Origin of the sequence: Marinomonas sp. SBI8L (genome assembly GCF_001624705.1) — a bacterium.
Taxonomy (GTDB): Bacteria; Pseudomonadota; Gammaproteobacteria; order Pseudomonadales; family Marinomonadaceae; genus Marinomonas.
This window is the reverse complement of record NZ_JSEO01000004.1, coordinates 230686-288356: the sequence shown is the minus strand read 5'-3', so window position 1 is coordinate 288356 and position 57671 is coordinate 230686. Positions and strand designations below refer to the sequence as shown.

The 57671-nt window shown below is 40.5% G+C and carries 54 protein-coding genes (2 of these 54 only partly in view); 32 read left to right on the top strand and 22 right to left on the bottom strand.

The features are described 5' to 3' along the window. The 3 genes from OA91_RS07565 to OA91_RS07555 form a co-directional block, all read right to left on the bottom strand. On the bottom strand, positions 1 to 371 hold the 5' end (the start) of the coding sequence (locus OA91_RS07565; protein WP_063337457.1) for a putative 2-aminoethylphosphonate ABC transporter permease subunit. 1612 nt of this gene lie to the left of the window's left edge; 371 of the gene's 1983 nt are visible here — the first part of the coding sequence; the start codon lies at positions 369 to 371; its stop codon lies beyond the left edge, outside the window. Beyond that, positions 368 to 1516: a putative 2-aminoethylphosphonate ABC transporter ATP-binding protein gene (locus tag OA91_RS07560; RefSeq protein ID WP_063337456.1), complete on the bottom strand. Its 1149-nt coding sequence runs from the start codon at positions 1514 to 1516 to the stop codon at positions 368 to 370. Before OA91_RS07560 ends, OA91_RS07565 begins: the two co-directional genes overlap by 4 nt. 131 nt (positions 1517 to 1647) lie before the next feature. After that, a complete protein-coding gene (locus OA91_RS07555) occupies positions 1648 to 2676 on the bottom strand; it encodes a putative 2-aminoethylphosphonate ABC transporter substrate-binding protein (RefSeq protein ID WP_063337455.1) in 1029 nt (342 codons plus the stop codon). 263 nt (positions 2677 to 2939) lie between these two features. Between OA91_RS07555 and phnW the strand changes: the two genes are divergently transcribed. The 4 genes from phnW (at position 2940) to OA91_RS07535 (ending at position 7425) form a co-directional block, all read left to right on the top strand. After that, entirely contained in the window at positions 2940 to 4058 is a 1119-nt protein-coding gene (phnW, locus tag OA91_RS24280) for a 2-aminoethylphosphonate--pyruvate transaminase (RefSeq protein ID WP_063337454.1), read from the top strand. 3 nt (positions 4059 to 4061) lie between these two features. Continuing rightward, positions 4062 to 5441 carry an aspartate aminotransferase family protein gene (locus tag OA91_RS24275; RefSeq protein WP_063337453.1) on the top strand — a complete coding sequence of 460 codons (1380 nt, stop codon included), beginning with the start codon at positions 4062 to 4064 and terminating at the stop codon, positions 5439 to 5441. Between the two features lie 89 nt (positions 5442 to 5530). Beyond that, positions 5531 to 6340, top strand: coding sequence for a phosphonoacetaldehyde hydrolase (phnX, locus tag OA91_RS07540; protein ID WP_063337452.1), 810 nt, complete (start codon positions 5531 to 5533; stop codon positions 6338 to 6340). Positions 6341 to 6546: 206 nt separating this feature from the next. Then, the gene (locus OA91_RS07535) at positions 6547 to 7425 is read left to right on the top strand and encodes a DMT family transporter (RefSeq protein ID WP_063337451.1); all 879 of its coding nucleotides are present in this window, start codon (positions 6547 to 6549) and stop codon (positions 7423 to 7425) included. Between the two features lie 35 nt (positions 7426 to 7460). On the opposite strand, the gene OA91_RS07530 is transcribed toward OA91_RS07535, so the two are convergent. Continuing rightward, entirely contained in the window at positions 7461 to 7916 is a 456-nt protein-coding gene (locus OA91_RS07530; protein ID WP_046017457.1) for an Lrp/AsnC family transcriptional regulator, read from the bottom strand. Between the two features lie 183 nt (positions 7917 to 8099). Between OA91_RS07530 and OA91_RS07525 the strand changes: the two genes are divergently transcribed. Further along, positions 8100 to 9035, top strand: coding sequence for a DMT family transporter (locus OA91_RS07525; protein ID WP_063337450.1), 936 nt, complete (start codon positions 8100 to 8102; stop codon positions 9033 to 9035). A gap of 100 nt (positions 9036 to 9135) precedes the next feature. Here OA91_RS07525 and OA91_RS07520 read toward each other — a convergent pair whose 3' ends face one another. Further along, a complete protein-coding gene (locus OA91_RS07520) occupies positions 9136 to 9561 on the bottom strand; it encodes a PilZ domain-containing protein (RefSeq protein WP_046017455.1) in 426 nt (141 codons plus the stop codon). 286 nt (positions 9562 to 9847) lie between these two features. Between OA91_RS07520 and OA91_RS07515 the strand changes: the two genes are divergently transcribed. Further along, positions 9848 to 10471 (top strand): response regulator transcription factor, encoded by a 624-nt coding sequence (locus tag OA91_RS07515; protein WP_063337449.1) that lies wholly within the window; start codon positions 9848 to 9850, stop codon positions 10469 to 10471. An 11-nt stretch (positions 10472 to 10482) separates the two neighbouring features. Here the strand turns inward: OA91_RS07515 and OA91_RS07510 are convergent, their stop codons facing one another. Both OA91_RS07510 and OA91_RS07505 read right to left on the bottom strand, forming a co-directional pair. Next, positions 10483 to 14019: a hybrid sensor histidine kinase/response regulator gene (locus OA91_RS07510; protein ID WP_063337448.1), complete on the bottom strand. Its 3537-nt coding sequence runs from the start codon at positions 14017 to 14019 to the stop codon at positions 10483 to 10485. Between the two features lie 231 nt (positions 14020 to 14250). Further along, complete coding sequence (locus OA91_RS07505) at positions 14251 to 15912, bottom strand: long-chain fatty acid--CoA ligase (RefSeq protein WP_063337447.1); 1662 nt, start codon at positions 15910 to 15912, stop codon at positions 14251 to 14253. A 251-nt stretch (positions 15913 to 16163) separates the two neighbouring features. Between OA91_RS07505 and OA91_RS07500 the strand changes: the two genes are divergently transcribed. The 3 genes from OA91_RS07500 (at position 16164) to OA91_RS07490 (ending at position 19248) form a co-directional block, all read left to right on the top strand. Continuing rightward, positions 16164 to 17231, top strand: a complete 1068-nt coding sequence (locus tag OA91_RS07500; RefSeq protein WP_046016880.1) for a TRAP transporter substrate-binding protein — start codon at positions 16164 to 16166, stop codon at positions 17229 to 17231. Positions 17232 to 17339: 108 nt separating this feature from the next. After that, positions 17340 to 17858 carry a TRAP transporter small permease subunit gene (locus OA91_RS07495; protein WP_046016881.1) on the top strand — a complete coding sequence of 173 codons (519 nt, stop codon included), beginning with the start codon at positions 17340 to 17342 and terminating at the stop codon, positions 17856 to 17858. 4 nt (positions 17859 to 17862) lie between these two features. Further along, positions 17863 to 19248: a TRAP transporter large permease gene (locus OA91_RS07490; RefSeq protein WP_063337446.1), complete on the top strand. Its 1386-nt coding sequence runs from the start codon at positions 17863 to 17865 to the stop codon at positions 19246 to 19248. Positions 19249 to 19361: 113 nt separating this feature from the next. On the opposite strand, the gene OA91_RS07485 is transcribed toward OA91_RS07490, so the two are convergent. From OA91_RS07485 to OA91_RS07465, 5 genes are all read right to left on the bottom strand, one after another. Further along, positions 19362 to 20108: an SDR family oxidoreductase gene (locus OA91_RS07485; protein ID WP_046016883.1), complete on the bottom strand. Its 747-nt coding sequence runs from the start codon at positions 20106 to 20108 to the stop codon at positions 19362 to 19364. 262 nt (positions 20109 to 20370) lie between these two features. After that, complete coding sequence (locus OA91_RS07480) at positions 20371 to 22812, bottom strand: EAL domain-containing protein (RefSeq protein ID WP_063337445.1); 2442 nt, start codon at positions 22810 to 22812, stop codon at positions 20371 to 20373. Between the two features lie 119 nt (positions 22813 to 22931). Then, positions 22932 to 24131: an MFS transporter gene (locus tag OA91_RS07475; protein ID WP_063337444.1), complete on the bottom strand. Its 1200-nt coding sequence runs from the start codon at positions 24129 to 24131 to the stop codon at positions 22932 to 22934. Between the two features lie 241 nt (positions 24132 to 24372). Next, positions 24373 to 25230: an enoyl-CoA hydratase/isomerase family protein gene (locus OA91_RS07470; RefSeq protein WP_082827820.1), complete on the bottom strand. Its 858-nt coding sequence runs from the start codon at positions 25228 to 25230 to the stop codon at positions 24373 to 24375. A gap of 3 nt (positions 25231 to 25233) precedes the next feature. Continuing rightward, positions 25234 to 26103, bottom strand: coding sequence for a 3-hydroxybutyryl-CoA dehydrogenase (locus OA91_RS07465; RefSeq protein WP_063337443.1), 870 nt, complete (start codon positions 26101 to 26103; stop codon positions 25234 to 25236). 181 nt (positions 26104 to 26284) lie between these two features. On the opposite strand from OA91_RS07465, the gene gcvA reads away from it, so the two are divergent. The 10 genes from gcvA to OA91_RS07415 all read left to right on the top strand — a co-directional run bounded on the left by gcvA (position 26285) and on the right by OA91_RS07415 (position 36041). Next, on the top strand, positions 26285 to 27193 hold the full coding sequence (gcvA, locus tag OA91_RS07460; protein ID WP_046016887.1) for a transcriptional regulator GcvA: 909 nt from the start codon (positions 26285 to 26287) through the stop codon (positions 27191 to 27193). Between the two features lie 301 nt (positions 27194 to 27494). Then, the gene (locus tag OA91_RS07455) at positions 27495 to 28310 is read left to right on the top strand and encodes an enoyl-CoA hydratase-related protein (RefSeq protein ID WP_046016888.1); all 816 of its coding nucleotides are present in this window, start codon (positions 27495 to 27497) and stop codon (positions 28308 to 28310) included. Positions 28311 to 28313: 3 nt separating this feature from the next. After that, entirely contained in the window at positions 28314 to 30428 is a 2115-nt protein-coding gene (locus tag OA91_RS07450; RefSeq protein ID WP_063337442.1) for an acetate--CoA ligase family protein, read from the top strand. Positions 30429 to 30610: 182 nt separating this feature from the next. Next, positions 30611 to 32233 carry a BCCT family transporter gene (locus OA91_RS07445; protein WP_063337441.1) on the top strand — a complete coding sequence of 541 codons (1623 nt, stop codon included), beginning with the start codon at positions 30611 to 30613 and terminating at the stop codon, positions 32231 to 32233. A 141-nt stretch (positions 32234 to 32374) separates the two neighbouring features. After that, complete coding sequence (gene soxR, locus OA91_RS07440; protein ID WP_063337583.1) at positions 32375 to 32824, top strand: redox-sensitive transcriptional activator SoxR; 450 nt, start codon at positions 32375 to 32377, stop codon at positions 32822 to 32824. Positions 32825 to 32975: 151 nt separating this feature from the next. Next, a complete protein-coding gene (locus tag OA91_RS07435) occupies positions 32976 to 33431 on the top strand; it encodes a MarR family winged helix-turn-helix transcriptional regulator (RefSeq protein WP_063337440.1) in 456 nt (151 codons plus the stop codon). 131 nt (positions 33432 to 33562) lie between these two features. Then, positions 33563 to 33988 (top strand): organic hydroperoxide resistance protein, encoded by a 426-nt coding sequence (locus OA91_RS07430; RefSeq protein WP_063337439.1) that lies wholly within the window; start codon positions 33563 to 33565, stop codon positions 33986 to 33988. A 304-nt stretch (positions 33989 to 34292) separates the two neighbouring features. Continuing rightward, entirely contained in the window at positions 34293 to 34652 is a 360-nt protein-coding gene (locus OA91_RS07425) for a hypothetical protein (RefSeq protein ID WP_157203792.1), read from the top strand. Positions 34653 to 34827: 175 nt separating this feature from the next. Further along, positions 34828 to 35256 carry an N-acetyltransferase gene (locus OA91_RS07420; protein ID WP_063337437.1) on the top strand — a complete coding sequence of 143 codons (429 nt, stop codon included), beginning with the start codon at positions 34828 to 34830 and terminating at the stop codon, positions 35254 to 35256. A 152-nt stretch (positions 35257 to 35408) separates the two neighbouring features. Continuing rightward, a complete protein-coding gene (locus OA91_RS07415; protein ID WP_063337436.1) occupies positions 35409 to 36041 on the top strand; it encodes a LysE family translocator in 633 nt (210 codons plus the stop codon). A gap of 119 nt (positions 36042 to 36160) precedes the next feature. Here OA91_RS07415 and OA91_RS07410 read toward each other — a convergent pair whose 3' ends face one another. Then, positions 36161 to 36844: an FMN-dependent NADH-azoreductase gene (locus OA91_RS07410; RefSeq protein WP_063337582.1), complete on the bottom strand. Its 684-nt coding sequence runs from the start codon at positions 36842 to 36844 to the stop codon at positions 36161 to 36163. 153 nt (positions 36845 to 36997) lie between these two features. Here OA91_RS07410 and OA91_RS07405 point away from each other — a divergent pair, with 153 nt between their 5' ends. From OA91_RS07405 to OA91_RS07395, 3 genes are all read left to right on the top strand, one after another. After that, the gene (locus OA91_RS07405) at positions 36998 to 37882 is read left to right on the top strand and encodes a LysR substrate-binding domain-containing protein (protein ID WP_063337435.1); all 885 of its coding nucleotides are present in this window, start codon (positions 36998 to 37000) and stop codon (positions 37880 to 37882) included. Positions 37883 to 38027: 145 nt separating this feature from the next. Further along, complete coding sequence (locus OA91_RS07400) at positions 38028 to 39701, top strand: amidohydrolase (protein ID WP_063337434.1); 1674 nt, start codon at positions 38028 to 38030, stop codon at positions 39699 to 39701. 87 nt (positions 39702 to 39788) lie between these two features. Beyond that, complete coding sequence (locus OA91_RS07395) at positions 39789 to 40193, top strand: hypothetical protein (RefSeq protein WP_063337433.1); 405 nt, start codon at positions 39789 to 39791, stop codon at positions 40191 to 40193. Between the two features lie 175 nt (positions 40194 to 40368). Here the strand turns inward: OA91_RS07395 and OA91_RS07390 are convergent, their stop codons facing one another. Beyond that, on the bottom strand, positions 40369 to 41964 hold the full coding sequence (locus tag OA91_RS07390; protein WP_063337432.1) for an isocitrate lyase: 1596 nt from the start codon (positions 41962 to 41964) through the stop codon (positions 40369 to 40371). A gap of 576 nt (positions 41965 to 42540) precedes the next feature. On the opposite strand from OA91_RS07390, the gene OA91_RS07385 reads away from it, so the two are divergent. Beyond that, positions 42541 to 44709, top strand: coding sequence for a malate synthase G (locus OA91_RS07385; protein ID WP_063337431.1), 2169 nt, complete (start codon positions 42541 to 42543; stop codon positions 44707 to 44709). A gap of 378 nt (positions 44710 to 45087) precedes the next feature. Here the strand turns inward: OA91_RS07385 and OA91_RS07380 are convergent, their stop codons facing one another. Next, entirely contained in the window at positions 45088 to 45375 is a 288-nt protein-coding gene (locus OA91_RS07380; protein ID WP_052702058.1) for a hypothetical protein, read from the bottom strand. A gap of 161 nt (positions 45376 to 45536) precedes the next feature. Here OA91_RS07380 and OA91_RS07375 point away from each other — a divergent pair, with 161 nt between their 5' ends. The 3 genes from OA91_RS07375 (at position 45537) to OA91_RS07365 (ending at position 47805) form a co-directional block, all read left to right on the top strand. Continuing rightward, positions 45537 to 45890 (top strand): GFA family protein, encoded by a 354-nt coding sequence (locus tag OA91_RS07375; RefSeq protein ID WP_046016905.1) that lies wholly within the window; start codon positions 45537 to 45539, stop codon positions 45888 to 45890. Between the two features lie 173 nt (positions 45891 to 46063). Next, positions 46064 to 46930 (top strand): substrate-binding periplasmic protein, encoded by an 867-nt coding sequence (locus OA91_RS07370; RefSeq protein WP_063337430.1) that lies wholly within the window; start codon positions 46064 to 46066, stop codon positions 46928 to 46930. 89 nt (positions 46931 to 47019) lie between these two features. Next, positions 47020 to 47805: a transporter substrate-binding domain-containing protein gene (locus OA91_RS07365; protein ID WP_063337429.1), complete on the top strand. Its 786-nt coding sequence runs from the start codon at positions 47020 to 47022 to the stop codon at positions 47803 to 47805. Here the strand turns inward: OA91_RS07365 and OA91_RS07360 are convergent. After that, complete coding sequence (locus OA91_RS07360; RefSeq protein ID WP_231870334.1) at positions 47802 to 48500, bottom strand: ArsR/SmtB family transcription factor; 699 nt, start codon at positions 48498 to 48500, stop codon at positions 47802 to 47804. The two genes, OA91_RS07365 and OA91_RS07360, sit on opposite strands and share 4 nt — an antisense overlap. Positions 48501 to 48703: 203 nt before the next feature. Between OA91_RS07360 and OA91_RS07355 the strand changes: the two genes are divergently transcribed. Next, positions 48704 to 49054, top strand: coding sequence for an NIPSNAP family protein (locus OA91_RS07355; RefSeq protein WP_063337428.1), 351 nt, complete (start codon positions 48704 to 48706; stop codon positions 49052 to 49054). Further along, on the top strand, positions 49051 to 49419 hold the full coding sequence (locus OA91_RS07350) for an antibiotic biosynthesis monooxygenase family protein (protein ID WP_063337427.1): 369 nt from the start codon (positions 49051 to 49053) through the stop codon (positions 49417 to 49419). Before OA91_RS07355 ends, OA91_RS07350 begins: the two co-directional genes overlap by 4 nt. Before the next feature lie 74 nt (positions 49420 to 49493). Here OA91_RS07350 and OA91_RS07345 read toward each other — a convergent pair whose 3' ends face one another. Both OA91_RS07345 and OA91_RS07340 read right to left on the bottom strand, forming a co-directional pair. Then, positions 49494 to 50417 carry a MaoC/PaaZ C-terminal domain-containing protein gene (locus OA91_RS07345; RefSeq protein ID WP_063337426.1) on the bottom strand — a complete coding sequence of 308 codons (924 nt, stop codon included), beginning with the start codon at positions 50415 to 50417 and terminating at the stop codon, positions 49494 to 49496. A gap of 239 nt (positions 50418 to 50656) precedes the next feature. Further along, positions 50657 to 50968, bottom strand: a complete 312-nt coding sequence (locus tag OA91_RS07340) for a hypothetical protein (protein WP_046016911.1) — start codon at positions 50966 to 50968, stop codon at positions 50657 to 50659. 430 nt (positions 50969 to 51398) lie between these two features. Between OA91_RS07340 and deoC the strand changes: the two genes are divergently transcribed. The 3 genes from deoC to ahpC all read left to right on the top strand — a co-directional run bounded on the left by deoC (position 51399) and on the right by ahpC (position 54323). Further along, the gene (deoC, locus tag OA91_RS07335; RefSeq protein ID WP_046016912.1) at positions 51399 to 52169 is read left to right on the top strand and encodes a deoxyribose-phosphate aldolase; all 771 of its coding nucleotides are present in this window, start codon (positions 51399 to 51401) and stop codon (positions 52167 to 52169) included. 24 nt (positions 52170 to 52193) lie between these two features. After that, positions 52194 to 53537 (top strand): thymidine phosphorylase, encoded by a 1344-nt coding sequence (deoA, locus tag OA91_RS07330; RefSeq protein ID WP_063337424.1) that lies wholly within the window; start codon positions 52194 to 52196, stop codon positions 53535 to 53537. Positions 53538 to 53765: 228 nt separating this feature from the next. Continuing rightward, positions 53766 to 54323 carry an alkyl hydroperoxide reductase subunit C gene (ahpC, locus tag OA91_RS07325; protein ID WP_343251975.1) on the top strand — a complete coding sequence of 186 codons (558 nt, stop codon included), beginning with the start codon at positions 53766 to 53768 and terminating at the stop codon, positions 54321 to 54323. A gap of 78 nt (positions 54324 to 54401) precedes the next feature. Here the strand turns inward: ahpC and OA91_RS07320 are convergent, their stop codons facing one another. Genes OA91_RS07320 through OA91_RS07310 form a run of 3 tightly spaced genes read right to left on the bottom strand, consistent with a single transcriptional unit; the run spans position 54402 to position 55604 of the window. Continuing rightward, positions 54402 to 55025 carry a hypothetical protein gene (locus OA91_RS07320; protein WP_157203791.1) on the bottom strand — a complete coding sequence of 208 codons (624 nt, stop codon included), beginning with the start codon at positions 55023 to 55025 and terminating at the stop codon, positions 54402 to 54404. A 47-nt stretch (positions 55026 to 55072) separates the two neighbouring features. Next, positions 55073 to 55399, bottom strand: a complete 327-nt coding sequence (locus OA91_RS07315) for a type II toxin-antitoxin system RelE/ParE family toxin (RefSeq protein ID WP_063337422.1) — start codon at positions 55397 to 55399, stop codon at positions 55073 to 55075. Next, a complete protein-coding gene (locus tag OA91_RS07310) occupies positions 55374 to 55604 on the bottom strand; it encodes a TA system antitoxin ParD family protein (RefSeq protein ID WP_063337421.1) in 231 nt (76 codons plus the stop codon). Before OA91_RS07310 ends, OA91_RS07315 begins: the two co-directional genes overlap by 26 nt. A 315-nt stretch (positions 55605 to 55919) precedes the next feature. Between OA91_RS07310 and ahpF the strand changes: the two genes are divergently transcribed. Continuing rightward, positions 55920 to 57518 (top strand): alkyl hydroperoxide reductase subunit F, encoded by a 1599-nt coding sequence (gene ahpF, locus OA91_RS07305; protein ID WP_063337420.1) that lies wholly within the window; start codon positions 55920 to 55922, stop codon positions 57516 to 57518. 32 nt (positions 57519 to 57550) lie between these two features. Here ahpF and OA91_RS07300 read toward each other — a convergent pair whose 3' ends face one another. Continuing rightward, positions 57551 to 57671, bottom strand: the 3' end of a protein-coding gene (locus OA91_RS07300; RefSeq protein ID WP_063337419.1) for a LysR family transcriptional regulator. 746 nt of this gene lie beyond the right edge of the window; the window shows 121 of its 867 coding nt (coding positions 747-867); its start codon lies off the right edge, out of view; the stop codon is at positions 57551 to 57553.

Below are 57671 nucleotides of genomic sequence, written 5' to 3'. Positions count from 1 at the left end.
TGGCTATCCAGTACACTTTTTTGCAACATGCTAAAAAGTGGCGCAGCCGTAAAGATGAAAAGCATTAGGCTCAATAGACTAATTAAGGTGAACTTAATTAAGGCATCAGTGTTAAGAAACGAGAGCCAACTCGTTTGATTGGTTGCTGGATTCGTTTCAAGAGCAAATACTTTTTGTCTGGTGCTTGTTTTTGTCGGTTCTCTTTTCTCTTCAATCGTTACAAAGGCGTCAAGAAAATCTTTACTGGGCATATTTCTAGGAGTGTCTTCCTTGGAAGCAAGTGTCGTTTCTTGAGTAGTGGATTGCTCTTGATAACCAAGATGATAACCCAGTACCTGAGCACCTGTTGTTTTCATTTTAGTTGTTATCATTGGCTTATCTCAGTACGAAAGTAGTGAAGCTTGTTGTGGGGGAACTGGATTTGCTTGTGATCACCAATTTTTAAATCTAAATTCAGGCTTTCTTGCAAAGGGATTTCGACCTGTATTTCCTGCTCTATTGTTTCACTAGTTCTTTTTTCTTTATCTTTTAAAAGTTGGCAGTCAACTTTAATACTTGCACCCTGAAAGGTAAGCGATTGAATATTAATAGGAAAACTGATGTTAGAGGCAAGGTTTTGGCTGTTCTCTTCAATGTTCGAGAACTGAATATCTTCGGGACGAACGCCTAAAATAAGAGATTGCTGAACATCCGATTCTGTATTCTCTATGTAGTCACTAATAAACTCAGGCCAAAGTGGAGAAAAACTTTGGCCTGCCAATCTAAATTCATTGTCTTGTCCAAGTTGTGCTGGGAGAAAGTTCATACTACCGACAAAATTAGCGACAAAATGGGAGGCCGGTTCTAGGTAAATTTCACTGGGAGTGCCTACCTGCTCTATCTTGCCGTGATTCATCACCACAATTTTATCCGCCATTACCATGGCTTCTTCTTGGTCGTGAGTCACCATTATAGTGGTGATGCCAAGTTGCTTTTGTAATTGGCAAATTTCAGTACGCAAGTGATGTCTAACCTTGGCATCAAGCGCGGATAAAGGCTCATCTAGTAAAAGTAGCCCTGGCGATAAAGCTAGCGCTCTTGCAAGCGCGACTCTTTGTTGCTGCCCACCGGATAGTTGGCTTGGAAACTTATCGCCAGAACCCGCGAGGTCAATAACAGACAGCCAGTGATTAACTTTCTTTTGCACTTCTTTTTTATTATGTCCTTGCTGTTTGAGAGCCAAAGCAAGGTTGTCAGCAACGGTCAAATTGGGAAAAAGTGCATAGGATTGAAAGACAATACCAAAGTCTCTGTGGCTTGCAGGTAATCGGGTGATATCTTTACTCGCTTGAGTAATATAACCTTGGTCTGCTATTTCTAAACCTGCAATACAGCGTAATAGGGTGGTCTTACCACAACCTGATGGTCCTAAAAAACAAATAAACTCTCCTTCTTCAACACTAAGAGAGATATCTTCCAAGGCTTTAAAGTTTGCAAAGGATTTATTGAGCTTATGTATGTTTAAGTAGGCTGACATGGGCGTCCCTATTCTTGTCTAGTATGTGATGAGTTTTACGCTAGCTGTGTGACCGCATGATGACGTTAGCTAAGAGATTTTTAATTTTGTGGTAAGCCCAAAAGGTGGCTTACCACAAAAAATGTAAAGCCTTATTTTGGTTCAGACTTGGCATCAAATTTTTGAGACCAGATTGCCAGAGTGGAGCTTCTACCTTGTGCCATAGCGCTAAAGTCCAATTTCACCATGGCTTTTTCAACGTCAGGATAGTTCGCCACTTTTTTATTAACCTGTTTGTGAGACACAATAGGATAGAATTGGCTATAAAGTTCATTGGCTTTTCGAGACAAAGACCACTCGACAAGGCGTTTAGCCGCTTCTGATTGAGTGTTTACTAAACCAACCGCTTCCGCTTCCCAACCTATGCCTTCACTTGGCATAAGAATATCAATGGGTGCACCTTGTGACTTTAGTTTGGCACCACGGCTTGCCATAGAAATACCAATTGCCACTTCCCCCATAGCTGCCTGTACGCAAGGTTTAGAGCCGGAGTGGGTGTAGTGAGCAATGTTTTGATCAAGCTCTTGCATAAATTGCCATGCTTTTTGCTCTCCCATGGTTTGTAGCCAAGTTGAGACTTGCATATAACCCGTGCCTGAAGAGGCTGGGTTTGGCATGGCAATATGCCCTTGATAAACCGACTTAGTTAAGTCCTTCCAGCTGTTTGGCTTAGGTAAGTTGTTTGCCTTAGCAACTCTTTCGTTAAAGCATACGGCATTGAAAAAAGCATCATTACCGAACCAAGCTTGTTGTGTTTCAGGGTCATTTAGATAGGAGCGAGTTTCGGCCAAACCCTGTGGTACATAATGTTTTACTATGCCTTCATTTTTAAGTAGAGCCATAGAAGAGCCAGCTAGCCCCCAAATGACTTCTGCTTGAGGGTTATTTTTTTCAGCTAAGAGTTTTGCCGTCATTATGCCAGTAGAGTCTCTCACCCAACGGATAGTGATATCTGGGTTTTCAGCTTCAAAACCTGCTTTGTAAGGTGCAAGTTGCTCTGTTTCAAAAGCCGTATAAACAGTTAGCTCTTCTGCACTTGCAAGTGAGCTAGTGAACATGGCAGCACATAGAGAAGTGACACCAAAACATAAAGACGTGTGAAGCTTAGAGAAGGTTTTCATAAGTTTTCCTTTTGGTATTTACCAGATTGTTTGTTTCATACTAAAAAAGGAATATGACACTCATGTTTCAAAGATAAGTCATTATATTAAGTTTTGATGACAATGAGATATTGCATATATCATGAGTTTATCGTGTCAAAATCCATTTAAAGACACAGTTTTTAAAATGCTTCTCTTATGAAATTTTCATTTATGGCTTTACAAGAAAGTGAAAGAGTCAGTATAGTCTCTTCAAGCTGGTATATACCAAATGGAGTTTTTGAATGCGAAACCTTGAAAATCAATACTTACTACTCACCCCAGGTCCTTTAACAACGACAAAAACAGTACGTGAAGCCATGCTACAAGATTGGTGTACTTGGGATGATGAATACAATTTAGACATAGTGCAGGTCATACGATCTAAGCTGGTTTCATTAGCCGTATCAGCATCAAATGCAGAACAATATACAGCGACCTTGATGCAAGGAAGTGGTACCGCTTCAGTGGAAGCAACGATTGGGACTGTGATACCAAAAGGCGGTAAATTGCTGGTGGTTAATAACGGTGCTTATGGGGCACGTATGGCAGAAATTGCGAGCTATTTAGAACTAGATTGTCATGTCCTTGAGCTGGGGGAAATGGCCATGCCAAGTGCTGCCATGATAGATGAAGTTTTGCAACAAGATGCTCAGATTACCCATGTTGCCATGGTACATTGTGAAACAACCACTGGCATGCTGAATCCCGTTAAAACCGTTTGTGAGACAGTTAAAAAGCATGACAAGGTTATGATTTTAGACGCCATGTCTAGCTTTGGTGGTATACCGCTTGATATGCCTGAATTAGGCATAGATTTTCTCATTAGTTCTGCGAATAAATGTATCCAAGGTGTACCAGGTTTTGGTTTTGTGATTGCTAATAAAAAGCGATTAGAAGTCTGCCAAGGTCAAGCAAGATCGCTCTCATTAGACCTTTATCAGCAATGGTTATGTATGGAAGCGAACAAGGGTAAGTGGCGCTTTACTTCTCCTACTCACACGGTAAGGGCCTTTGCTCAAGCCATGCTAGAACTAGAGGAAGAAGGTGGTATAGAAGCCAGATATCAACGTTATTCACAAAACCAAAAAATCTTGGTTGAAGGTATGCAAGGATTGGGCTTTAAGTGTCTATTAGACGAAAGCCATCATTCGCCGATTATTACCTCTTTTTACTCACCAAAAGAGCAAGGTTACAAGTTCAAAGATTTTTATAATGCATTGAAAAAACAAGGCTTTGTTATTTATCCAGGCAAGGTATCTGATGCGGACTGTTTTAGAATTGGCAATATCGGGGATGTGTATCCTAAGGATATTGAGCGTCTTATTTTAGCCATCAGCAATGCTATGTACTGGTTGAAATAGAATATGAAAATCTCACCGCTTAATCCGCAAAGTGCTTGCAGCGAAGGGGATACAAATACCAGTGCTGCAAGACAAGACTGGATAGAACAAAGTCACGATCAAAAAACTAAGGATCTGCTATCACAAGATAGCCGCCATTTTTTGCATCAGGCTATGTCTACACCTTGCTTGGATGCCTTAGTTGCTGCCAAAGGGATTTATTTAGAAGACCTAGCTGGCCATAAATACATGGACTTTCATGGCAATAATGTTCATCAGTTAGGTCATGGACACCCCCATGTGATAGTGAAAATACAAACTCAATTAGCTGATTTACCTTTCGCTCCAAGGCGCTTTACTCATCAAGTCGCTGTTGATTGCGCAGCTAAGCTCACTAGCATTGCTGGAGAGTCTCTTAATCGTGTGCTTTTTGCTCCAGGTGGTACTTCAGTTGTTGGTATGGCGCTCAAACTTGCACGGCATGCGACAGGAAATGCCAAGGTGATTTCACTGTGGGACAGTTTCCATGGCGCTTCCATGGATGCAATTTCAGTCGGTGGTGAAGCCTGTTTTAGAGAAAACATGGGACCATTGATGGCTGGTGTTGAGCGTATTCCACCAGCGGTAAGTTATCGTGGCGCTTTACCTTCCCCCGATGGTAGTGACCTTCATTATGCAGACTACTTAGAGTATGTGATTGAAAAAGAAGGGGGCGTTGGTGCTTTTATCGCAGAAGCTGTGCGTAATACCGATGTTCAAGTGCCAAGTAAGGCTTATTGGAAGCGAGTAAGAGAAATCTGCGATCGCCATAATGTGCTCTTGATATTAGATGATATTCCTAATGGCATGGGGCGAACAGGACATTGGTTTAGCCATCAATACTATGACATAGAGCCAGACATTCTCTGTATAGGTAAAGGTTTAGGCGCAGGCGTCGTGCCTTTCGCCGCCATGCTGACGAGAGATGAGTACAACACGGCTGAGCAAGTGTCTTTAGGTCACTATACCCATGAGAAAAGCCCCATAGGCTGTGCTGCTGCATTGGCAATGATAGAGGTGATTGAAAGGGATAATTTGTTAGAAAAAACACGGCAAGATCATGAATTTGTCAAAGCAAGATTAGCTGCCTTAGCGGCTAGATTTCCCATTATTGGCGATGTTAGAGGCGTTGGCATGCTATGGGGGATCGAGTTAGTAACAGACCCTATAAAGAAAACCCGCGCTCTAGTGCAAGCTGAGCAAGTGATGTATCGCTGTTTGGCATTAGGCCTAAGTTTTAAGGTGAGTCAGGGTAATGTGCTGCAACTTAGTCCACCACTCATTATTACTCGTTCTGAATTAAGCGAAGCGCTAGCCATTTTAGAGCAAGCCTTGTCAGAGCTTGAATTCACGGCTCTTAAATAGAACGTTTTTAATATGCCATTGTTAATTGACATTAGAATTTTATAGATGCTAGGGCTCAGCCCGATAGCAAATAAACGAGAGGATTTAAAATGCAAAAGTTACAAGCTGTTATTTTTGATTGGGCAGGCACCTTGGTTGATTTTGGATCCTTTGCGCCAACAACCATTTTTGTGGAAGCCTTTAAACGAGGTTATGACTTTGATGTTTCCTTGGCTGAGGCACGTGTTCCTATGGGGCTAGGTAAATGGGATCATATTCAGGCCGTTGGGCGAATTCCAGAGGTTGCAGAGCGTTGGTTAACTCAGTTTGGCGAGCCAATGACAAATAAGAATATCGATGATATTTATGAAGTTTTTATGCCTTTGCAAATTGCTAAGGTAGCACAGCATGCTGACCCGATCCCAGGTGCCCCACAAGTATTGGATCAGTTAAGAGAGCAAGGCTTAAAAATTGGTTCTTGTACGGGTTACCCTCGTTGTGTCATTGACGAATTATTGCCTGCTGCTAAGGCAAATGGTATCGCACCTGATAATGTGGTGGCGACGGATGATCTTGCCTCTGGTGGCCGACCAGCACCTTATATGGTGCTTAAAAACGTCATTGATTTGGCGGTTACTGATGTTAATGCTTGCGTTAAAGTTGATGACTCAGTGCCAGGTATTACAGAAGGACTGAATGCCAGCATGTGGACAGTAGCCCTTTTATTATCAGGTAATGAAGCTGGTTTAACCCAAGCTGAGTATGAAGCGGCTGATGAAGAGACATTAGCTCAAGCAAGAGCTAAGGCAAGGCTGGCTTTTAAAGATTCAGGAGCACATTATCAAATAGATACCATTGCTGATCTGCCTGCTGTGCTTGAAGACATTGATAAGAGAATGACAGCGGGTGAAAAGCCATAGTCGCTAACTTGTTTATAAAACAAATATCAGCCTTCCACTAATTTAGATAGGCAAATTGAAAGCAGATCTAAATTGATTTTAAGCCGCCTTCGGGCGGCTTTTCTCTACTTTATCTTCTTTGATGCTTTCACTTAGAGTAAAAGCCAGTCACACTGCAAAACTGAATGTATATCAGCTATTAAGTTTTACATAACAAGGACTCAGTTTTGTTCTCACGACTTATCACCTTAGCTCCCTTTTTCTTTGTGTTCCTATGGAGTACCGGTTTTATTGGTGCCAAGTACGCACTGGTTTATATCGAACCTTTTACGCTGCTCATGGTGCGTATGTTTATTACCTTAGTGCTTTTAGGGACTATGTGCTGGTATTGGGTCAAAAAGTGGCCAACAAAAAACGAAATTGGACACCAGATGGTAGCTGGTTTATTAATTCATGGCGTGTACTTATCTGGTGTGTTTGCTGCCATTAAAGCCGGACTTCCTGCTGGTATCACCGCCATTATTGTTGGTGGACAGCCTATCTTAACCGTCGTTTTGAGTTGGTATCTTTATAAAGCCAGGCTCACCTTAAGGCAAAGCTTTGGTTTTGGGTTTGGTTTAATTGGTGTGATTGCTACTGTCTTATTTACTCAGGGAGTAGCTGATTTTAGCTTCTCATTTACGGCCGTTTTATATGCCTTACTGGCACTATTAGCGATTACACTTGGTAGTCTTTATCAAAAGCACTTTGGTGCCAAAGTAGAGTTATTAGCGGCTAATTTTTGGCAATATGCAAGTAGTTTAGTGCTAGTCACTATTTTGTCTTTTACCTTTGAAACGCAAGAAATTGAATGGTCGCTAACCTTAATTTTGTCACTCACCTGGTTGATTTTAGTATTGTCTTTCATGGCCACATTTTTACTACTTTATTTGATACGTGAAGGGGAAGCTTCACAAGTGGCTAGCTATTTTTATTTGGTGCCACCGACAGCAAGTCTCAATGCTTGGGTCCTTTTTGACGAACGCTTAGTCCCCGCTGCCTTATTTGCTATGGGGCTGACGGTATTAGGAGTCTATTTAGTGACTTCAAAAGGGCGCTCTAAATAAAGAGTCAGATTATTAATTTGGTTTTATTAATTGCTTTAATTAATGGGGATGTTGAGCCCTGTTTTGACATTGTCCATGACCACATTGGTATGAAAACGCTGGATGTTATTATTACTAAAAAATAGCTTTTGAGTCAGCGCTTCGTATTTATGCATATTTTCAACGGTAATAATTAAAATAAAGTCCGCATTACCTGTGACATAGTAACATTGCTGAACTTCTTCATGACTCAGCATAGCTTGTTTGAATTTTTCAATCTCTTCACTGCCTCCATATTTCACAATAATCTCAACTAAGACAGTGACATGATTTGCTAGTGTTTTGCTATCTAAGATAGCGACTTCTTTTTTGATAGTACCCGTTTCACGCAAACGCTTAATACGCCTTTGGCAAGCGGTTGCTGAAAGGCCAATTTGAGCGCCTATTTGCTCTGTACTGGTTCGACAGTTCTCTTGCATAATTTTGAGTATTTGATGATCAAAGTTATCCATTGAGTCTTTATTCCTCTTAAAAATAAAATTAACGCATAAAAAGAGCGTATATGAGTGTTCTTTAGTGCGCAACGTCGGCATCTATCTTTTAAGCTTATCACCTTAATTAGTTAAAGCGGGTTAAAGCGATTTAGCGTGATTTGAAGCGTTTTTTTGCATTAGGCGAAAAGAGTGAGGTGAGTAATGGGGCAGTTAGATCGTAATCAAATTCTAGGCATTGTTTTGGGCATTAGCGCCACTGTCATTTGGGCCGGTTGGCCTGTGCTTTCTAAAATAGCGACGAATAGTCAGTTAGCGCCTTATGATATTACTATGCTTAGGTTCAGCATCTCTGGGCTAGTTTTGTTGCCGTTATTTATTGTGCGATTTGCTAAATTAAAAGCCATTGCAGGGAAAGGCGTAATACTCGCATTTGGTGCAGGCGCACCTTATGTATTGGTTGGTACCTCTGGTATGGCTTATGCGCCTACCTCACACTTTAGCATTATTATGCCTACCTCTATGTTGCTGTTTACCACCATAGCAAGCGTGCTTTGGCTAGGAGAGAAGCTCACCCTGGCACGTATTCTAGGCATTAGCTTTATTATTGCTGGCGTGGTGTTTGTGGGAGGTAATAGTTTAGGTAGTTTGGCCCTAGAAGACACACTTATTGGTGACTTTATGTTCCTTATGTGTGGTTTTTTATGGTCAATTTATACTGTTCTCGCAAGATACTGGAAGATCAATCCATGGGATGCCACTGTGCTAGTTTCTATGGTGTCTATTGTGCTCTATATGCCGTTTTACCTTTACCAATTTGGTGGACAAATTTTAGCTGTTGATACTGATACCTTAATTGTTCAAGGCTTGTATCAAGGGGTGTTTGCTTCAATTGGCGCGCTTTATTTATATTCGAAAGCGATCAGTTTGTTAGGTGCATCAAAAGGGGCAATTTTTTCCGTTTTGCTTCCACCTTTGTCATTATTATTAGGTTCATTCTTGTTAGAAGAAGTACTTACTTGGGTTGAGGCTGGAGGTTTAATTCTAGTGTGTCTTGGAATGTTGTTTGCCTTTGAGGTTTTCCGTATGCCAAAGCGTTTGATTAAAGCGCCAAGCTTTTCTTCTAAACAAGATAGTTAGGACTGTTTTGCTTATCAGAGGATAAGGATGAACTCTATTTCTTTATAAGTGCTATATACTCATAAGAGAATAGAGTTCTATCTTGGTTGAGTTATTTACCTTAGTGGCGGCCAAAGTCTGCGGCATATAATTGAATCCATTCCTGCGCTGCTGTATTGCTGTCTAGCTCTCGGCCTTCTTCTTCTAGAATGCGTCGTCTGTACTGTTCTATATGGCAAATTTGCTGCACCATTCTGACCTTGTACATCTCATCATTATCAGTGAATTTAATACCGACTTCATAACGATGAGTGGCGCTATCGTCATCACATAATTTCGCCCAAACGATTTTCCCTTGACCATAATAAGGTGGGTCAATTGAGGTAATGGTAATATCGACAATCATGCCAACTTCGATAAGTGAATATAAAAAGCAAGACAATCCACCTTCACTTAAGTCCTTCATGTCACATTGTTCTTCCTTGCTCACGACCGCTGTTTTGACACAAATTGGAATATCAGTTGGGTGTCTAAAAAAACGCCTCATCTATTTCTCCAACCAGTTAAAGAGCAATTTATTTACATGAAATAAGTATAGTCCGATAACACAGATTCTGAGTGTAATTTTGTAGTCATTAAGCCGCATAAAAAGCCTTTTTCTTATTAACCTCTAAAAGGTTATCGGATCGAATAAATATTTCTAAATTAAACTAAATTGATCTCTTTAAATTAGTGATATCTAATTTTGTTGTTGGGGCTAGAATTTGCTTTACATAGATTTGCTCTTTAGTATCTGCATACTTATTCATGATTTAGATAAAGGAAGTATCCATATGTATAAGGTATTAATTGCAGATGATCATCCTTTGTTTCGCTCTGCATTAAGGGTCACTTTAAACGGCATTGCTGAGGATATAGCTTTGTCTGAGACCTGTGATTTTGCTGAAACCCAGCAGCAGCTGGCGTCTAGTGACGTTGACCTCTTATTGTTAGATTTAAAAATGCCAGACAGTGAAGGCTTATTAGGTCTGATTAAATTGCGAACACGTTTTCCTCAATTGGCTATCGTGGTTATTAGCGCCAATGAAGACCTGCATATTATTAATGAAGTAAAAGCGGCAGGAGCATTAGCTTATATTATTAAAAATACGCCATTGGAAAAGATTCAAACCATCATTTCATCCGTATTAAATGGTCATAGCCATTTTCCTGATATGACAGGTCTTACAGATGCCCAAACTGTGAGTGAAAAAATAGCGCAATTAACCCCTCAACAGCTAAGAGTTTTAACCATGATAGCTAAAGGGGATTTAAACAAACAAATTGCTTATCAATTGAATGTCAAAGAGAGCACGATTAAAACGCATATTTCAGAGATATTTAAAAAACTTGGCATTATTAATCGCACACAAGCCGCGCTTTTTATCCAACCTTTAGAGTTAAATAATGAAATCTAAAATAAGCAGCCTTATTCGTGCTGCTTTTCTTGATGAGGGCTGAGTGTGATTAGGTGATTAAGTTGAGATCTTAAGGCCATGGCTTTAACGGGCTTTTTCAACAAGGTTAATCCCGCGTGTGCAATTCTTTCTTCTACTTCTTGGGTATAGTCCGCAGTAATCACCATACAGGGAATGCGAATTTGCCAGAGTTTGGAGAGTTCCTGGTAAGCGGCTAACCCTGTTTTATTGTGATCAAGGTGATAATCAATAATCAGTACGTCTGGCACCTTTCCATTAAGCTTGAGAATTAACGATTCAGCGCTCTGAGCAGTTATAACCTGATAACCCCAATCACTGATTAAAGACTGCATACCTTGCATAATTTGCACTTCATTATCGATACAAGCAATTAAACTTGCTGTCTCTTGCTCTGACGTTAGGCTAGGGGTTGTGACATTAAGCTTCATGACCTGTTTTTTCGCCAATGGGATATCAATTGAAAAGACACTGCCTTTTCCAGGAACGGATTCTACCTTGATAGGGTGGTTTAATAGGCGACACAGTCTTTGTACAATTGAGAGCCCCAGCCCTAGGCCCTTCTCAAAGGAACTGTCTTTGTTATCAAGACGATGAAACTCATCAAAAATATTGTCTAATTGCAGGGCATCTATTCCTATGCCTGTATCCCAAACCTGTATTCTGATATTGCCTTGGTAGCGTTTAATACCTAATAAAACTTTACCATTTGGGGTGTAACGAATCGCGTTGCTCAGCAAGTTTTGTAAGATACGGCGTAAGAGTCTGGGGTCACTATGAATACTTAATTTACTTGTGATCCAATGCAGCTTTAACCCTTTCTCTTTGGCAATTAAGAAAAACTCAGATACTAGAGGAGCCATAATTTGCTCTAGTTCAAAATCACAAATATCTGGTTTTACTATGTCTGCATCTAACTTTGATATTTCGAGTAGTTCACTGAGTAAAAGCTCGGCATTATCAAGGGATCGCTCAAGACTAGAAGCTAGGATAATGAGTTCACCTGTTTCATGATTTGTTTGCGTTTCTTGTTGTTTTGACAACCTATGAATAAGAGAAGAGGCAAATAAGCTGGCTGAATTAAGAGGTTGGACTAGGTCATGGCCTGCAGCCGCTAAAAAGTGGGTTTTGCTGTTATTCGCACGCTTTAGCTCTTGGTTTAACTGAGAGAGTTTATTGGTTCTTTCCAATACCCTTTGCTCTAACTTCTCATTACTTTGTCTTAACATTGTCTCGTGGTGTCTTTGGTCAGTGACATCGGTATAAGTGGTAATGATTTGTCCAGCTGGCATAGGGTTTGTTTCTATTTCAATAAATCGATTCTCTTGGTTCTCATGAACAGAAATATGATGTTTAGCTTGCTTATATAACACTAATTTCTCTGTTACTAAGGCATCCACTACACCACAACCATATCCCCCTTGTTTTGCAATATGGCTAATGATTTGCTGCGCCGCTGCACCCATGTACAGACAAGTATCTGGAAATTGATAGAGTTTTTTGAATTTATCATTCCAAGCAATCACCATATGCTCTTTGTCGAGAATACATACACCTTGACTAATACTCTGTAGTGCAGAACTTAGTACAGAACGATTATGATGAAGTACTTCATAAGCTTCATCTAGCATGACGTTAAAGCTTTGGTAGCTATCTGCTTGGCCTTGTTGCAAACGTTCAATTAATAAGGTGGCAGCGGGAGCGCCTAATACAGAGCTTAATAAGCGTTCCGACGCAATGAGAACGTCGGAAGTCGCGGGAGAAGAATCAATAAGGCGGCCAGTAATAGGGTTTGTATGGCTTTCGAGTAATGCATTGATTTTGTCTTTATTAATGAACCTTAACAATAGAGATTTTACGTCCCCTAAAGACACCTCTTTACCTTGTTCTGATGGGGCTATCTTCTTGCTTTTGTCTTGTATTAGGTTGTCTAAACTTGCTTCATGTACAAACTTTCTCGCTTGGCTAATATCAGCAAAGCTTTCTTTGTAATAAAGAGAAGAGATGACATAAACCAAAGAATTAAGAAATAAACTCCATATGGTGCCGTGTACGATAGGATCTAGGCCTGCAATACCCAGTAAAGCATGTGGCTGTAAAAAACTGAGTTCAAATGGCCCATGCATCCAAGTTTTGTCTAGCCAATAAGCTTGTACTAACAGAGGGATGACAAGGCAATAAAACCAAATGCTAAAGCCTGCTAGCATACCTAAAATAGCACCTTGTTTATTGCCTCCTCGCCAAATCAAACCAAGCAAAAGTGGTGGTGCAAATTGAGCTACCGCAACAAATGAAAGTAGGCCGATTTCGGATAAAACATTGAACTCAGTCAGTAGTCGATAATAGAAAAATGCGAATAAAAGCACCGCACCAATAGAGAAGCGTCTTAGTCGAATAACAAACTGTCCAAGGTCCTGAATTTGTTCTAAGGCGATGACTTTTGAACGAATAATTAAAGGTAATAAAATTTCGTTAGAAAGCATGGTAGATAAGGCAATAGAAGCGACGATCACCATGCTGGTGCCAGCGGATAAACCACCAATATAAGCAAGTAAGGCTAGGCCTTTGGCATCACTTGCCATAGGAATCCAGAGTGTCAGGTATTGCTGTTGAAAACCTGTGGTATCAAAGTTTAAAAAGCCGACTAGGCCAATGGGTAAGATAAATAGGTTGGTTAAAAATAGATAAAAGGGGAATAGCCAGCGGGCGGTTGTTAAGTCTTTTGGGCCTGTATATTCAACAACTGCAGCGTGGAATTGACGAGGTAAAGCAAAGATAGCAATTGCGCCAATCAGAGCATGTACCAAGTATGTCATAGGTTGATGATATTGAGTGAGATTAGCATTGAGTTGCTCATCAGACATGGCAGCATAATAAACATCAAATATCCCATCACGGATAAAAAAGATGGCGTAAATTCCAATACACATGAAAGCAAAAAGCTTAACTAAAGATTCAAAGCTAACCGCTAGCATAAGACCTTTATGGTGTTCACTCGCATCTAGGTTTCGAGTACCGAACAAAATACTAAAGATCGCCATTAAGAGTGCAATGCATATGGTTGGGTCTGTATACCAATGAAGCGCCTTATGGCTAGAGCCTGATATCAATTGGAAGGATTCAGACACCCCCTTAAGTTGCAGTGCAATATAAGGCACTATGCCAATTAAACTAAAAACGGAAACCATGACAGCAATGGTACGAGAGTGGCCATAACGGGTGGCGATAAAGTCGGCTATTGTGTGAGTGTTTTCTTTTTTGGCAATTAAGATAATGCGAGCCATTAGGCGCCAGCCTAACAGCATAAGAATAATGGCGCCAAAGTAAGTCGGTGCCATTAACCAACCATGGTTGATAGATTGCTGCACAGTGCCATAAAAGGCCCAAGAGGTACAAAATATGGCTAAAGTCAGGCTATAAACATAAGGTTGTAAGCGGTTCGATTGGTTTTTGTCGCCCTTAAGCGCAATTAAAAATAGCAAACCTATGTAGAGAATTGAACAAATAGAAATCCACCAAGCATTGATCATGAATCAAACCTGCTAACAATGGAATGTCTGCTCGCCTTTTGACGAGTTTTTTGATGAACAGATAGAAACGTCCCTAAGGCCGCTTTCATTAAACACATAACTGCTTCCTTTCAGCTTTATTAGCATTTGGCAGAAAAGCTGAAAGCAAATTAACTTGTTTGTTAACTCGCTTTCCTTGAACCTCATGTTCAAACTTTTGTGCTAGAGGCAATGTATTTTACCTCTCTATTGTTATTGTATTTTGTCGATTAAATAGTCTTTATATTCATTACGTAAGTCTATTTTCTTTAACTTACCTGTCCCTGTGTGGGGTAATGATTCAAGCTGCAAAATGGCATCGGGTAACCACCATTTAGCCACCTTTTGTTTTAATATGGTAATCAAGGCTTCTTGCTCAAATACCTTGCCTGGTTTTATTGTTACCAAGAGGATTGGCCTTTCATCCCATTTAGGGTGAGTCACGCCTATTACGCACGCTTCATTAATACTTGCGTACTCTAATGCGGCATCTTCCAGTTGAACTGAGCTTATCCATTCTCCACCAGACTTTATGACATCTTTCGCTCTATCGACTATGCGTAAATAACCTTCAGGATTGATAACCGCAATATCGCCTGTATTAAACCAGCCATCTTCAAAGTTCTCTTGGCCTTCGCCCTTAAAGTACTCTTTTAGTACCCAAGGCCCTTTTACTTTTAAAATACCTTGCTGTATTCCATCGTGAGCGAGAGTTTGATTATCTTGATCGAAAATTTCAATTTGCGTACCAAACATGGCTTTGCCAGCAGAAGATTGTAAGTGGTAACGGCTCTCAGGGTCTAGTTTTTGAATGCTGGGGGAGTTAACTGAGGCACTCATCAAAGGGCTAGTTTCTGTCATGCCCCATAACCCCATCCAATAAACATCGTATTTCTCGGAATAGGCTTTTACTAAATTTGTTGGTGAGGCCGCACCACCCACTCCCACCATCTTTAAACTAGGTATAGGGCTGATGGGCTCAAGGTCGGTATTCTGCTTAAGGCTATCTAAATAGTTATGTAAACCCAGCCAGATAGTGGGAACGCCGAAACCTTTGTTAACCTGTTCTGAATCTATTAAATGATAAAGGGACTCACCATCTAATTTATCGCCACAAAAAACTAACTTGCTGCCAAAGAGAGGTGCAGAGTAGGGTATGCCCCATGCCACCACATGATACATGGGCACAGCTGGCATAATAATATCCCACTCATTAAAGCTTAGAAATTGGCTAGAGCCACTCATCATAGCATGCAAAATACTGGATTGATGGTCGTAAATGACACCTTTAGGATTACCTGTTGTTCCTGAGGTATAGCATAAACCACAGTTATCAGTGCCCTTGAGCTTAGGCCAATCAAAGTCACTCGTTTCTTTATCTAATAAGGTTTCATAGCAGTAAACTGGTGCTAGCTGAGTGCTTTGCATCTCTGATTCAAAGCAATTAATAATAAAGGCTTTGACCTTGGGAATACGAGATTGAATATTTTCTAAAAGAGGAATAAAGCAAGGATCGACAAAGATATACTCATCTTCTGCATGCTTAATTATGTACTCTAGCTGCTCTTCAAAGAGTCTAGGATTAAGTGTGTGGATCACAGCGCCAGAGCCACCAATGGCGTAATAAAGCTCAAAATGTCGATAATGGTTATTGGCTAAAGTGCCTATCCTATCACCCTTATTAAAACCAAGTTTGCTTAGGGCATTAGCAAGTTTTTTAATACGTGTATGGGCCTCAATATAAGAATATTCGTGCTTATGACCATCTGGCATCAGACTTACTATCCTTTGCTCGGGATAGCGCAAAATAGCATTCTCAATGATATCGCTGGTGAGTAATGGGGTAGGCATCATAGCGCTTTGATGTTCAGGCATAATCTATTCACTCTCTTATATTTATTGTTTGTGATCTTGCCAACAAGTTAACCTGTTTCTCTCTTTCCTCAATATCCTACTTTAGGTGGAGCTATGAATGATAATCACCGCCACCTTTTCTCCTACTAATGATGGATAGTTTTTTTTTAGCGTTGGAATCATAGTGGCTGGGTACAAAATAGCCTAGTTAGCACATGATTAACTTGTGCTTGAGGCATAAAACAAGAATAAAAATACCGGAGCTAAATACTATGAAGAAGTATATTCGTACCATGGCGCTTGCCACAGGATTTACCTTAGCCGCCACCTCAGCAAGTGTATATGCAGCCGATAAGGTGAGACCTGTTTTATTGAAAACGCCGATAGCGTTTGGGTCACACTTACCAGCACTAGGGACACCGATTAAATGGGTAGAAGAGCAATTGCCTCTCATCTCAGCTGGCAGTGTACGAATGAAAATTTATGAGCCTGGTAAACTTGTTGCGCCACTGGAAATCTTAGATGCAGTCTCTAGTGGCAAAATCAATTCAGGTTATGCAACCGCTGGTTATTGGGCTGGTAAAATGCCAGCAGCGAGTCTCTTCTCCGCGATTCCATTTGGGCCAGAAGCGCCAGAATTTATGGCTTGGCTCTACTATGGAAACGGTCTAAATCTTTATCAAAAAATGTATGATGACGCAGGTTACAACGTCCATGTTGAGCCTTGTGCCCTTATTTCACCAGAAACCTCTGGTTGGTTTAAAGAAGAAATTAATGATGTATCTGATCTTCAAGGGCTGAATATGCGCTTCTTTGGATTGGGTGGTGAAGTGATGCAAAAACTGGGTGTATCTACCTCGTTAATTGCCGGCGGTGAAATCTTTGGTGCTTTAGAAAAAGGTGCAATTGATGCCACTGAGTTCTCTCAACCTGCCATCGACCAACTACTTGGTTTCTATAAAATTGCAAAACATAACTACTTCCCAGGTTGGCATCAACAAGCTACTTTATTTGAGCTACTCATCAATAATAAAACTTGGAATAAGATGACTGAAAGTCAGCAAGCTCAGGTCTCTGCTACTTGTAAAGCCTCCATCACTAACTCTATTGCTGAGTCTGAATTTATTCAGTTTGAAGCCATGATCAAAAACCAAAATGAGCGTGGTGTCGAAATACACACTTGGTCTGATGACATGTTAAAGAGCTTTAATCAGGCTTGGGATGAAGTGGTTGTCGAGCAATCTCAAGATGCCACCTTTGATACTGTCTACAAAGACCTTTCTCAATTCCGCGAGAACTATGCGGTATGGGCACAAAGGGCATTTATCCCTAGAAATTAGGGAGCCTGTGATTAAGTAACCTCTCCATTTGCGCCACTTTCTCCTTCTTTATGCTGGTCGCATAGAAGTTAAAGTGGCTTTTTTTTATCTGCATAAGGAGCGTTTTTAATGAATCAAAATGTTAAAGCCCTTGTTGTTGCTGATCATATCGATAACTGGATATTAACGTTAGGCAAGTGGATCTCAACTTGTTACGCGGTTTTAATCCTAACCATTATCCTTCAAGTCGTTCTTAGAAAAGGCTTTCATGCTGGTCTGATTTCCTTAGAAGAGTTGCAATGGTATCTCTATGGCACTGGGGTTATGTTTGGTATGTCCTATGCCCAAGCAAAAGACTCTCATGTTCGTGTTGACCTTTTTTATAATAACTTTGGTGCGAGAACGCGCCACTTGATTGAGATGACTGGTATATTAATCCTCTTGCTTCCTTTCTTAAGTCTCATTTTTTATCACAGTTTAGATTTTGTTTACGACTCTTATCGAACTATGGAAAGCTCAGCTGCACCGGCGGGTTTACCTTACCGTTGGGTCATAAAAGCCGTTATTCCCCTGAGTATTGGTTTACTGGTTATCGCTGTTGTTAACCGCTTTTATCGTGAACTCATTTTATTAATTAGAGGGGAGTAAGCAAATGCCAGTTAATGAAATTTTAATCTTATTAATGTTTGCAAGCTTCATTGCTCTGTTAATGACAGGTTTCCCTGTTGCATGGGTTCTAGGTGGTGTGGGGGTGCTATTTGCTGTTGCAGGTTACTACTCAGATCTATATCTAGACACCTTTACCGGCATTGATTTTTTAACCTTAGGCCTAGTCGTAAACCGGATTTTCAAAATCATGGATAACTGGATTTTGGTGGCCTTACCCATGTTTATTTTTATGGGCAATATGCTGGATAAATCGGGCGCCGCTGAAAACTTGATGAAATCTTTTCAAGAGTTATTTGGCCGAGTACGAGGTGGTCTTGCCATTACCGTCATCTTAATAGGCATTATCTTGGCGGCATCGACAGGTATTATCGGCGCGTCGGTTGTATTGTTGGCGGTTATCTCTTTGCCAGCTATGCGCAAACAAGGCTATTCAGATCAAGTTGCTCTAGGCACTATCGCCAGTTCAGGTACTTTAGGTATCTTGATACCACCCAGTATCATGTTAGTGATTATGGCAGATCAAATCGGACTTTCAGTAGGTGATCTATTTATGGGCGCTGTTTTTCCGGGCCTTTTACTTGGAGCACTATACATAAGCTATATTCTGATAAGTGGATACTTTAACCCTAAAGCATTTCCATTACCGAAAGAGACCGAGCTTGTTACCTTAGCCATTTGGATTAAGGTGATTAAAGCAACCTTGCCTACCATGATGCTGGTGTTACTAGTCTTAGGTAGCATATTTGCAGGCTTTGCCACACCGACAGAAGCATCTGGTGTCGGTGCAGCTGCGGCGACCTTACTGGCTTTTATTAATAAGCGTTTGTCTTGGTCTGTGTTTAAAGAATGCCTACATAACACCTTTAATGTCAGTGGTTATATTTTTGCGATTTTCATAGGGGCATCCTTATTTGCCTTGGTATTAAGAGAGCTTGGTGGGGATGAATTTATTGAGTCCTTTCTAACTTCTTTACCTTTTGGTCCTTACGGCATCGTCCTATTTATATTGGCAATCATATTTCTACTTGGTTTCATCCTTGATTGGATCGAAATTACCCTGATCGTACTACCTTTGATTGCGCCAGTGATCAGTGCGTTAGATATTTCCATTGAGGGTTATGGAGTATTGGATAATCCAGAACTTGTTTGGTTTGTTATGCTGGTGGCTGTGACCTTACAGACCTCCTTTTTAACACCACCTGTTGGGTTTGCTTTATTTTATTTGAAAGGGGTTTGCCCACCCGATATTAAACTTTCAACCATCTATAAAGGGGTCTTTCCTTTTATTGTGTTGCAGCTGATAGGTCTGGCTATCATTCTCTTGTTCCCAGCTTTAGTTAACTGGTTTCCAGCCACGGTTTATCGTTAAAGCTGATTCTGTTTAGCTAAGTCGAGAGATAAAAAAGGCCGTTACTTATATGAATAACGGCCTTTGTCTTTATTCGCTTTTAAATTAACTCTTATAACAACTTTGGTATGAGATTAGATACGAGTACCGCCATCCACTTCAATAACTCGGCCACTGATGAAGTCGTTTTCAAAAATAAAGGATACAGCTTGAGCAATCTCTTGCGGCGTACCCATACGCTTAAGCGGAGACATTTGCGCGGCCATATCATAGGCTTTTTGTGGCATTTGCGCTGTCATTTCTGTTTCGATAAAGCCAGGTGCAATAGCGCCAGTGCGAATATCAAACTTGGCTAACTCTTGTGCCCAGGCGGTTGTCATAGCAACAACACCTGCTTTGGCCGCACTGTAATTGGTTTGCCCAAAGTTACCCGCGCGACTAATACTAGAAATATTAACGATAACGCCGCCTTGTCCTGATTTGACCATATGAGAGGCGGCTTCTCGTCCACATAAGAAGACACCACTTAAGTTCACATCTATCACAGACTGGAATTGATCAAGTGACATCTTATTCATTTCGCCGTCTTTGTATTTGATTAACAATCCATCCTTGAGAATCCCCGCATTATTGACCAGACCATCAATGCGTGAAAAGTCATTTTTTATTTGCTCAAAAACCTGTTCTACTTCTGATTCATTCGCCACATTACAGACATATCCTTTTGAATCTGTAATGGTGGAAGAGGCATGATTTACTGATTCGAAATCCATATCGACAAGGGCAATCTTGGCGCCTTTATCAGCTAGGTATTCAGCCATAGCCAAGCCCAAACCTCGGGCAGCACCAGTAATAACAATCACTTTATTATTAATATCCAAATGATTTCTCCTATTGATAGACTAAAGAGTAAGGTAGTGGTTATTGTTTTTACCTTATTCAGTGTTGTTCAAAAAGTAAGCAGATAAGCTTATGTTAGCCAGTTCATATGATTAACAAAATAGTCCATAAGTAGGGCTTAGGGCGAATGTTTTCGTTTTTATTTTAGGGTTTAAGGTAACTGACTGTTCTACAATCATTTGCTCTCACTTTATTTTACTAAAAGAGGTTAAAGTTATTTTACTAAAAGAGGCTAAAGCAAATTCATTGTTTGTTCTTATCTTTGGACGACATAATGCGAAACTGAGCTTGAGAGGAGCTACTTGATCTTAACAAATCTTCAAAATCATCTTTTGGCATAGGAGTAGCGAACAAATAACCTTGGCCATAATCACAACCAATTTTCATTAATAAGCGTCTTTGCTCTTCCGTTTCTATGCCTTCTGCAATCACAGATAAGCCAAGTTTATGGGCCATGATGATAATCGCTTCACACAGCTCCAGTTGTTGCGAGTGCATACTTAGATGGCTGATGAAGGTTTGATCTATCTTAATAAAATCAATATCAAACTTATTGAGGTGAGATAAAGATGAGTAGCCCGTACCAAAATCATCCAAAGCCACCTGAATTCCATGATGACCAAACTGCATTAGCTTCTCTTCGATATGACTATTTTCTTTCATTATCATGCTTTCAGTAATTTCTATGATGATGGCATGAGGGTCTAGTTCGAGTGATTGAAGATGGTCAAACCAAGAATCCATCGTGCTGGTTTTATATTGATACTGAGCAGGAGAAGTATTCACACTCATGATCAGGTCTGGGTTTATCTCACTACGCCATTGTTTTAATTGCTTACTGGCTGTTTTAAATACCCAGTCACCAATGTCGATAATATGGCTGGTTTCCTCTGCGATCTTGATGAACTCTAAAGGCATAGTGAGCCCATGTACGGGATGGTTCCAGCGAATCAAAGCTTCAGCTTTTTTAATTTCTCCAGTATTAAGTACCACGATGGGTTGGTAGTGAAGTTCGAATTGTTGCTCTTCTAAAGAGGACCTCAAATCACTGATTACCTGCATGCGGTAAAGAATATCTTGGTGTAATTTTTGAGTGAAAAACTGGTATTGATTACGCCCATGGTCCTTGGCAGAAAACATGGCTTCATCAGCGTACCTTAAAAGAGAGTCACTGTTTTTAGCGTGTTTTGGATAAAGGCTTATTCCTATACTGGCCGAGATATAGAGCTTGTCTTTTTCAAAACAATAGGGCGCGCTAATCCTGTCTAAAATAGTTTGAGAAAGCGTCTCCAAATAGGCTTTATCCTCAAATTGATCAATAATGATGGTAAATTCATCCCCGCCTAAACGGTAAATATTACGCTTTTTACTGATCACTTGAGAGAGCCTATTGGCAACCTCAATCAGTAGATTATCTCCTACATCATGGCCATGAAAGTCATTTATGGCTTTAAAGTCATCCAGATCTAAATATAAAAGAGCGACTCTTGTGTGTTTAGCTTCTGCTTTCTCCAAGGCCTTTTGTATTCTGCCTTTAAAGTTACGACGGTTCGAAAGGTTGGTTAAAGGGTCTAAATAAGCTTGTTTCCAAATGATTTCCTTCGCTTCTTGGCTCTCTAGTAACGCATGATCGAGGCGACGGTTAATACTGAGTACATAAATCAGGCCAGCCGCTATCAAGACAAGTATACCTGCCGCTATTGCGAGAGCCTGATAGAAGAAGGCGAGCCCAACACTGGGAGCTGGATCGTATAAAAATTTATCTAGATCAAAGCCTTTACTTAGCATGCCTAAATTCTGATAAATGTTAACAATGTGCTGCCATCTGTCGTGACTAAAGTAGCCCATCTCAACCAAGGTTGGCTGCACAAGGTCTTCCATTGTTTCAGCTTGATAACTTAAAAACTCATAGGTATAGCTGGTGGGGTAATCTCTTAAGATGGTTTGAATAATCTCTTCCTTATTATCCATGGCATATTGCCAACCCTTAAGGCTCGCCTCTCTAAAGGCTTTTACTCTTTCAGGGTGATCCCTTATTTCTTTTTCTGAGGTAAATAGATTATCTCCATAAAAGTCGATACCAAGCGATCTGGGGTTAAAGGTTTTGTAGTAGAGGTTTTGTTTTTCCAAAAAGAAAGGTTCATCAATGCTGTAACCTGAAATCACATCTACCTTGCCGTTTACTAAGTCCTGCGGGTCGTAGCTGTGTTTAAGCAAGGTCATTTTATTAATATCAATATTGGCCTGCTTTAAAAAGGCGGCGATCTCAGCTGTTTTAGTTTCCAGCATGGCTGTTTGGTCTTGAATACTATGGATGCCTTTAGTCATATCCTTTTCTAAGGTGAGTAGCACGACAGAGGAGTGTTGATAAACTACAGCCAGCATGACTACAGGTTTGCCCGAATCGCGGGCTTGAAGAAGTGAGTTACTACTTACTCCAAACTGGGCGAAACCATTTACGACAGGTGAAATGATATCCTGTCCAGGTACAGCAGGAATAATATTGACGTCTAAGCCTTTTTCTTCATAAAAGCCTTTTTCCTTGGCTGCATAATAACCTGCAAATTGAAATGCGTGTTTCCATTTAAGCTGTAGGGTCACTTTCTCTAAAGCAAAAGCACTTGGTATATTTATCAAAGTGAAACTAATCAAAATAAAGAGTGCTTTTGTGACGCTGTTTTTCAAGGGACTATCCTTTTTTCAGAGACCGTTCGACCTAAAAATTAACGGGTCGTTTTTTGATCGCATAGAAAAGTATAATCCCTAATTTCAAAAAGTGAGGCGTTTTCAATAATTAGTTTTGCTTAAAGCTTTTCGCTCACATCGATTAATTTTTGTGTTCCTTGATAAAGATTTAGCATAAAAACAGCGGCGAGTAGCATGACTAGACTCGCAATACTAAAGCCAAGTTGGGTGGCATCATAATGGCTGAGAAGGGCAATCAGCATATAACTCATACTTTGAATAAAGGTACTAAACATGTGCAATCCACCTTCAATGCGGCCTCTCTCGTTTAGGTCGATTTCGTGATGCATTTTATTCATACGGCTAATGCGATTTACCGAATTAAATAGGCCAAATAAAAGTGCAAAGCCAACAATAATCCAGCTTGCACTAAATAAGGATGAGGCAAAGAGGGTTAAAGCAATTAGAGAGACACAGGCTATCATTAGCTTCTCAGGTAAATACTTGATGAGTAGTTGGCGAATAATTAGCCCTGAGATAAGTGCTCCTATACCAAAGCTTAGCTTCCATGCGGCAAACCAATTGGCGCTATAACCTTGCTCGTAAAAATAAATAGGAACCAGCTTCACTAAAAATGTGAGTACAGGGTAAGAGAGACATGAAAGGGCTAGAAAAACCATTAGTTGCTTTTGTTTTAAAAAAATCTCCTTTATTTCAATGACCTGCTTTAAAAAGCTCGCTTCATGTTGAAGACGTAATTTTCTTTGATAGGGCATAACGCCATAGCTAATAGCGCCAATAAAAGAAGCGATAAAAGCAATGGCTGCAAACTCCTGCATACCCCATTGTGCTAGTAATACTATGCCAGTAGCACCCGCACCAAGAGTGGTTATCTGCATGATAATTTCTTGGTAACTGGTAATTTTTGGGTACTCATCGGCTGCAAAATTTTCTTGTACAAAGGCGTTATTTGCTTTCCAAGCTAAATCACTTGAACACCAAAAAATCAGCTGAGCAAAGATCAGAGTGGTGAGGTTACCGACTTGATAAAAGAAAGCAGTCAAAACAATAAATGCGGTCAGAGCCTGAATAACTTGCGTGATAAATAGAATGGCCTTGCGAGAGTGTCTATCGATTAAAGTGGATAAGAGAGGGCTTAAGCTAAACGAGGCCAAGGTACAGGCCAAGGTGCTCAGCGCCACTATACTGCCACTTTGTGTTTCTTCTAGCATGATCCAAGGTAAAGCCAACATAAACATGCCGGAAGAAATACCATCAAAAAATCGTCCTGATAAAAAGCTAACATACTTGAATGGCATAGGGCGTCCCTCGAATTGATAAAAGTGTGCCAAGCATAAAAGCTCAAGTTAACTTGAGGTAAAGAGGTGAGGGCCAAATTTTTGATTAAGTTTTTCTATCAGCTTGATAGCTAGCTTTAATAAGGTAGGAAACGTTATTAGATTAGAGTTTGTACTTGAATCAAAGCAAGGCAAAAAAATGAGTACCAAGCTGGGCTTGATACTCCAAAGTCACTCTCTTTTACAGGATTTTGAAAGCTAATTAGCTCGTTTTCTGGAGGGAACGAAAGCTAGCTTGGCTTTTATCAAGAAAGGCTTGCATAGCCACCTCTCTGTCATTACCTGCAAAGGTAAGAGCGAAGGACTGACTCTCTAATTTCAGTGCCTGATCAAGGGGGATGTTTTCCCCTTGATGCATAAGTTGCTTTATTGCTGCCAAAGCATAAGGGCTTTTATGAGTTAAACCTTTAGCGAGTTCAAGTCCTGCCTCGTTTAAGCTATCAGCAGGATAAACATGGTTCACAAGGCCTAGTTTTAATGCCTCATCACTCTTGATGTTGCGACCTGTCATAACAAGTTCTAAGGCGAGGCTTAGACCAAGCCTTCTGGTTAGTCTCTGGCTGCCACCAAAACCAGGCAAAATAGCAAGGTTAAGTTCAGGCTGAGCGAAACAGGCTTTGTCTGACGCTAAAATGAAGTCGCAGCTGAGGGCGAGTTCACAACCACCTCCTAAGGCATAACCCTTTACCAAGGCAATAACAGGTACTTTAAGTTGACTAAAACGACTAAAGGTTTGATTACCATAGGCAGAAAAATCTTCTGCTTCCTGGGCGCTTAGTTGCTTCATATAAGCAATATCTGCCCCGGCAACAAAGGCTTTTTCACCCGCTCCAGTGACAAGAAGTACACGTACATCAGAGTTTCTTTCTATTAGATCTAAGCAAGCATTTAATTCTTCAAGACATTGCAGGTTGAGTGCATTTAAAACCTTAGGTCTATTAATACAGATCTGATAAACGCCAGTTTCAAGGCATGCTAGGCGAATGTTTTCAAACGTGTCAGCCAAGGCATTTATAGTGTTAGTGTGATCAAACTCTTTATTAGCTAGAGGTGTTTGCATAGGTTAGGCCTGCACTTTTTTATCTAGGTAAGAGTAAAAACCTTGGCCTGATTTACGGCCAAGTTGACCAGCATTCACCATCTTCACAAGCAGTGGGCAAGGGCGATATTTGCTGTCTTTAAAGCCGTCGTACAAGACTTCCATAATGCTCAAACAAGTGTCTAAACCGATAAGGTCAGCCAGTGCTAAAGGGCCCATTTTATGGCTCATGCCAAGCTGGCTAATGGTGTCTATTTCATTGGCGCTGGCGACCCCTTCATAAAGACAAAAGATGGCTTCATTTATCATGGGGATCAAAATACGGTTAGCAGCAAAACCTGGGATATCTTCAACTCTTACAGGAGTTTTCTCTAACTTTTCCATTAGGGCAAAACAAAGATTGAAAATGTCAGGCTGAGTTTGCAATGCTGGGATCACCTCAACGAGTTTCATCTGAGGTACAGGGTTCATAAAGTGCAAACCAATAACACGCTCTGGCCTATGGGTCGCACTGGCTAACTTGCTAATGGAGATTGAAGAGGTATTTGAGGCAAGAATACAGGTATCTTTACAGATTCCATCAAGTTGTTTGAATAAATCAGATTTGATCTTTTCATTCTCAATAATGGCTTCTATTACTAGATCTGAATTTGCAATGGCTGATAAGTCTTGATGACACTCGATACGTGTTAGGGTTGCGTCTTTCTGATCCTGAGATATTTTCTCTTTATTCACCAGAAAATCTAGGTTTTTATTGATAGTGAAAAGAGCGGTTTCTAATGCTGCTGCATTTAAGTCACATAGTTTAACCTTGTAGCCTGCTTGAGCAATCACTTGGGCAATGCCATTTCCCATTTGTCCTGCACCTATGACGCCAACCACTATGATCTGCATTTATACCTCCAATAGATAAAAATTATTTTCTAATTATTTTTGCTGAGTGTGGTCATCTTCAGGGTGGGAGTAAATTGAAAATAATTTTCTGAATGGTCTAAAAAACTAACCAGTTTATTTTTTTCTTTAATTCGTCTAGTTTTAGCTTAATTTAAAATCTTTTTAGGCATGTGAATTAAGTATGAATAGAAAATTACCTTCACTTAAATCCCTACGTGTTTTCGAGTCCGTGGCTCGAAACAAAAGCTTTCGTAAAGCAGCGGATGAACTTTGTGTGACACACTCTGCTGTCAGCCATCAAATTAAGCAGTTAGAGCAGGAGTTGGATGTCTTCTTATTCCAACGAAATGGACGCACTATAAGCCTGACTAAACAGGGTGAGTTTTTATACCCAGTGATTAATGATAGCTTTGATAATATTGCAGAGGCTGTTGCCAGTCTTAAGTCCGCTAACAAGACAAAAACCCTCACCATTCAGACCTATGTCACTTTTGGCACTGTGTGGCTTATCCCTAAGCTCAATGACTTCCAAGCGAAGTATCCTGATATAAGAGTGCGGATATCCATCTCATTCGTGGATGTGGACTTTGATAAGGATGACGTGGATGTGGGCATCATAATGGGTGATAAGTCATGGTCCCATCTAGATTACACCTATTTGTTTGATATGGAGATCTTCCCTGTTTGTTCTCCTAAACTCGTCGCCGAAGGTAAATTAAAAAAACCAGAAGACCTTGCTAAGTTAGATTTAATTACCGTAGAGCTAGCACCAGATGATTGGCCAACTTGGTTAGATAAAGCGGGTGTTGATCCTCATATTATCGACTCAGGGCCTGTGGTTGATAACTATTTGCAAGCCTTAGAAATGATTTATGAAGGTAAGTCTGTGGTCATGGCGAGGGAATCTTTTGCCAAGCGAGATTTAGAAACAGGACGAATTATTAGGCCTTTTGATTTCTCTGTTATGGAGGTTGGGAGCTGGTATAGCGTGCACCCTAAGCAGCAAAACCCTAAGCCTGAAATACAGCTTTTTAACGATTGGTTAGCTCAAAAAATACGTGAAGACTCAAGTTTTATTGTCAAAAAATAAAAAATTAAGAGGCTAAAATCAGAATTTAGCCTCTTATTTATCATCACTTCCATACCTTTCTACCTGTCTTTTATCTCACTCTTTGCTCTTCTTTAACCCTTCTTTTAGCGCCTTTATTTTCTGAAAAGAGGTGTTTTAGATATCTTTATATTTCTTTTTAATGGTTAGTTTTTTTAACCTTTTTTCATATTTTAATCAATTTACACTGGCTCAAGCATGAGCGCAGAATCGGGGCATAAAAAGAAGCATACTCAAATCATCTTGAGCAAATGCGTAAAGTTAACCAGCTTAGGAAATCACTATGTCCCAATCAGTGAGCTGTCAAAAAATTGGAAGAGTGTTAGAAATAACCCTCAACCGCCCTCCGGTAAATGCCATCAATCTTGCTACAAGCACAGACCTTTATCAGGCATTTAAACGCCTACAAGAAGATGATGATTTATATGTCGGTATTATCACCAATGCCGATTGTCGCTATTTCAGTGCCGGTTGGGACTTAAAGGAATTCGCCGATAAAGGCGATGAGTTAATGGAATCGGCAGATTACGATTTAGGCCCAGGTGGACTAGGTGGTATGAGTGAATTCTGGGGGCTAAAGAAGCCTGTCATCGCGGCAGTCACAGGCAGTGCTATAGGCGGTGGCTTTGAAATGCTACTGAGTGCTGATGTCATTATCGCCGCAAAAGAGGTTGAGTTTTGGTTGCCAGAGGCCAAATTAGGCTTCTTACCTGATGGCGGCGGTATTCAGCAATTACCTAAGCGCCTACCTTACAACCTAGCCTCTGAATTAATTCTAACAGGCCGCAAACTGGGCATGGAAGAAGCGAAACATCATGGTCTAGTTTCCCAAGTGTTAGAGGCGGATCAAGTGCTTGCAAAAGCGCATGAAATGGCGGCACAAATCGCCGAAGCCGCACCACTACCGTTACAAGCCATGAAAGAAATTATGGCCTTATCTGTATCTCTTTCTGTTGAAGAAACCTTTGTGCAGACACGAAAAGCATGGAAAAAGGAAAGTGATCTGCCTCTTTTCGAAAAAATGCTGCACTCAGAAGACTACCTCGAAGGCTCCCGTGCTTTCTCAGAAAAACGCCCACCTGAATATAAAGGACGCTAACTTATGACACTTTCAAATACACATTACCTAGATCGACTACTAAAGCCTCAAACCATTGCCCTTGTTGGTGTTTCTCCAAGGGAAGGTACGGTAGGCCATGACATGTTAAAGGTACTGCTAAGTGGCGGTTATAAAGGGCAGGTTTTTCTTGTTAACCCAAGATACGATGAGATAGAAGGGCACAAATGTTTCGCAAGCTTATCTGATATCCCAGTAGCGATTGATATGGCTGTGTTAAGTGTGGCGAGTCATAGAATGGAACCGCTTTTTGATGAAGCCATCAGTTTGAATATCGGCGGGGTGACAATCTTCGATTATTGCAAACTTGAAGAAGAAGCCAGCCCAACCCTATTGGAACGACTTTCTTATAAAGCTAAACAAGCCAATATGCCGATTTGCGGTGGTAACTGCATGGGGTATTACAATTTTGATAACGAAGCCTATATTAGCTTTCAATCACCAGGTGAGCGAAAAGCGGGCCACATATCTTTGATTGCACATTCGGGTTCTATTTTTGTTTTACCAACATCAAACGATAGGCGTTTCCGCTTTAACCTTGTGGTATCTGCAGGGCAAGAAATTGCGACCTCTCTTGATGAATATATGGACTTCGCCCTAGAGCAAGAAAGTACCCGTGTTCTTGCCATCTTTATGGAAGCCATTCGTAACCCTGAAAACTTCGTCAAAGTATTAGAGAAAGCCAAACGTAAAGGCATTCCTGTTGTGGTAACGAAAGTTGGCCGTACTGAAGTTAGTGCGCAACTAGCGGCGACTCACTCAGGTGCCATCGCTGGCAATAATACCGCCTATGATGCCTTGTTTAAGAAATACGGTGTGATAGCCACAGACTCACTTGATGACCTTATGACCTGTGCTCAGATTCTTTCTCAAGGAGGCAATTTAGGCGCTGGTGATCTTGGCTATATTGGTGATTCAGGTGGTTTGCGTGAGTTATTTGTTGATACAGCAGAAGAGCATGATTTGACCTTTGCTAACTTGACTGACGACACCATGAATAAGCTTAAACAAAGGTTGCCTCTAGGTTTAGAGGCGGTTAATCCATTGGATGCAGCAGGGCCTTTCACACCCGATTATGCGGAAGTTTTCCGTGATAGTGTGCGTTACATTATGGAAGATCCAAATGTGGCTGTGGGTGTATTCGAATTTGAAGCCCGTGATGAATTCATCTATATGCCAGAATTTATCGAAATAGCAAAAGAAGTAAAACAGTATTCAAGCAAACCCTTCATTGTATTGAATACCTTCTCATTAGCGCTAAATGCAGGCATTGCTGAAGACTTGATGGATCATGATATTCCATTAGTAAACGGTGTCGAGAATGCGGTTAAGGCGATTGCAAACCTATTCGCTAATCGTGACCAACAAGCCAAAGCACATGCCACTGTCGAGAACATCAGTAACCCAGCTCGCAAAGATAAATGGCATACCCGATTAGCAAATGGCGTACCTATGAGTGAGACCGACAGCTTAAACCTATTAGCTGATTACGGTATTGGTATTGCGAATCCACAAGAAGCGCACACCCAAATTGACACATTAAAAGCTGTTGAGAGCATGACTTTCCCTGTGGTGCTTAAAACCGCCGAGCCTCATATTCACCATAAGTCAGATGTAGGTGGGGTAAAGCTTAATCTTAATTCTGTGACTGAAGTGAGTGAAGCCTATGATGATCTTGCGAATCGTTTGGGTTACCGAGTGACGATTGAGCCTATGGTGGGTCAAGGTACAGAGCTTGCCTTTGGTATGGTAAACGACCCGCAGTTTGGCCCTATGGTCATGGTCGGTAGTGGCGGCATTTATATCGAAGTCTTGAAAGATAGGGTTTTCTCTTTAGCACCATTTGATGAAGTAGAAGCCATGACAATGATAGACAGCTTAAGAACTCGTCCTTTGTTAGCTGGTGTTCGAGGCGCGAAAGCAGCAGACCTTAATCAACTTGCCCAGCAACTGGCTAACTTCTCTCATTTAGCGGCTGATTTGGCTGATGTGATTAACGAAATCGACGTTAACCCCATCATAGTCAATGACAAGGGAAGCATTGCTGTAGACGCCCTTGTTATTGCTAAAGACACAGGTGCTGAGCTTAGCGCCGCTTAAAACTCACGTCATTCATTAATCAATTTAATAAGTTATCACTGATTACCCTAGGTTTTCAGGCGGATCAACTCTTGCCTGAAACCTCTGATGTGAGTGATTAAACGAGCAGTTTAAAACGGATTTTTATTGCACTAGGGAGAGTGCGCTGCTTACCACAAACATAATAAAAACAAGGTATCTGTATGAAAAATCAATCAAACGAGGTTGTCATAGACACAGCCCAAGATGGCTTTTATAAGGGGTTTAACCATGCGGTTACCCTTTCGTCTAAGATGTTAATCATGGTGCTGGTATTATGGGCCTTGGTCTTTCCTGATCAAGCAAAAGCGGTACTGTCAAAAGTGAATGCTTTGGTTTTAGGGAACTTCGGTACCTATTATATTTATGTCATGGCATTTTTTGCCTTGACCGCCATTGCTTTGGCTATGATACCTAAAGTGGGGAATATCGTTCTAGGTGGTGCTGAGTCAAAGCCAGAGTTCTCGCGCTTCTCTTGGGTCTCAATGATGTTTGGTGCCAGTATTGGTGTGGGCATGTTGACCTATTCAACCGGCGAACCGATTTATCACTTCGCCAATAACCCTGATATCATTCAAGGTTTGGTACCTGCTAAGCAAAGCGAAACCCTAGAGTCAGTTTATCGCTACAGCTTTTTACATTGGGGTTTTTCCGCTTGGGGGATATACGCACTAGTGGGCCTAGCGTTAGCTTATTTTGGCTTTAACAAGGGCTTACCACTTACTATTCGCTCTGTATTAACACCTCTATTTGGCAATAAGCTAAATGGTACATTTGGGCATGTTGTCGATATTACGGCAGTGTTAGCGACTATTTTAGGGATAGCTGTGACCATAGGTTATGGTGTGAGCCAATTTGCTTCAGGTGTTTACAATATTACAGGTGCTGATTGGATTATGGTGGATGGCGCTCCTACCATGACTGCCATGATAGTGGCGCTAGTCTTTGTGATGGCGCTTTCAACCTTGTCTGCCGTGAGTGGTGTAGGTAAAGGCGTAAAATGGCTAAGTAATGTCAACATGTCTTTATCTGGTGTTCTATTAGTCTTTTTCTTAATTTTTGGCTCAACCTTTTTAGCGATCGAATTACTCGCAAAAGGCACATTTGATTATCTAATTAACTTTGTTTCTATGGCGGTTAACGTTGAAGAAAAAGGCACAGCTTTAGGCGATTGGCAGTCAGGTTGGACTATCTTCTATTGGGCTTGGTGGATAGCCTATGCGCCTGCTGTGGGGATCTTCTTTGCACGTATTTCTAAAGGTCGTAGCATCAGAGAGTTTGTCTTAAGTGCCACTTTGATACCTTCATTTGTTTGCTTTATTTGGTTTACCTTTGTTGGTGGTACCGCTTTAGATCTTGAGCTTTCAGGTCTTGCCGAAGGTAAGATTCTAGGGGCGAACATCTCGGCGCAAATCTATGAGACTTTGAATGTCTTGATGTCTGATACAGGGGCGAAATTGATGTCCGCAGTGATTGTTGTCTTGCTAATGACTTTCTTGGTGACGTCAGCTGACTCAGCTATTTTGGTGGTAAACACTATTAATGCGGGTGGTAGCACAGCACAAACACCACGTTCTCATATTATCGTTTGGGGTATTTTCTTAACGGCTCTGATTGGCGCTCTGTTAATTGCAGGTGGTCTAGGAGTGATCAAAACGGCCATGATTATCGGAGCTCTACCTTTTTCTGTGATCATGGTATTAATGACAATCTCCTTGATTAAAGCTTTGTTAAGTCACAAAGGCGAAGCGCAAGATACAGATGAAAATCTGGTAAAATCTGCTTAGAAAAACTGTAATTAAGTTACCTCTTTCTAAGCTTTATCAGAAAAAGTGCTTAATAAAGTTGCTCAAAAGTTAAAGTTGGCACCTGTTTCCTATCCTGGGCAGGTGCTTTGCTTTTTAAGTAAAAATAAAAAGGGAAGCTTTATGGCATTAAGTGTCGGAGAAGTGGCAAAACGTGCTGATGTAAAAGTATCGACATTGCACTTTTATGAAGAGAAAGGCCTGATTCAAAGCTGGCGTAATGCGGGTAATCAAAGGCGCTACGATAGAAATGTTTTACGTCGCATTGCAGTGATTAAAACCGCGCAAATGCTGGGTATGAGTTTATCTGAAATTAAAGAAGCCATGGATCATTTACCTTCTGATCATGCCCCAAGTAAAGCTGAATGGCAGGAAATGGCAAATGCTTGGCAAGAAGCGCTAGATACTAAGATTGCTAAGTTACAAGCCCTAAGAAATGAACTAGATACCTGTATCGGATGTGGTTGTCTTTCTATGACACAGTGCAAATTACGTAACCCAGATGACAAACTGGGAGAAGAGGCCAGTGGCCCCGTATTATGGGAGCAATCAGAGGCTCATCATGATAAGTGAGAGATCTTCGTCATTCAGCCTACTTGAGGCACTTTATTAAAAAGGTGTAACGCAAAGCTTGATTTTAAATAGTGCGCTATGTATATTGCATAACAAGCTTGATAAATAAGCTGATTTTAGAAAATAATTTACAGTTAATGAGAGAGCTTAAGTGTCAGATAAAACTTCAATAAAAACGTCCGCCCCTGAGCTTGATGATTTATTGTGCTTCTCACTTTATTCAACCTCATTAGCAATGAACAAGTTATACCGAAAGCTGCTTAAGCCATTAGACATAACTTACTCTCAGTATTTGGTCCTAGTGACCTTATGGGAGCAAGATGAGCAGGCGGTAAATGCCATTGGCGAGCGCTTGTATTTAGATTCTGCCACACTGACTCCCTTATTAAAGCGAATGGAAGCCAGTGATTTAGTAACAAGAAAGCGTGCCTTGCAAGATGAGCGAAGTGTCATTGTTTCTCTAACGCAAAATGCAAAAGAGATGGAAGCCAAGGTAGCTAGTATTATGGAAAAGGCTAAATGTGCCGCTAATATGGATATGACAGAGTTTAAAGAAATCAAAGATAAGTTAGAGAAATTAAGAGATAACTTATTGAAGAACATGTAATACTTTTTGAATGAAGGCTAAGGAAGAAGTGAAAACTTCTTTTTTTAAAAACATAAAAGTAGTGCGCTACTTAATAGTTGACTACTTTAAAATATAAATGAAGATAATTAATCAAAATAGAGGATAAAACCATGAAATTAGAAAAAGCAGTTTATACAGCATACGCAAGTGCAACAGGTGGTCGTGAAGGTCAGGCTCAATCTGATGACGGCAAACTGGATGTTGTATTATCTACGCCAAAAGAGCTCGGTGGTGCTGGTGGCGAAGGGACTAACCCAGAGCAAATGTTCGCTGCAGGTTATTCTGCATGTTTCCTAGGTGCGCTTAAGTATGTTGCAGGCCTAGAAAAAGTCGCGATTCCTGATGACACCAAAGTTTCTGCAAGTGTAGGTATTGGCCCTATTCCAACAGGGTTTGGTATTGAAGCGGCAATCAGTGTTTCTATCCCAGGCCTTGATAAAGAAACTGCCACTAGCCTAGTGGAAAAAGCACACGTGGTTTGCCCTTACTCAAACGCCACTCGCGGTAACATCAATGTTGATGTAAGTGTGGCTTAAAGTGAACTCTCTGGGTTCATTTCGAGCCTGTAGAAAGTTTAATAAAACCTCAGCTTGTCTGGGGTTTTTTGGTATTCAGAGGGTTGTAGATTGTGAGTTATTGAAGATATCTGAACGCATCTAGTTAGAAGTATCTGTCTTTACTTTATGGGTTACTGGAACTATCGCCAAAAATACTTTACTAATTATAAAGGTGGGATTTTATCGATTTTTTGTAAAAGAGTGATCGGCTTCTTCAGCTATCTTATTTATGGTATTTTGTATTTACTTAAGTATTAACATTTATTGAGAAGCAAAGGGAATTATGCCGTATAAATGCTGTAATAAAATTAGAAGATCTAAACTGTTTTTTAGAGCCAGTATCGGCGATATGATTGGTATACTGTTCTTAGGTGGCTTTTTTGGCACTATCTTGTTTTTAATTGGTTGGGCATTTTTTTCGGCCATGGCTAGTGAAATAAATGATTATGGAAAAGACTCATTTGATGTAAGGGCTATAGCCGCTTATTTGCTTTTTATTGCCTTGATTATTAAGTCGCTACCTTACTTTTTTAAGCTTTTAAGTTTCTTTATTGATTTTAAATTAACTTATAAAACAGTCTGCAATCAATGTAATAAAGAAATTATAAAGTTAGATCTACCAACAAAAAATGATCCCTTTTAGTTGTGCTTCAACTTTAAAGGCGACAAGGCTTTCTAAGTATTTTCTTATCTTATTTATATAGCTTCTTTTTAAATCGAAACTGCCGCAAATCTTCAATCATATCTCACTTAATCTTGTCACTATGGCCTGACTCAAATGGCTTTAACGAAAACCGGTGAAGAAAATAGTGAATAAAATGATTAGACCTGCAACTCCAAATGATATCCCAGAACTAGTTGATATATGGCTTTTGGCTTCTATCAAGGCTCACAACTTTGTTGACGAGCAAGTATGGCAGTCTCAAGTCGAGGCGATGCGAGATATTTATCTTCCTAACTCAGAAACTTATGTTTATGAAGAGAATGCTAAAGTAGTTGCTTTTTACTCTCTCAATGATGATCAGCTGGCTGCAATTTTTGTGGCAACAGCGTCTCAAGGTAAAGGTATCGGGAAGCAGCTTATTGTCCATGCATTAAAGCAAAGAGATAGCTTGAGTTTGTCTGTGTATCAAGAGAATCAGGCAAGTATTCAATTTTATTTAGGGCAAGGTTTTAGTATTAAAAGTGAGCAAAAAGACGAGTTTACAGGTCACCTTGAGTACACAATGGCAAAATCTAGAGAGTGACTTGAAGTAGTCGCTTCTGTATTAGGTTATTGATAAAAAATAATGAAAATAAAAAGTGTTTTTCCGCTCACTTGTATCCTTCTTATACAAAAAGCGTAGAATCTTTGGGCTATTGAATGGGATTAAACCTTAGTCAACAAAGAGGGATAAACATGGCATTTGAAGTTTGGTTAATGTTCACCGCAGCAGCATTTTTAAATGTAGTGAGTCCTGGGCCTGCTATCATACTGGCAATTTCGAACGGAGTGTCTTGGGGTTATAAATCTGTCCTTGCAGCTGCGCTGGGTAATATCATGGGGATATTTATACTCTCTTCTATCTCAATGTTGGGTTTGGGCTTAGTGCTAAAAACCTCAGCGCTTCTTTTTACTATTCTTAAAGTTTTAGGTGCCTGCTACCTTGTCTACCTTGGGATTAAAAAGTTTAGAAGTAAGGATACCTTCTTTGTTGAATCTGAAGATGAACAGATAGCTAGCGTTAAAATAAACTACTTTGCTAAGTTCAAAGAAGCCTTCATGATCGCCATGACTAATCCAAAAGCAATTCTCTTTTTTGTTGCTTTCTTTCCTATGTTTTTGGATACCAGCTTAGCGGCATTCCCACAGTTTATGATAATGACACTTACCTTTATGGCGCTGTCTTTTATCAGCCTAGCAAGCTTTGGTTACCTAGCGAAGTCCGTTCGTCATTGGTTTAAAAATGTGAGTCTCGTTAAAATTTTCCACCGTGTGACAGGCGGCATTTTTATTGGTTTTGGTTTAGCGCTTTTACAAGTTAAAAACTGAGAGCCGTTTTAATGTATTAAAGCCAAGCTGATTAGATTACTTTTACTTAATCAGTTTGGCTTTTTTGTTTAATCCTCTGTAAAACTATTTAGCGAACATTATTATCTACCAATATTGTTTTACGAATACTGCTTCACCAATTTAGTGGCAAGTTTTGAAGTGGCTTCTTCTGCCTTGTAAAATGATTCAGCATGTCTCTCATCTCCGAACTCCTGATACTCTGAACCAATTTCATAGAAGCTTTCGACACCTAAATAGTGGCTCAGGGTTTTGATATGAGGGCCTAGGTGGTTCATGCTTTCTCTTATGCCGCCTGCTTCAAAACCAAACTCGCCAGAAGAGGTGAGAAGCACCATGGTTTTTCCTGATAAGCAGGGCTCTAACGGATAGTCACCTCGCTTAAGATCGAATGAGAAGGTTTTGTTTACTCGAATCACCTGATCGAACCAGGCTTTTAATACCGCTGGCATGCCGTAGTTATACATGGGCGTTGAAAGCAAAATGATATCTGCCGCAATTAACTCCTCTATCAAGGTGTTTGATAGGGATACTTTCGCATTTTGTGCTTCTGTTCTTTGTGCTTCTGGGGTGAAGACGGCTTCTATCCAAGCTTGATCAATAAAGTCTGGTGGGCTCAATGCTAAGTCTCGATAGATGAATTCTGTTTCTGGTTGTATGGCTAACCATTGTTTTTTAAAGCGGTTAGCAAGCTTCTTTGAAAGTGAATTATGTTTCTCTCTGGATTCATCGAATTGTCTCGCACTGGTATCTATATGAAGTATCTTTGGGCTATCTGTTTGCATGCTTTTGTCTCCTTTTTGCTTTTCTCTGTTTAGAGTGTCATCTGGCTTTTTTAGGCCTGATTGATTTGTGGTTATCATGGGGTGAAAGGTTTGCTTTGACAAAAGATGAATTTTTTCTTATAGATGAGATTAACTCATCCATATAAGTGTTTTATGTTTTCTCATTTACCCCAACTAAACAGTATTCGTGTGTTTGACTCGGCAGCAAGATTGAAAAGTTTTAAAGAAGCTGCTCTTGAGTTGAATGTGACGCCAACGGCTGTTTCTCATCAAATAAGAGCGCTCGAAGAAAGGCTAGGCACTTTATTGTTCGAGCGAAAAACTCGCCATATTCTTCTAACCCAAGATGGTGAGAAGCTAGCGCAGGTGGCTCATCAATCTCTTGCACAAATTTCGGCCGTGCTTGAGGAAATCTCGAACCAAAAGGCACGCCTTTGTGTGAGCACGACCAGCTCTTTTGCTTCCCAGTGGTTAGTGCCAAACCTAGAGCGTTTTTATCAGTCTCATCCTGACATTGAAGTGGTGATAAAAACCGAAGACGCATTAGAGGATCTCGCTAAAGATAGGCGTATAGATTTAGCGATCCGTTATGGTGAGTTTGACCCTCAAGATAGGGCTGCCACTAAGCTTGTGACCGAAGAGTTTGGCATGTATGCCACAGAGGCTTATATACAGGCATTTCCTGATTTTAGAAAGGCGCAGCTAATAGAGACAAAATGGAAAAACGCTGGCTTAAAGCCTATGACTTGGCAGCGCGTTCTTGAGTTGGAAAATGAAGTGAGTAGCAAGTTAATGATTCGTTCCTATGATCAAGAACAGCATACGATTCAGGCCGCACTTGCTGGGCAAGGTATCGCATTTGTGAGTAATTTACTTATCCAAACCCCATTGCAACAAGCTTGGTTAAAAAGGCATCCCCAAGGCTCAAGTTTAGAAGGCTTAAGTTATTATATTCTTGTAAATGAGCTCTCTGCGCCAAGTAAAAAAGTGACCGCCTTTCGTCACTGGCTCATTACTGAGTTTAATGCTCATCAATAAGTTGAAAAATAATAAAGGCGAACTGTTTACAGTGTGGTTAAAAAATTGAATCTAGCCTCTTTATCATTCAATATTGCGGGAATATAGGTCAGTAAAAAATTAATGGATTTTGATATTCATCTTAAGATATGTGAAGGAAGACGTGATGAAAGCGGTTTTATCTAAAGCACTATTATCAGGCTTGGCAATAAGTGCAAGCACTGTTGCTTTTGCGCAAGCGGATATGATCCTTACCAATGGGATTATTTATGGTCACGATACGGCAGATGCAATCGTAGTGTCGAATGGTGAGATTCTCTATATAGGTAATCAAGCTGATGCTTTGGGCTACCAATCATCTGCAACCAAGCTTGTGGATTTGCAAGACGCATTTGTGATGCCTGGTTTTATTGATAACCACAACCACGTGTTTGAAGCCGCATCTGAAGCGGGTGGTAGCTGTGAATTAAGCATGGATGGCAACTTGAAAGAGCAGGTTCGTTATTTAAAAGCTTGTCGTCGAAATGCGAATCCAAATGAATGGTTAACGGGTTATGGGTTTTCAATTGATGCCTTGTTATTAGAAAGAGGGCCTTATACGCCGTTAGAAGTGATAGATAAGATTTTCCCTGATCAGCCTGTAGTCTTGATGGAGCAGACTTCTCATTCTATGTGGGTTAACTCTGTGGCATTAAAACAAGCTGGCATTACTAAATACTCTCCAGAGCCTCAAGGCGGGAAGATTCTAAAGGATGAAGAAACAGGCGAGCTGAATGGCATTCTGATGGATAACGCCGGTGATATTGTGATGGAGATGGCTTGGAATAGTCTAAGTAACCAATTTGATCAAAGTTATGACGGTTTGATGGCTGGCCTTGAGCAGGCTGCAGCTCATGGTATTACTACGATTGGCGATGGCCGTTTATATTGGAAACGGGGTTGGTATGAAGTGTGGCAAGAAGCACAAAAGTTAGGTGATCTCACCGCGCGCGTATCTTTAAGGCCTTGGATTTACCCAACAGATCCTATGGCAGAGCAATTGACCTATCTATCGACTATTCAATCTCGAAATGAGAAGAATCTGTTATTGGTCGATCAGGTGAAGATGTACAGTGATGGTATTTTTATTAATGGCACAGCTAAAATGCTAACACCTTATTTTGATACTTATATTCCTGATGAGCCCCGTGGTATCAACTATATACCGCCTCAAAAAATGAAAACTTGGTTGAGTGAACTAGATAAAATTGGCTTCAGTGCGCATATCCATGCCATTGGTGATGGCGCAGTGCAGGAGTCTCTAAATGCTATTGCTGCCATGCGAGACCTAGGTTCCAGCAAACCTTATACCTTAACGCACATAGAGCTGGTGGATAAAGAAGATGTACCACGCTTTGAAATGCTTGATATTACTGCCGATTTCCAGGTAGGTTCAGATTACGTCGCTTATCATGAGCATCAATGGGCAGAGGCTTTTTTAGGGGCAAAACGTACTAAAGCCTTGATGAATTTAAGAGCTATTTATGACACCAAGGCAAACGTCACGCTAAGCAGTGATTGGAATGTGCATGATATTAATCCATTAGTGGGTATCGCTAACAGTGTCATCATGGGGAAGACTGGCCTTCCTGATGTTGAAAGTGCGATAGAGGCTTATACGATTAATTCTGCTCACAGCTTGGGTTTGGAAGCGGTGACAGGCTCTATTGAAGTGGGGAAATCCGCTGACTTTGCGATCTTAGAAAAGGACATAAGACAAATGCGTGTTAATAAGATTGCTGACACTGAAATCCTGATGACAATGTTACAAGGCAAAGTTGTCTTTGATTCTGAGAATTAATCGTTTAAGGCTGTTTTCAGTTTTGCATAAATTGAGCCCAGCCTTTCTCTTAAACGAAAGCTAAAAAGCCCAGGAGATTGGCTATAAATGGAAAAACCTAAGTTCTATTTAGAAGTAGCGATTAAACAAGGTATTTTGTTGGGGCTGGTAGCTCCTATTTTGTTTTTGAATACCTTTGAGAGTATGGCTGAAATGGATAAATCGAATCAGTCATCTATCTTGACTGTGATAGGTTTGTTAATGGCCGCAGGTATCATTGGTGTATTTGAAGCAACCTACCAAAAGACTAAGTTAGCTCATACCGTTCAGCGTTATTTTGTTCATATCACTAAGTTTCTTTTATTTGTTGGTGTCACCGAACTTATGGTGCTTGCCATCGCGGCAATTGGAACCACTTTTTCCTTTTGGGACGACCCTCTTATTTGGGCGCTTTTGCCTATCTATCTTGCTTTGTATGTTTACGACTGGTGGGATGCTTTAGCGAGTGACTGATAACCTTATTGAGTTTATCTAGGATAAGTTTCTCAGATTAAGATTTGTCTTTTTATTAGAGATTAAAAGCCAAAAAAAAGAGGCTGGACTTATGGTAGCCAGCCTCTTTTCAGGGTTTTGGTAACTCTCTTTTTCGAGCCTATGTCAATCAGCTCTAATGCGGGGAGGCAGAGAATTAACCAAATTGGTTCATGGTGTTGTCTTTACCAGACGCTTTTAGCGCGGCATCACCAGAGAAGTACTCTTTGTGATCATCACCCATGTTAGAGCCAGCCATTGCTTGGTGTTTCACACAAGCGATACCTTGGCGGATTTCTTGGCGTTGAACACCTTTCACATAACCTAGCATGCCTTGCTCACCGAAGTACTCTTTCGCAAGATTGTCAGTAGACAATGCTGCTGTGTGGTAAGTTGGCAATGTAATTAGGTGGTGGAAGATGCCTGCTTCTCGTGCTGCATCAGCTTGGAAAGTACGGATACGCTCGTCTGCTTCTGCTGCTAGATCTGTTTCATCGTATTCAACAGACATTAGGTTGTTACGATCATAAGCTGATACGTCTTTACCCGCTTCAGTCCAAGCATCAAATGTTTGCTGACGGAAGTTTAACGTCCAGTTGAAAGATGGAGAGTTGTTGTAAACAAGCTTCGCATTTGGCACCACTTCACGAATACGGTTAACCATGCCAGCAATCTGCTGTACGTGTGGTTTCTCTGTTTCGATCCAAAGTAGATCAGCACCGTTTTGTAGAGAAGTAATGCAGTCCAGTACTACGCGATCTTCACCAGAACCTTTCTTGAACTGGAACAAGTTACTAGGAAGACGCTTAGGACGAACCAGTTTGCCTTTTTGGTTAAGTAGTACATCACCATTTTTCATATTGCTTGCATCAACTTCTTCCACATCTAGGAAGTTGTTGTATTGATCACCTAGATCACCTTCAGCAGCGGTTACAGCGATCTGCTTAGTTAGGCCAGCACCCAAAGAGTCAGTACGTGCAACGATGACACCGTCTTCAATGCCTAGTTCTAGGAAAGCGTAACGAACCGCACGGATTTTCGCTAAGAAGTCTTCATGTGGCACAGTTACTTTACCGTCTTGGTGACCACATTGTTTTTCGTCAGATACTTGGTTTTCGATCTGGATACAGCAAGCACCCGCTTCGATCATTTGTTTTGCTAGTAGGTAAGTCGCTTCTTCGTTACCAAAACCTGCATCGATATCGGCAATGATAGGCACGATATGAGTTTGGTAGTTCTCGATTTCAGCTTGTACTTTATCTTCAGCAGCATTGTCACCAGCATCACGAGCCGCATCTAAGTTACGGAATAATTCACCTAGTTCACGAGCGTCTGCTTGACGTAGGAAGGTGTATAGCTCTTCGATCAAACCAGATACAGAGGTCTTCTCGTGCATAGATTGGTCAGGAAGTGGACCAAACTCAGAGCGAAGAGCAGCAACCATCCAGCCTGAAAGGTAAAGGTAACGGCGATCTGTGCTATTAAAATGTTTTTTAATAGAGATCATTTTTTGCTGGCCGATAAAACCGTGCCAGCAACCTAGAGACTGAGTGTACTGTGAAGAGTCAGCATCGTAACGCTCCATATCTGCACGCATAATTTTTGCAGTATAACGGGCAATGTCTAGGCCAGTTTTAAATTGGTTTTGAGCACGCATACGAGCGGCAAACTCAGGGTTAATTGCATTCCATGGCGCACCTTGAGATGCGATAAGGCTAGCGGTAGTGTCGATATCGTTTTTATAGTTTGACATGTTTCTTCCTCACTGGTGACAGTTGCACTACTTAGTTAGCACTGTTTATTAAATTTTTGTTTTTTTGATGAAGCTTATTAAGGACTCAGTTTCTTTCTAAGCTTTGCATCTGGTCATTAACATTTGCTTGCGTTAGCGCTTGCTTGACCATGTGAAACAGCATAGAGAATTTAACCTGAATTAGTCTAATCTATATTGTGCATTACTATCATTTAGAATATGAATGTGCTTTTTCAATGAAATGGGGTCATATTTATAGACAGCTATATTTATTGAAAAGCCTGCTTAATCGGCGCTGTATGTAGCTTTAGTACAAGTTTTTGTTGTTTTTACTGGCTTGATAGCAATTTGTGAAAATAAATTACAATTTTGCCTAGTGAAAAAAGCAAATATAGTTAGTCAGTGATAATTGAAATGATCATTTTTTGTATGAATGATCTTATTATTTGTATGAATGTGAGGAATAAGTGTTAACAGCTCGTAACATATGTTTCACAAAATGAAATTCTGATACAATCAACTCATGCTAAATGAGCAAACTAGTAAGACTAAAAGTTAAAGATTAGGAAGGGGTTTATGACTGCAAGAATTCAAGAAGGTGGCTTACAAATTGCCGAAAACCTTTGGCAACTAGTGAATGATAAAATCGTACCTGGAACAGGTATTGAAACGAAGCAATTTTGGGCTAGCTTCGAAGCCATTCTGACTGATCTGGCACCAAAAAACAAAGATCTGTTAGCGAAGCGTGAAAGCTTACAAGCACAAATTGATGCTTGGCATAAAGAGCGTGCGGGTCAAGCGCATGACGCAGTCGCATATAAAGCCTTTTTACAAGAAATCGGTTACCTACTTCCTGAAGGTCCTGATTTTAAAATCACAACAGCCAATGTTGATGTTGAGATTGCAGAGCAAGCTGGCCCTCAGCTAGTCGTACCTGTTAAGAATGCACGTTTTGCACTTAATGCTGCAAACGGTCGTTGGGGCAGTTTATATGATGCTCTTTATGGTACAGATGCGATTTCTGATGAAGGTGGCGCTGAAAAAGGTAAAGGTTATAACCCAGCTCGTGGCAACAAGGTCATTGCTTTTGCTCGTAATCACCTAAACAATGCTGCGCCTTTATTAAATGGTTCTCATGTTGGTACTCAAGCTTATGTTGTCGAAAATGGCCAATTAGTTGTTACTTTAGCTGATGGCACAACAACGGGTTTGGCTCAGCCAGAAAAATTTGTTGGTTACCGTGGCGAAGCAAGTGCACCTAGTGCAATCTTGCTTAAAAACAATGCCTTGCATATTGAGATCTTGATTGATGCTAATGGCGTAGTTGGTAAAACTGATAGCGCTGGCATTCAAGATCTAATCGTAGAAGCAGCAATCACAACCATTATGGACTGTGAAGACTCTGTTGCAGCGGTAGATGCAGAAGATAAAGTTGAAGTTTATTCAAACTGGTTAGGCCTAATGAAGGGCACTTTGGAAGAGTCATTTGAAAAAAATGGCAAAACCGTAACCCGTACGTTAAACCCTGATCGTGTTTACACCGGTGCTGATGGTGCTGAACTTGTACTTCACGGCCGTAGTATGCTGTTTGTTCGTAATGTTGGCCATTTAATGACTAACCCTGCGATCCTTGATAAAGACGGTAATGAAGTGCCAGAAGGTATCATGGATGCCATGGTGACTGTGCTTGCCGCTATGCATGATGTAAACAAAACCAATACGCTAACGAATAGCCGTGCTGGTAGTGTGAACATTGTTAAACCAAAAATGCATGGTCCTGAAGAAGTGGCTTTCGCTGTTGAGCTATTTGGCCGTGTTGAAGATGCACTTGGTCTTGCTCGCAATACGCTGAAAGTTGGCATCATGGACGAAGAGCGTCGTACTACTGTTAACTTAAAAGAATGTATTCGTGCCGCTTCTGAACGTGTTGTATTCATCAACACAGGTTTCCTTGATCGTACTGGTGATGAAATTCATACCTCTATGCATGCTGGTGCTTTTGTGCCTAAATCTGCCATGAAGCAACAAGCTTGGATTCAAGCTTACGAAGATTGGAACGTTGATGTCGGTATCGAATGCGGCCTTCCAGGTAAATCACAAATCGGTAAAGGTATGTGGGCTATGCCAGATGAAATGGCTGCCATGCTAGAGCAAAAAATTGGTCACCCTAAATCTGGTGCTAACACAGCTTGGGTTCCTTCGCCAAACGGTGCGACTTTGCACAGTACTCACTACCATCAAGTCAGTGTTTTTGAACGCCAAGAAGCACTTTCAAGCCGTGGTCGAGCTAGCCTAGATGATATTCTAAGCATCCCGCTAATGGCTGATGCGAGTGAACTGACTGCTGAGCAGATCCAATTTGAAATCGACAACAATGCTCAGGGTATCCTAGGTTATGTTGTTCGTTGGATTGATGCAGGTGTTGGTTGTTCTAAAGTGCCAGACATTCATAATGTTGGCCTAATGGAAGACAGAGCGACCTTGCGTATCTCATCTCAACATCTTGCTAACTGGTTAGCACACGGCGTGTGCTCACAAGAGCAGGTTATGGAATCTATGAAGCGTATGGCGGCTATTGTTGATGGACAAAATGCTGGCGATAGCGAATATGTAAACATGGCACCTAACTTTGATGGCATTGCTTTCAAAGCGGCTTGTGATCTTGTTTTCAAAGGTGAAGTTCAGCCTTCAGGTTATACTGAGCCTCTTTTACATGCATACCGCATTGAGAAGAAAGCCGTATAGTTTTGGATTGAGCTTTAGTCTTGTATAAGCACTAAGGCTCTTTTGCTTTCAGACTTTGTTATAAAGCTACTCGCTTGGTCGTTTATTCTTATAAACTCACGCACTGCATTTTTTGAACGTCTGGAATATGAGTAAGAGAGCCTTAGTGTTGGTATAAGCACTAAGGCTCTTTTGCTTTCAGGCGTTGTTATAAAGCTACTCGCTTGGTCGTTTATGCCTATAAACTCCCGCGCTGCGTACTTTATGCCTCGCCTGAAAACAAAATCCCGCTAAGTGCTAGGTCGCAATGGGTTTGCGATTAGGTACTAGTGATTAACAAAGCCGATGAGGTTATAGTCTCATCGGCTTTTTTGTATTTGTTGAAAACGGAATAAGGCACTAAAACTTATTCCAGTTCGCCTGTAGCCACTTCATGGCTTCAATCTGAGTTTTTTGCTCTTTTGGCAGCTCTGCATGAATCACCTCTGCCACTTTGACCAGTGACTTTTTAAGCTTTAGGCGCTTAGCGCTGGCGAAGCGGGTGATAAGGTAATGTACTTCGGCGGCTTCTTGTTTATTAAAAGGGGTTTTATCTGGCGTGCCAGAGACTCTTGCGTCATCGCTTGGGATGGCTGTCATTTGATAAGTTATATGCTTTGGTAGGTCTGTGACTTTAAAGGGTTTCAAATGCTTTCTCTAGGCTTGTTAGTTGGTTTAGATCGTTAAAAGCTTACTCTTTTTTTAGGTTTTTGAAGCTTGCTTCTCTTAACCGCAAGAGTTTACGCTATTTAGCCTGAATTTGTTTAATGCTTTTATCCATAAATAATTAGCTAAGGTCGAGGTTTTATATGCAGTATTCTGGTCAGTGTCATTGCGGCAGTGTGAAATTCGCTTTCGATGTCCCTCAAATTACTGAGGGGCTAACCTGCAATTGCTCTTTGTGTGTTAAGAAGGGCGCTATTATGAGTGCTTTTGTTGTGAGTGAAGCTGAGTTGCAAAGAGACATTCAACAAGGGGCTTTATCAACTTATACCTTTGGCACTGAAGTGGCTAAACATCATTTTTGTAATCAGTGCGGTATTTACCCTTTTCACCAAACTTTGCGTAAACCAGGCTTTTATCGTGTAAACCTGAATTGTGTTGATGACTTAGATTTAAAGCAACTGAGTTTGTCTGAATTCGATGGTGCTAATTTATTATAACAGAGCCCGCATGAATGCTGCGCACGACATAATATCAAGGCCACTATAAGTTCTTGTTGGTGGTCTTTCTTCTCATAAAGTGAAAACGTCAAAATTGCATGAATATTGACCAATCGTTTATATTTTTATTGTTTAAAATATAAGCAAAAAGAGATTCGTCTCTAGGTGGTTTTGTGCGTAATTGTTTTTTGGCGTTATCCCTGTTTTTGTGTTTTTTTAGCTCTTCTCTTGTTAGCTCACCTTTGATCGACACTTCAAAAACTAATGGCTCTTCTTTAGCTAATGGCTATTCCTTAGCTAATGGCACTTCCCTAGAAAGTAAGAAAGTTGTGACTCTCTGGAGTTATTATGATTACCCGCCTTTTGTCATCAGTATGTCGGATAAAAAGGGCCTGAGTTACGACTTTGTCGAACTACTTAACCTTTTCTCAAATGATGAGTCCTATCAATATGAGCTGGAAGTTGTACCTAGAAAACGGCTCGATTCTTATCTCAATAATGGTTTTCAAGGGGCTGTTTTGTGGGTTAATCCTGTCTTCTTCGCTGATACACAAAGGCAAAAATATCGTTGGACAGAGCGCTTATTAGAAGACGAGCAAAGTTTTATTTCCAAAAGTAAAAGCCCTTTTATTTTTGATGGTCCGAGCTCTCTAATGAAACCGGGCTTTGTTTTAGGAGGTATTCGTGGCCATTTATATGGTGGCATACAAGAGGAAATTGACGCGGGTAAGATTATTCGCAGTGACGTGAGCTATGTTAAACAAAATATCGGCATGCTTTTAAAAAACAGAGTGGATAGTTTTTTAATTCCCTTAACTACCATGAAGTACTATGAAAAAGAAATGAAGCTAACCCATAAGGTTTATTATTCGCCGACCCCCCTTAACTCTTATACAAGGCACATTTTAGTGAATCATAATTCGAGTGTGTTTCAGGCTTTAGATAAGGTGGTCAAGCAACTTGATCAGGACGATTATTGGTTAGCTCTGTTAGATCAATATGGTCTTGATGCACCTCTTGGTAAAAAGACGGATTATTAGAGCGACCAGCAAGCGTGGGTTTTATCATCTATTATTGGTTGAGTGGGTTTAATTTAAAGCTTACTTTTCCCAATGTTCAGGAGCTTCTTGTGCTGAAAACACTATTCATTCCTCTTATTATTTTATCTGGTTTGATCTTTAGTTCTGGGCTTAAAAGTAAAGAAGTAGTGACTTTATGGAGTTATTACGATTACCCTCCCTTTGTGATTAGCAAGTCAGATAGAAAGGGTTTAAACTACGACTTTGTTGAGATGCTAAACCTATTCGAAACAGATAGTCCCTATCAATATGAGCTGAAAATAGTACCAAGAAAACGATTGGACTCTTATCTTAAAGAGGGTGTTAAGGGGGCTGTGCTCTGGGTTAACCCTGTCTTTTTTGCGGATATAAAACGGGAAAAATACGATTGGACTCCTAGGGTGCTTGAAGACGAGCAAGCCTTTGTGTCTAGAGCGAGAACCCCTTTTATTTATAGCGGCCCCGAATCTCTGATGCAGCAAGGCTTTGTGTTAGGCGGGATTCGAGGTCATTTATATGGCGGCATTCAGAAAGAAATAGATGCAGGAAAAATAGCACGTAAAGATGTGACAACGGCTAGGCAAAATATTGGCATGTTATTGAAGGACAGAGTCAGTAGTTTTTTGATTCCTTTGTCGACGATGAAGTATTACGAAAAAGAAATGAAACTTAGCCATAAAATTTATTATTCGCCTAATCCTCTTAAAACCTACACTCGCCATATCTTAGTGAATCATGATGAAAATGTGGTTAATGCTTTATCTCGTATAGTAAATAGCCTGCCTAAAGATGAATATTGGAAGACCTTGTTAGATCAATATGGGTTGAGTTTGCCTAGAGGGAAAACAACCTACTAATTTATCTCTAAACCATAGCGTTGGTTTAGGATTTTAAGGCCTGATTGGCTAAAAGAAATGGCCCTTGAGTCTAAGTCTCGGCTTGCCCATTTATTAGATAGCGCATCTTCTAAAATCCATTTCCCAAGAGAACCTGCAAGGTGGCTTCTGCGTTCACTCCAATCGAGACAAGGTTTGCAGAGTGGCCGTTTACTGGATTCGAACTCAGCTAAATTAAAACCAAAGGAGGCAAAAGCAAGCTTGCCTGACTCAGTTAAGTTAACTTGTAAATTATCTTCAGCGAGCCATCCTTTTCTTAATAAAGCATCATAAACCTTTACCGCTATTTCGCCTGCTAAATGATCGTAACAAATACGTGAATGCCGTAAGCGTTCATCATTTGGCCCAGTGTTAATGTCTTGGCTGCTTACTTGGGTTGCTGATAGCTGGGCATTTAAGTTAAGCATGCCTTCTAGTACTTCTGCCACCTGATAGTTCTTTAGTTGGAAGTACTTATGTCGACCCTGTTTTCTCACTTGGATGAGTTGTCCCTCCACAAGTTTGTTTAAGTGAGTACTGGCCGTTTGAGCACTGATATCAGCATAAGTGGCAAGCTCTGTCGCAGTTAATGCCTTGCCACCTAAAAGCGCATTTAGCATGAGTGCACGGCTTGAATCTCCCATTAAAGCGGCGACTTGCGCGATATTGAATTCCACAGTGTTCTCCCTTAAACCTAATAAGCAAGTGTCTCTTTTGTATTTTCGCATACATCTTAGGTTTGTATGCAGACTCATTGGCAATATAGGCTTTTCTTGAATACATGCTTCGAGCCACATCGAAGTATGCTTTAACTGACTTAAGTAGACTTCTGCTCATCATCAAAAACAATTTGATTTAATCAAACCCTAAGGAGCAGGAAATGACAGTAAGCTGTTTTATCGAATACAAGATTAACCCTTTTAAGCTGGCTCAATTCACTCGATATGCTAATAGCTGGGGGCAGATTATTCCCCGTTGTGGCGGCGAGTTGGTGGGTTACTTTCTTCCCCATGAAGGCACTAATTATCAAGCGTTTGGTATTATTAGTTTTGATAGCTTGGCAAGCTATGAAGCCTATCGGATAAGGCTTAAGCAGGATGCTCAGGCAATAGAAAACTTTGAATTTGCCAAAGAAGAACAATTTATCTTGCAAGAGACGCGTCGCTTTTTAACCTCAGTAGAGTCGACTTACTGGTGTAAGGCAAAAACTTTTAATAAGGAGTCAATATGATAGCTGTTATGTTTGAAGTAGAGCTTAAACCTGATGAAGTAGATACCTATTTTGAGTTAGCTCATTTATTAAAGGCAAGCCTAATTAAGATGCCGGGTTTTATTTCTATTGAGCGCTTTCAAAGTTTGTCTGAGCCTCAAGCCTCTCTATCTCAAGCTTCTAAAGCTCAGCCTCCTAAGCCAGCTAAGGTACTCTCGTTATCCTTCTGGCAGGATGAAGCGGCGGTCGCAAATTGGCGTAAGCATACAGAGCATAATCAGGCTCAGGGTTTAGGGCGTGAGAAAGTCTTTGATGATTATCGTATTCGAGTTGCCCATGTTGTCAGGGATTATGGTTTGCATAGAAGAGATGAGGCGCCTAAATAGCTTTAGATTAAATATTGAAAAGGCCTTTTATTGTAAAAGGCCTTTATTTAAGGAAATTTTTAATTGCAGGTTTTTTAATTAAGCACTTGTAAATGAGCACAAATACTTGGCTTAGGGTTCTTCCCACAATAAATATCAAAGCCTTGTTCTAGGCCATTATCATCAGAAATAGCGAGTTTTACACTGGCGGTTTCTTCTAAAAATAATGGACCTTTAAAGACAGTGTCTAGGGCAAGTTGAGTATGACCGTGGGTAATTTCGTCAATGCCATTGCTTGCTAATGCTTGTGCTAAAACGCCAAAGCCGTGAGCGATATCGCGTTTTAAACCAAAGAGTTTTGCAAGGGTTTTAGAAATGTGAATAGGGTTATAGTCCCCTGAAATCTTAGCGTAAACTTTACCGCGATTTTTAGGAATCAGCCAGTTGGCACCAGAGTGTGTGTCTTCTAAAGTATTTAGCTCAAAGTTGTTTAATTCTGTGTTTGAGTCTGGTTCAGCGGTTTTGTTAGCGGGTGGAAATTTTCCTTTCTTAAAGTAGGTGCTGATTTCAGACCAAACCACCTGATTATTGACAGAGACAAAGGTGCTGAAGTCGAACTCTAAGCCTTTCTCTGTGATGCGCCATTCTCCTAACTCGCTATCAATTCTGATTACTTCGTTAATTTTAATGGGGCGAATTTGTCTGATTTTATTCTTTAAATGCACCGCCCCTAATAATCCAATAGGGAAGTCTTTGTGAGTTAGCATGTGCATATGCATGCCACCTGCGAGTACATGAGGATAAAGCAAGGGAAGGTGTTTCCCTTCTTTTAGACCTAAGGTTTGGCAATAAGCCTTGTGTGCTTGAGTATCTATCTTGATGTGTGGCCAACTGGTTTTGATAGCAGGAATACCTATTTCAGGTTTAAAGCCTTTTCTAGGTAAGCATAATGCCTTAATTAAAGGGCTGGCTAAACTGGGTTTTTTATCAAAGTTGAGGGAAACGGAAGAGATATGCATATCCTTGATCAAGTTGGCTTATTTTTGATTAGGATAATCTTTTTATGGGTTTAGTTTAAGGTAAATACATGGATAACACATATGCATGGAATGAAGAGGTAACAGTGTATTAGAGGTTAAAGTTGAAGAAGAACTTAGGCATAAAAAAGCCAGCTAAAGGGTTTTAGCTGGCTGCAAGTAAGATAGAAAACTGTCTTGCTACTATGTTCAATAATAAAAAACTACTCAAGGGGTAAGGGTTACTCTGCGACTTCCTCGGCTTCTGCCTCTTCAGCACTTTCTTCATCTACTTCAGCTTCTGGCTCTGGTTCTGGCGGGTTTAATTTTGCATCCAGTGCGGGTAGAACATCATTATCAAGGAAGATTTCGATATCTTTCATAATGATTTCCTTCACTGCTGAAAGCTCGACTTTGTCTTCACCTTCAAGGGTGCCGTAAGACAATATTGAGACAAGCTCTTCGATAATGTTAGATAGGTTGTCACCTACAGTATCTTTTAATTTAGGTAGGATAATTCCCAGTTGGATTTTAAAAGCGATATCATCAGACATAATGTTTATTCCTATTAACTTGTTGATATTAAATACAATTTAAGTTTCTTTCTGACAGGTTTTAAAAGTCTTAATTCCTGCTAAGTGTTTTCAGTTAACCATGTGATTTTGGGCTTTTCAAACAAACTTATCGAAAAATCTTTAATCTCCACACAAACTACCCATTTGAGTGAATAAGGCCGCAAAATTTGCAGTTTTCGTGAATTTTAGCAGCATGATTGTGCAGATAGTGTGAATAGGAAAACTCAGCGTCTCACTTAAGTTTAAGCAAAGTGCAGAAAATTAGATCTTGATCAATAAAAAGACAATTGCCTCTGTTTAGATAAGATTAATTGTTTTTATCTTTAATTAATTTGTTAATCTTGTACGAATGGTCAGGTTTGTCTAGTATGGATGACTTGGCTTTTTTTATTATGGGAAGGAAATAACTATGTCTGCATTAAAGCAAGCCGCACTGACTTCACTGACGTTAATGGATTTAACCAGTTTAAATGACTCTGATAACAATCAAACCATCATTGATTTGTGTCATCAGGCAAACACGCCAGTTGGCCATACTGCCGCTATTTGTATTTACCCACAATTTATTATTCTCGCTAAAAAAACCTTGGCAGAACTTGGCTTGTCACACATCAAGGTAGCAACAGTGACTAACTTCCCTATGGGGGCAGCGGATGTTGCGTTAGCCGTTAAACAAACTCAACAAGCGATTAAGTTAGGTGCAGATGAAGTTGATGTTGTTTTTCCTTATCGCGCTCTGATTCAAGGTGATGAATCGATCGGATATGAGTTAGTCAAAGCCTGTAAAGAGGCTTGTTCAGACCAAGTAACACTAAAAGTCATTATTGAATCTGGTGAGCTTAAGAGCCCAGAACTCATCCGTAAAGCCAGTGAAATTTCAATTGATGCCGGTGCTGATTTTATTAAAACCAGCACGGGTAAAGTTGCTGTTAATGCCACGTTAGATGCAGCCAAAACCATGCTTGATGTGATTAAAGAGAAGAATCTTCAGGTTGGTTTTAAAGCGGCTGGTGGTGTTAAAACAGCGCAAGATGCCGCAGCTTATTTGAGTTTAGCCCAAGATATTTTAGGTAAAGACTGGATTCAAGCATCAAGCTTTCGCTTTGGTGCTTCCAGTTTGTTAGGAAACCTATTGAGTCAATTGGATGTTGAGCATGAATTAACTGAAGGCGCCTATTAAATAATAACAATATAAGGAGTATCCATGAGCGGGATTGAACAGAATAAAAACGTCCATTTTTTACCTCAAGAAGTCATTCGTAAAAAGCGTGATGGTCTGGCTTTAAGCCAAGCTGAAGTTGCCTACTTTGTTGATGCAATTGCGAATGAGTCTATCAGCGAAGGGCAGGTTGCCGCTTTTGCAATGGCAACTTACTTTCAAGGAATGAGTATAGAGGAGCGCATTGCCTTAACCTGTGCAATGCGTGATTCGGGAGATGTACTAAATTGGCAAGATCTTGCTCTGGATGGCCCTATTTTAGATAAGCACAGCACGGGTGGCGTGGGGGACTTAGTTTCTCTTGTGCTAGGGCCCATTATTGCGGCTTGCGGTGGTTATGTGCCCATGATATCTGGCCGAGGCTTGGGACACACAGGTGGTACCCTAGACAAATTAGATGCTATTCCTGGTTATCAAACTCAGGTTTCTAATCAAGTATTTCGAGACGGTGTTAAGGAAATTGGGTTGGCCATCATAGGTCAATCTGCCAATTTAGCACCGGCAGATAAGCGTCTTTATGCCACCCGAGATATTACGGCAACGGTTGAATCACTCGACCTAGTAACGGCTTCCATCCTATCTAAAAAATTAGCCTGTGGTTTAGATGCCCTTGTCATGGATGTGAAAACGGGTAGTGGTGCTGTTATGAAAGACCTTGAAAGCTCGATTGAATTAGCAAAGAGTATTTCGGCTGTTGCTAATGGTGCAGGTGTTAAAACCAGCTGCTTGATCACTGACATGTCCCAAGTATTGGCAACAAGTGCAGGTAATGCGCTTGAAATCGCAGAAACTATTGCCTTTCTAACAGGAGAAAAAAGAGCTGGGCGTTTGGCAGAAGTGATTTATGCCTTGGCCGATGAAATGCTGCTTATTTCAGGTCTAGCAAGCTCTAAAGAAGAGGCGGCTAAAAAACGTATGGCAGCTTTAGATTCAGGTGCCGCTGCACAAAAGTTCGCGCAGATGGTTGCCTTCCTTGGTGGGCCAGCTGATATTTTAGAGCAACCAGATAAATACTTGCCTAAAGCTGAGGTTGTGAAGCCTGTATTTATGCCCGAGTCTGGCTATCTCTCAAGTATGGATACCAGAGCAATTGGCATGGCTGTTGTGGATTTAGGTGGTGGCAGAAAGCGAGCAAGTGACGTTTTAGATTATAGTGTAGGCTTAAATCAAATTGCTCAACTAGGGCAAAAACTAGACTCTAAAACCCCAGTATGCTTTGTTCATTCTAATAATGAGGAAGATTTTAAGCGAGCAGAAAATCGTATTCTGAATGCCATCTTATTAAGTGATACAAAACCAGACCTTAGCCCTATGCTGTATGCATTTTAATTATTAGAGAAGCAAAATAGGCCAATAGGAATTTCTTATTGGCCTGATTTAGACTATCAATTTCTTATTTTCAATAATATTTATTAATCTATTCCTTGTCGAAACACAACGCCAATTAAGGCGATCGAAACAGATACCGCAAGCGTCTTTTAAAGCTAGCTTGTTATGAAATCAACAAAAACTGAATAGAAACGATAATTATTTTTGGAGCAAGAAATGACAACATCTTTGATCAATACACAAATTAAACCTTTCAATGCATCCGCTTTTAAAGCAGGTGATTTCATCGAAGTATCTGATAAAGACCTAGAAGGTAAGTGGTCAGTTTTCTTCTTCTACCCAGCTGACTTCACTTTTGTCTGCCCAACAGAGCTAGGTGACATTGCTGATAACTATGCTGAGTTTGAAAAGCGTGGTGTAGAGGTTTACTCAGTATCGACTGATACTCACTTCACTCACAAAGCTTGGCACGATTCTTCCGATACTATCGGTAAAATTCAATACACCATGATTGGCGATCCAACAGGTGCGATCACTCGTAACTTCCAAGTAATGCGTGAAGAGCAAGGTCTCGCTGACCGTGGTACTTTCTTGGTAGATCCAAATGGCATCATCCAATCAATGGAAATTACCGCAGAAGGTATTGGTCGTGACGCACAAGATCTACTTCGTAAAGTAAAAGCCGCTCAATACGTAGCAGCTCACCCAGGTGAAGTTTGCCCTGCGAAATGGAAAGAAGGTGAAGAAACACTAGCGCCATCTTTGGATCTAGTTGGTAAAATCTAAGACTAGTATCTAATAAATTAAAGCCCGCCTAGGAAACTAGGCGGGCTTTAATCGTGTGGAAGTAAATAATGTTTAATTTTATATTGAGTGCTCAATTTTTAAGTGAATAACGTCGAAGATACTTTTTGCAATGTCTGAAAGGTGTACCGCTTCAAATCCAGGTGAATATTGGCGCTGATCGTTCATAGAAGTTGATAACTCTGACTTTGACAATATTAGGCCTGTTCGCTTTAAGCGGATTATTCTTGCTTTAATCATATTTAAGCTTAAACCTGTTTCTGTCATGAAGAAATCAAGTTGATTAGATGCTAGTTTATAGTCACAACTATCAATACTTTTGTTAGGTTTATATTCTTTCAAACAATTTAAGAGAGAAATTTCTTCATAAGAAAGCTCAGATAAAATCGTAATACTTTCAATGTAAATATCGGTTTCTGAGAAGATTTTTTTTGAGTTGACTCCATGAGTAAACAGGCTAATCAATGCGTTGGCTTTTTGCTCCGAAGTGCATTTAAAAATTGCAGCTTCTAAAGCTAGGTAACTTGCGATGAAATTGTCATTTTTAGCATCTGTATCACTAAGTTTTATTTCACCACTTTCTATTTTCTTGATTAACTTTTCTCTTCTATTTTCTTTATAGATATCAATTACTTTTTGTAGTCCAAACCTGACTAAGTTTGTTGTAGTTCCTTCAACCATCATTTATCCCTATTTAGGTTTTGATTTCTTATAAAATGGAGTGTTTTAGTTTAAGGTTTCAACAGCTTGATATCTCTTTTGCGTTGACCTTTCATTTTTTGATAAAAATTCTCGTGAGGGCCAAATTGCAGTAGGTAGATTTCAATTTTTTCCTCTATCCATGAATAGCCTAAAAGTGCGAGTTGATTATCCATTTTGAATTTATGGACTCTAAGGTGAGAAAGGTCACCTTTCTTTCTTTCGCCGATATTCGGAGCTCTTATAATTCTGTCGATTTCATCTTCAACAATGCATAGATGAGCATCAGATAACTTGCTCAATGCTTTAGCAAATCGTCGAGACTCATAAACATTAATCTCGTTTTGTTCTTCTGACATAAGGCTGTTTTAATCCTTGTTTAACTTCTTCGCCTGCTAATAGAGATTCGTGAACAAATTCATAAGATAAGTCAGGGTTGTCTATCATAATTTGCCCTATTTTAGCCCAATATTCGATCTGCTTAGGAAGAGAGCGACTCTCAGCTTCAGCATGCACTCTAGCTTCGGCAACAAAATTGTCGTCTAGTCTTACGCTCGTGGCCATATCTTTGTCTCATCTGAAATAGTAACTAAAAACATTTTGCGACAAATTGTCGCTTTACGCAATCTTTAGTTTTATTAAGGCGGGTTTTCATTTATTTGGTAACTAAGGCCTGAAAATAAGAGATGTTTGTTTAATAAGCTAATCTCCTCAAATAGCATTTTCCTATTGATGGTATTTAATCTATTAATTTCATTGTTTTGATTGTTTTTATTAATCTAACTGCATGACTTAAGTGTATCTCTTTGTTGAGCGAACTTAATAGAGAATCACTTTGAAACAAACAAATTATGTAACAGAAGATAAGAGGAAATAAGCATGTTGGATCAATCAATTAAAACTCAGTTATCAGCTTACTTAACAAAAATCATTCGCCCGGTGAGCATTCGTGTCAATCTAGATAACTCAGATAAATCGACAGAACTGGTTGAGCTAGCGAGAGAAATTGCAGGAATGTCTGACCAGATTAGTTTGCTTGAAACGCAACTAGACACAGAACGTGCTCCTTTAATGTCAATTCAACCTGCCAATGAAGAAGCGGCAAGGGTTGCTTTTGCGGGCATTCCAATGGGTCATGAGTTTACCTCTTTAGTATTGGCCTTGTTGCAAGCGGGTGGACACCCAGCAAAAGAAGAACAAGCGATTCTAGATCAGATTCTTTTACTAGAAGGTGAGATTAAACTGGAAACTTATATTTCTCTCTCTTGCCAGAATTGTCCTGAAGTGGTTCAAGCGCTTAACTTGATGTCTGTGCTAAATCCAAATATTAGCCACACCATGATAGATGGTGCCTTGTTCCCGAAAGAGGTGGAAGAACGCAACATTTTAGCGGTACCAGCTGTCTTCGCTAACGGTGAATTATTCGGTCAAGGACGTATGACCTTGGCAGAAATCGTGAACAAATTAGACACAGGAGCAGAGAAGAAACAAGCAGAGGCACTATCGAAAAAAGAAGCTTATGAAGTGCTTGTTGTGGGTGGTGGTCCAGCGGGTTCTGCTGCAGCCATTTATGCTGCTCGTAAAGGGATTCGTACCGGCGTGGTGGCAGAGCGTTTTGGCGGACAAGTCAGTGATACCATGGCGATAGAGAACTTTATTTCGGTGAAAGCAACCGACGGCCCTAAGCTTGTCGCAAACCTTGAGCAGCACGTTTTAGATTACGATGTTGATCTGGTTAAAACCCAAAGAGCGGCCAATATAGTGAGTGCTCAAGAGAGTAATTCTGGTTTAGTTGAAGTGACGTTAGAAAGTGGCGCTGTGCTAAAAAGCCGATCAGTTATCTTAGCGACAGGGGCGCGTTGGCGTGAAATGAACGTGCCAGGAGAAGCCGAATACAAGGGGAAAGGCGTAGCTTACTGCCCACACTGTGATGGGCCATTATTCAAAGGCAAAAAAGTGGCTGTCATTGGTGGCGGTAACTCTGGAATAGAAGCCGCGATTGACCTTGCAGGTATTGTAGAGCACGTGACTGTGCTGGAATTCTCTGATGTGTTGCGTGCCGATGAAGTCTTGTTACAAAAAGCACGCTCTTTAAGCAATGTGACCATCATCAAAAATGCAGCAACAACTGAGGTGCTAGGTGATGGTGCAAGAGTCAATGGCCTAACTTACACAGACAGGCTAACAGGCGACTCTCACAAAGTAGCGCTTGCAGGTATCTTTGTTCAGATAGGCTTGTTGCCTAATACTGATTTCTTAAAAGGTCGTGTTGATTTATCTGATCGAGGTGAGATCGAAATAGATGCGAGAGGCCAGACGTCTATGCCAGGTGTCTTTGCTGCTGGGGATGTGACAACCACACCTTATAAGCAAATCATTATCGCCATGGGCGCCGGTGCTACCGCAGCATTAGGGGCTTTTGATCACTTAATTAGAACATCGGTACCTGTGACTGAGGCTGAAGAAGCCGTGGCTTAAAAGGCGTTATAAAGAACAAAGCGCACTCAATGTTATTGCATTGACGTGCGCTTTTTTTCGGCCTTTTTAAATGCAGATGAAATGCTTTGCACTAATTCACTGGCGAGGTTGGTTGAGTGGATTATCTCTGTCGAGATTACCTTCTGAGTCAGG

Bases quoted from the DNA above. Each gene is read 5' to 3' on its own strand.
- OA91_RS07530 (WP_046017457.1), bottom strand. From the start codon at position 7,916: ATGGATAACTTTGATCATCAAATACTCAAAATTATGCAAGAGAACTGT.
- gcvA (WP_046016887.1), top strand. From the start codon at position 26,285: ATGAATAGAAAATTACCTTCACTTAAATCCCTACGTGTTTTCGAGTCC.
- OA91_RS07470 (WP_082827820.1), bottom strand. From the start codon at position 25,230: ATGCAAACACCTCTAGCTAATAAAGAGTTTGATCACACTAACACTATA.
- OA91_RS07400 (WP_063337434.1), top strand. From the start codon at position 38,028: ATGAAAGCGGTTTTATCTAAAGCACTATTATCAGGCTTGGCAATAAGT.
- OA91_RS07450 (WP_063337442.1), top strand. From the start codon at position 28,314: ATGACACTTTCAAATACACATTACCTAGATCGACTACTAAAGCCTCAA.
- OA91_RS07500 (WP_046016880.1), top strand. From the start codon at position 16,164: ATGAAGAAGTATATTCGTACCATGGCGCTTGCCACAGGATTTACCTTA.
- OA91_RS07455 (WP_046016888.1), top strand. From the start codon at position 27,495: ATGTCCCAATCAGTGAGCTGTCAAAAAATTGGAAGAGTGTTAGAAATA.
- OA91_RS07525 (WP_063337450.1), top strand. From the start codon at position 8,100: ATGGGGCAGTTAGATCGTAATCAAATTCTAGGCATTGTTTTGGGCATT.
- OA91_RS07385 (WP_063337431.1), top strand. From the start codon at position 42,541: ATGACTGCAAGAATTCAAGAAGGTGGCTTACAAATTGCCGAAAACCTT.
- phnX (WP_063337452.1), top strand. From the start codon at position 5,531: ATGCAAAAGTTACAAGCTGTTATTTTTGATTGGGCAGGCACCTTGGTT.
- OA91_RS07520 (WP_046017455.1), bottom strand. From the start codon at position 9,561: ATGAGGCGTTTTTTTAGACACCCAACTGATATTCCAATTTGTGTCAAA.
- OA91_RS07430 (WP_063337439.1), top strand. From the start codon at position 33,563: ATGAAATTAGAAAAAGCAGTTTATACAGCATACGCAAGTGCAACAGGT.
- OA91_RS07515 (WP_063337449.1), top strand. From the start codon at position 9,848: ATGTATAAGGTATTAATTGCAGATGATCATCCTTTGTTTCGCTCTGCA.
- OA91_RS07495 (WP_046016881.1), top strand. From the start codon at position 17,340: ATGAATCAAAATGTTAAAGCCCTTGTTGTTGCTGATCATATCGATAAC.
- deoA (WP_063337424.1), top strand. From the start codon at position 52,194: ATGAGCGGGATTGAACAGAATAAAAACGTCCATTTTTTACCTCAAGAA.
- OA91_RS07395 (WP_063337433.1), top strand. From the start codon at position 39,789: ATGGAAAAACCTAAGTTCTATTTAGAAGTAGCGATTAAACAAGGTATT.
- OA91_RS07320 (WP_157203791.1), bottom strand. From the start codon at position 55,025: ATGATGGTTGAAGGAACTACAACAAACTTAGTCAGGTTTGGACTACAA.
- OA91_RS24275 (WP_063337453.1), top strand. From the start codon at position 4,062: ATGAAAATCTCACCGCTTAATCCGCAAAGTGCTTGCAGCGAAGGGGAT.
- OA91_RS07490 (WP_063337446.1), top strand. From the start codon at position 17,863: ATGCCAGTTAATGAAATTTTAATCTTATTAATGTTTGCAAGCTTCATT.
- deoC (WP_046016912.1), top strand. From the start codon at position 51,399: ATGTCTGCATTAAAGCAAGCCGCACTGACTTCACTGACGTTAATGGAT.
- OA91_RS07315 (WP_063337422.1), bottom strand. From the start codon at position 55,399: ATGTCAGAAGAACAAAACGAGATTAATGTTTATGAGTCTCGACGATTT.
- OA91_RS07355 (WP_063337428.1), top strand. From the start codon at position 48,704: ATGACAGTAAGCTGTTTTATCGAATACAAGATTAACCCTTTTAAGCTG.
- OA91_RS07465 (WP_063337443.1), bottom strand. From the start codon at position 26,103: ATGCAGATCATAGTGGTTGGCGTCATAGGTGCAGGACAAATGGGAAAT.
- OA91_RS07415 (WP_063337436.1), top strand. From the start codon at position 35,409: ATGGCATTTGAAGTTTGGTTAATGTTCACCGCAGCAGCATTTTTAAAT.
- OA91_RS07555 (WP_063337455.1), bottom strand. From the start codon at position 2,676: ATGAAAACCTTCTCTAAGCTTCACACGTCTTTATGTTTTGGTGTCACT.
- OA91_RS07425 (WP_157203792.1), top strand. From the start codon at position 34,293: ATGCCGTATAAATGCTGTAATAAAATTAGAAGATCTAAACTGTTTTTT.
- OA91_RS07445 (WP_063337441.1), top strand. From the start codon at position 30,611: ATGAAAAATCAATCAAACGAGGTTGTCATAGACACAGCCCAAGATGGC.
- phnW (WP_063337454.1), top strand. From the start codon at position 2,940: ATGCGAAACCTTGAAAATCAATACTTACTACTCACCCCAGGTCCTTTA.
- OA91_RS07390 (WP_063337432.1), bottom strand. From the start codon at position 41,964: ATGTCAAACTATAAAAACGATATCGACACTACCGCTAGCCTTATCGCA.
- OA91_RS07350 (WP_063337427.1), top strand. From the start codon at position 49,051: ATGATAGCTGTTATGTTTGAAGTAGAGCTTAAACCTGATGAAGTAGAT.
- OA91_RS07310 (WP_063337421.1), bottom strand. From the start codon at position 55,604: ATGGCCACGAGCGTAAGACTAGACGACAATTTTGTTGCCGAAGCTAGA.
- OA91_RS07340 (WP_046016911.1), bottom strand. From the start codon at position 50,968: ATGTCTGATGATATCGCTTTTAAAATCCAACTGGGAATTATCCTACCT.
- OA91_RS07405 (WP_063337435.1), top strand. From the start codon at position 36,998: ATGTTTTCTCATTTACCCCAACTAAACAGTATTCGTGTGTTTGACTCG.
- OA91_RS07475 (WP_063337444.1), bottom strand. From the start codon at position 24,131: ATGCCATTCAAGTATGTTAGCTTTTTATCAGGACGATTTTTTGATGGT.
- ahpF (WP_063337420.1), top strand. From the start codon at position 55,920: ATGTTGGATCAATCAATTAAAACTCAGTTATCAGCTTACTTAACAAAA.
- OA91_RS07345 (WP_063337426.1), bottom strand. From the start codon at position 50,417: ATGCATATCTCTTCCGTTTCCCTCAACTTTGATAAAAAACCCAGTTTA.
- OA91_RS07420 (WP_063337437.1), top strand. From the start codon at position 34,828: ATGATTAGACCTGCAACTCCAAATGATATCCCAGAACTAGTTGATATA.
- OA91_RS07505 (WP_063337447.1), bottom strand. From the start codon at position 15,912: ATGCCTGAACATCAAAGCGCTATGATGCCTACCCCATTACTCACCAGC.
- OA91_RS07560 (WP_063337456.1), bottom strand. From the start codon at position 1,516: ATGTCAGCCTACTTAAACATACATAAGCTCAATAAATCCTTTGCAAAC.
- soxR (WP_063337583.1), top strand. From the start codon at position 32,375: ATGGCATTAAGTGTCGGAGAAGTGGCAAAACGTGCTGATGTAAAAGTA.
- OA91_RS07410 (WP_063337582.1), bottom strand. From the start codon at position 36,844: ATGCAAACAGATAGCCCAAAGATACTTCATATAGATACCAGTGCGAGA.
- OA91_RS07510 (WP_063337448.1), bottom strand. From the start codon at position 14,019: ATGATCAATGCTTGGTGGATTTCTATTTGTTCAATTCTCTACATAGGT.
- OA91_RS07375 (WP_046016905.1), top strand. From the start codon at position 45,537: ATGCAGTATTCTGGTCAGTGTCATTGCGGCAGTGTGAAATTCGCTTTC.